We start from the raw sequence: 57028 nt of genomic DNA, 5'->3' as shown, positions 1-57028 counted from the left end.
CGACAGCGACTTGCCGGAATTTGCACGCATGTGCGCCGACCCGCAGGTGATGCGTTATTTCCCGGCCAAGCTCAACCACCTGGAAAGCGCCGCGCTGATCGGCCGGATTCGCGGGCATTTCGCCGAATACGGCTTTGGCCTGTGGGCCTTGCAGCGCAAGGACACCGGCGAATTTATTGGCCTGACCGGGCTGCTGAATGTGAGCTTTGAAGCAGACTTTACCCCGGCGGTAGAAATTGGCTGGCGCCTGGCCCGCGAGCATTGGGGCCTGGGTTACGCCAGTGAAGCGGCCTGGACTGCGCTGCGCTGTGGTTTCGACCGGTTGCAATTGGATGAGATCCTCGCCTTTACCACCGAAACCAATCTGCCATCACAAAAAGTCATGCAGGCCATCGGTATGCATTACGATCCGCAGGCAGATTTTGAACACCCCAAGGTCGCAGCCGATGACCCGCTGCGCCATCATGTTTTGTATCGCATCACCCGCGCCCAATGGTTGGACACGCTGCACGGATAAGCAGCCCGGAATGCCCTATCGATTGTTGTAGGAGTTGCTCTATGAGCCAAGTATTGGAAGATCTGGTGGACTTGCTGACCCTGGAGCCGATCGAGGAAAACCTCTTTCGCGGCCGCAGCCAGGACCTGGGCTTTCGCCAACTGTTCGGCGGCCAGGTGCTCGGCCAGTCGCTGTCGGCCGCCAGCCAGACCGTAGAAGCAGCGCGGCACGTTCATTCCCTGCATGGCTATTTTCTACGTCCGGGCGACGCTTCGTTGCCGGTGGTGTATTCGGTGGACCGCGTGCGCGATGGCGGCAGTTTCAGCACGCGCCGCGTCACGGCGATCCAGAAGGGCAACCCGATTTTTACCTGCACCACCTCGTTCCAGTACGACGAACAAGGCTTTGAGCACCAGACCACCATGCCCGTGGTGGTCGGCCCGGAAAACCTGCCGTCGGAGCTGGAGCTGACCAAGCAGCGTGCGCACCTGATCCCGGAGCACATGCGTGAAAAACTGCTGTGCCCCAAGCCGATCGAAGTGCGCCCGGTCACCGAGAAAGACCCGTACAACCCGCAGCCGTCCGACCCGGTGAAGTACGTGTGGTTTCGTGCCGACGGCGCCCTGGCCGACTCACCGGCGCTGCATAAATACCTGCTGGCCTACGCCTCGGACTTCGGCTTGTTGACCACCTCGCTGCTGCCCCATGGCAAGACCGTGTGGCAGAAAGACATGCAGGTCGCCAGCCTCGACCACGCGCTGTGGTTCCACGCCGACCTGCGCGCCGACGACTGGTTGCTGTACGCCATGGACAGCCCGTGGGCCGGTAACTCGCGCGGTTTCTCGCGCGGCAGCGTGTACAACCGCGCCGGGCAACTGGTGGCGTCGGTGACCCAGGAAGGGTTGATTCGCCATCGCAAGGATTGGGCATGAGCCTGTCGGACGTAACGCATTGGGTATTTGATATGGACGGCACCCTCACGGTGGCCGTGCATGACTTTGCAGCGATCCGCGTGGCCTTGGAGATCCCGCCCGAGGACGACATTCTCACCCATTTGGCAGCGTTGCCGGCTGAGGTGGCGGCGGCCAAGCATGCCTGGCTGCTTGAGCATGAGCGCGAGCTGGCGCTCGGTTCGGTTGCCGCTGTGGGTGCGGTGGAGTTGGTGCGCGAGCTGGCTGGGCGCGGTTATCGCCTGGGCATCCTGACCCGCAATGCGCGGGAGTTGGCGCATATCACCCTGGAAGCGATTGGCCTGGCGGACTGCTTTGCCATCGAAGACGTATTGGGCCGCGATGATGCGCCGCCCAAGCCGGATCCGGGTGGATTGTTGAAATTGGCGGCAGCTTGGGATGTTTCTCCCGATGCGATGGTGATGGTCGGGGACTACCGCTTTGACCTGGATTGCGGGCGGGCGGCGGGGACCAAGACGGTGCTGGTTAACTTGCCGGAGAACCCGTGGCCCGAGTTGGCGGATTGGCATGCGGCGGATTGCGCGGTGCTGCGCCAGATGATTTAAACCAAACACCACAAAACCAATGTGGGAGCGAGCAAGCCCTCTCCCACATTTTGCTCCGGTTTCGTCAGCTATTTTTACTTCGGGAACAACGCTTTCTCGCCCTCAGACGAAGTAAACATCCCATCCCCGTCATGCCCAACCCTCGGCACTTTCACCAGCTTCTGGGTCAGTTGCGGATGGCGCGCTTTGAGGTAGTCAAAATAGTTGTGCCCACGAATCAACCGATACGCGCCCTGGGTTTCGGCTTCGCAGCTTTTATCCAGGGCCGGGTGGTTGGGGTCGGTGTCTTGCTGGCCGAGCAGGTAGGTGATGTCGCGTGACACGTAAGCCCGCTCAAGCTGCTGGGCACTCTGGCCCTTGGCGTAGTCCGGCAGGTTTTGCATGCCGTACTTCCAGTCGTTGAAGCCTGGGCAACTGGCCGCGTCGAATTTCACCGGGCGCTGTGGGCTGAAATAGGCGTAGGACGATGGATTGGCCACCACGTAACGCAGGCTGATGCCTTCGGTTTGCAGCATCGGGTGGTCGTGGCCGGTGAGGGCGAAACGCTGCACCACTTGGCCGCCGCCGGAGTGGCCGACGACTACGATTTGTTTCAGCGCCGGGAACAGTTTGCGGTTGCCCAGGTGCTTGATGATCTGGTCGAGCGCGCCGTAGGAACTGACCTGGCCTGGGCCGGTGGACGGCTCGCCGGCCATCCAGCCATTGCCATTCCAGCGCAGCACCTGATTGCCCAGGTGGTTGCGCTTTATGTCTGACTCATTGAGAAACTGCGGCGCGATCACCAGGGTATTGGCAGCAACCCCGGCGTGTTCGGCTGCATCTTCGCCGCTTTGCAGGTAGGTCTGTGCGTTACGCAGGCGGCCGTGCACGATGATCAGCGCGCGGGTGACGTTGGGCAGTGGCTGGTTCCAGTCTTGGCTCAAACCCAGGCTGAGGTCGCCGGCATCCAGGTGAAAACGATCGGGGCTGACCATCTTGACGCCATGCTCTTTCTCGGCTGCCCAGGTGGAGGAGGAACAGGCAATCATCAAGCCGAACAGCAATCCCAATCGTTTATTCATCTAAAGACTCTTCGCTGTAAACGTGTCGCATTGAGTGATCTGGCCCTGGGCGAAGCCGGTCTTGAACCAGCGAACCCGCTGTGCCGAGGTACCGTGGGTAAACGAATCCGGCACTACGCGGCCCTGACCCTGTTGCTGCAAACGGTCATCACCGATGGCGTTGGCAGCATTCAGTGCTTCTTCAATATCGCCGGGCTCCAGCCAGTTCAGGCGTTTTTGCGCACGGTTGGCCCACACCCCGGCGAAGCAGTCGGCTTGCAGTTCCTGGCGCACCAGCAGGCCGCCGTCGCCTTGCATCTGCCGGCCCTGTTGGCGCGCGGCTTGAATCTTGGCCGAGATGCCCAGCAGCGTTTGCACGTGGTGCCCGACTTCGTGGGCGATCACGTAGGCCTGGGCGAAATCGCCGGCGGCCTGGAAGCGTTGCGACATTTCCCGGAAGAAATCCAGGTCCAAATACACTTGTTGGTCAGCCGGGCAGTAAAACGGGCCGCTGGCCGAGGTGGCGCCACCGCAGGCGGAATTCACCCGGCCACGGAACAAAATCAGTTTCGGGTTCTTGTAGGCCAACCCGTTTTCCTTGAACACCTGGCCCCAGGTGTCCTCGGTATCGCCCAGTACCGCGCGTACAAAATCGGCCTGCTCATCGTTGGCCGGTGGGGCCTGGCGCGATTGAGTGCTTACCGAGGGCGCTTGCTCCACCTGGCCGGTCAACTGGCCGAGGATCTGCAACGGGTCCTGGCCGGTCAGCCAGCCAATCCCGACGATCAGCACGATGGCCGTGAGGCTCAGGCCCTTGCCGCCGCCAAACCGCATGCCACCACCACCACCGCCGCCACTGTCATCGCGGGCATCTACCACGTTGTCGCTGCGTCGGCCTTTTTTCCATAGCATGGGGCAATCCTCTCGTTGATCCTGTGCTCACTTTTCTAAGAGCAGTGTTGTTGGTGCGTTTGAATGGCGCCAGCCCGGCTGTCCGACAAGAGACGAGAGTTACCTAGTATCGCTGCTGTCAGGCCGTGCAGGCAGGGGCGCCAGATGAACGTTGTGTCAGCAACGCCTAGTCAGTCGCGGCAGTAACCTTCGCCGGTGTCGACGATCAGGCAATCCTTTTTATCCGCCAGCCATTTCAGGCCGGTGGCTTCACCGTCGCCAGCGCTCAACTGCTGCGGGCCGTCCGGGCGGGTAAAGGCGATGCCGTCTTCGTTGGCTTCACCCTTGAAGGTGCCGGAGTCGTCGGCGTCGAGGCCGTATTGCATGGTTAAAAGGTAATGGCCACGGCCGATGCTGTCGTCTTTGGCGATGGTCAGGTTCAGGCCTTCGACACCGATCCACTTGCCGACCCATTTGTCGGTGGGCGGGGTGGCCGGTACCAGGGTGGCTTGCACCGAGGCCGGAGCGGGTTTGGGCGCTTCCTTGGGCTCTTGGTTACAAGCGGTGAGCAGGGCGAGGGCAGAAAGCACAAAGAGTGTTTTTTTCATAGCAGCAAGGCCTTGGTTAAAAAGTGTGCAACGCACGGGTGAACGTGCAGCGTTGGACTCAAATCCCGTGATTTAGTGCGCTGTTCGCACGGTGTTTGGTTATGCTCTTGGGGCGCACGTAGGCCCGGCTGCTAGATTACCGGGTTGAGCGCCGCCGCGTTCAGTGCTCTGGGTTCAACCCGCCATGCAAGAGAATTCAATGACTGTCAGCACACCTCTTTCCGGCGTCAACCATCCCTTCAAAGGCATTCTGCTGATTGTGGTGGCGACATTCCTTTTTTCCAGCCATGACGCCTTGTCCAAATACTTAGCCGGGTTCTACCCGATTGTGATGGTGGTGTGGGCGCGTTACCTGGTGCACACCCTGTTGATGGCCGGCATTTTCCTGCCGCAATCAGGCTTGCGCGTGCTGCGCAGCAAGCGGCCGGGCATGCAGGTGGTGCGGGCGTTGTGCCTGCTGGGCACCAGCCTGTTTTTTACCGCGGCGCTGCATTTCATCCCGTTGGCGGAAGCCACGGCTGTGAACTTCCTGGCGCCGATCCTGGTGACGGCGCTGTCGGTGCCCTTGCTCGGTGAACACGTGACGCGTGGCCAATGGCTGGCGGTGATCTGCGGGTTTGTCGGGGTGCTGATCATCATCCACCCCGGCGGTGAGCTGTTCACGCCTGCGGTGCTGCTGCCGCTGTGTTCGGCGCTGTTCTTCTGCTTCTACCAGTTACTCACGCGCATCCTCAGCCAATACGACACGCCCACCACCAGCAACTTTTTCGCCGGCCTGTGCAATACCTTGGTGATGAGTGCGATGGTGCCGTTCTTCTGGCAGTTGCCCACGGTGTGGCATGGCGTGCTGATGCTGGCGCTGGGCACGTGCGGGATGACCGCCCACTTGATGTTGACCCAGGCCTTCCGCTTCGCGGCGCCGGCTTTGCTGGCGCCGTTCGGCTACTGCCAGATCGTGTTTGCGGGGTTGTTGGGCTGGCTGGTGTTCAACCATACCCCCGACTTGACCACGGTGGTCGGCATCGGGGTGATCTGCATGAGCGGGTTGGCCGCTGCCTGGCAGCAGCGGCGGCGTTGAATCACACCTCGACGGTAGGAATCTTGCGCGGCGCCATGAAGTACATCCAGATCAGCGCAGTGAAGTACATCGCCGGGATCAGGGTGAACAGCACGGTGTAATTGTTGTTCGTGACCGTGAGGATATGGCCGACGATCTGGGTCATGAACATGCCGCCGATGGCCGCACACATGCCGCCGAAACCGAACACCGTGCTCATCATGTGTTTGGGCGTGTAGTCCATCACCAGGCTCCAGATATTGGCGGTCCAGGCCTGGTGTGCGCCGATGGCCAGGGAGATGGCAAACACCGCGACCCACAGTTGGCTGGAACCGGCCGCCATGATCACGCCGACGATGCAGCAGGCGAACAGCAGCATCGACAACAGCCGCGCCTTGATCGGATTCATCCCACGGCCGATCAGGAACGACGACAGAATCCCCCCACCCACGCTGCCGAAGTCGGCTGTCAGGTAAATGATGATCAGTGGGATGCCCATCTGGGTCACGTTAATGCCCAGGTTGTATTGCTGGTTCAGAAACGGTGGCAGCCAGTACAGGTAGAACCAGAACACCGGCGCGGTCAGAGAGTAGGCGATGGCGAAGGCCCAGGTGCCGCGCATGCGTAGGATTCGGCTGAAGGGGACGCTCGGTTGTTCCGGTTCGACTTCCTGTTGCAGATACTCCAGTTCGCTTTGTTTGACCGTGGGATGGTCTTCCGGGTTGTAGTATTTCAAGCCCCAGAAGATTAGCCAGATCCCGCCCAGCGATGCCATGCCCAGGAACGCCGCCTGCCAGCCCCACACGTGGAGGATCAGCGGCAGCAGCATCGGCGTCATCATCGCGCCCACATTGGTGCCGGCGTTGAAGATACCGGTGGCCACTGCACGCTCACCGGCCGGGAACCACAGCCGCGTGGTCTTGACGCAGGCCGGGTAGTTGGCGGCTTCCGTCAGCCCGAGGATAAAGCGACACACCATAAAGCCTACGGCCGACGTGGCCAGGCCGTGGGCGCCGGTGGCCAGGCTCCACAGCAGCACCGCGCAGAAGAACACGCGCTTTACGCCGACTCGATCAATCAGCCGGCCTTGCAGCACAAAGCCGATGGCGTAGCCGACCTGGAACCAGAAGTTGATGTTGGCGTAGTCCATCGCCGTCCAGCTCATTTCCTTGGCCAGGATCGGTTGCATCACGCCCAGGGCGGCGCGGTCGATGTAGTTCAGGGTGGTGGCGAAGAACACCAAGGCCAGCATGCCCCAGCGCGTCTTGCCCACGGCCATGGCGCCGCGGATTTTGTCGCCGATGCCGGCGTGCGGATTGCTGTGGCGCCCGGCCACGTTGGGAGTTTGCGAAGGCATGAGGTTGTACCCGTTTTTTGAAATTTTTATGGTGTGTTCTGGGTCTTTTTTTCTATGAGGCTGCGTAGTCGATGGTGCGCAGTGGTTAAAAACTCGTCAATTCACTGGGGGTCATTTTGTTCGATAATCGCCCATAAAACTAACCGGTTCGTACATTTCAATTGCTGTGAACAATTTAGCGGCGAATAATTTGCCGTAAATAAGACGAGCTTCATATGCCGGGAGTCGCCCCATGCAACGCTCCATTGCCACCGTTTCTTTGAGTGGAACCCTGCCGGAAAAACTCGAAGCCATCGCCGCCGCCGGGTTTGATGGCGTGGAAATCTTCGAAAACGATCTGCTGTATTACGACGGCAGCCCCCGGGAAGTTAGGCAAATGTGCGCCGACCTCGGCATCGCCATCACCTTGTTCCAACCGTTTCGCGACTTTGAAGGCTGCCGCCGCGACCGCCTGGCGCGCAATCTGGAGCGCGCCGAGCGCAAGTTTGACCTGATGCAGGAACTGGGCACCGACCTGGTGCTGGTGTGCAGCAACGCCTCGGCTGATTGCGTCGGCGATGAGCGCATTTTGCTCGATGATCTTAGCCTGTTGGCCGAACACGCCGGCCGCCGTGGCCTGCGAATTGGCTATGAAGCGCTGGCCTGGGGCAAGCATGTGAACACCTGGCAACAGGTGTGGAACCTGGTTCGTCAGATCGACCACCCGAGCCTGGGTGTGTTGCTCGACAGCTTCCACACGCTGTCGCTCAAGGGCGACCCAAGTGGGATCGCACAGATTCCCGGCGACAAAATCTTCTTTGTGCAAATGGCCGATGCGCCGATCCTGGCCATGGATGTGCTGGAGTGGAGCCGGCATTTCCGCTGCTTCCCGGGGCAGGGCGAATTCGACCTGGCGGGGTTCCTGGCGCCGATCATCCAGAGTGGTTACACCGGGCCGTTGTCCCTGGAAATTTTCAATGATGGCTTCCGCGCGGCACCGACGCGGGCGAATGCAGCCGATGGCTTGCGTTCGCTGTTGTACCTGGAAGAGAAAACCCGCCAGCGCTTGAAGCAGGAAGCGCCCGCTCACCCCGTCGACATCCTGTTTGATACGCCCGCCGCCAGCGAATACGACGGCATCGAATTCCTTGAGTTTGCCGTGGATGAAAACCTTGGCGCCAAGCTCACGCAATGGCTGGAGCGCCTGGGTTTCGTCAAGGCCGGGCAGCACCGCTCCAAGAGCGTGAGCCTGTTGCGCCAGGGCGATATCAACCTGATCCTTAACTGTGAACCCTATTCCTTTGCCCACAACTTCTTCGAAGCCCACGGGCCGTCGTTGTGCGCCACCGCGATTCGGGTCAAGGACAGCGCCAAGGCGTTGCAGCGGGCGGTGGCCTACAAAGGTCAGCCTTATCGCGGCCTGGTCGGGCCCAATGAGCTGGAACTGGCCGCCGTGCGTGCGCCGGACGGCAGCCTGATTTACCTGGTAGACCAAAGCGAAGGCGGGCTGTACGACACCGACTTCAACTTGCAACCGGCCAACGCCTCAAGCGGCGGGCTGCTACGCATCGACCACATGGCGATGGCGCTGCCGGCCGACAGCCTCGACAGCTGGGTGCTGTTCTACAAGAGCCTGTTGGATTTCGAAGCGGATGACGAAGTGGTGCTGCCCGACCCTTACGGCCTGGTCAAAAGCCGTGCGCTGCGCAGCCGTTGCAGCTCGATCCGCCTGCCGCTGAATATTTCCGAGAACCGCAACACCGCCATTTCCCACGCGCTGTCGAGCTATCGCGGCTCGGGCGTGCACCACATTGCCTTCGACTGCGCGGATATTTTTGCCGAAGTCAGCCGGGCCAAAGCGGTCGGCGTGCCGTTGCTGGATATCCCGCTCAATTACTACGACGACCTGGCGGCGCGGTTTGATTTCGACGACGCATTCCTCAGTGAGCTGGCGTACTACAACGTGCTGTACGACCGTGATGCCCAGGGCGGTGAGTTGTTTCACGTGTACACCGAGCCATTTGAGGGGCGGTTTTTCTTCGAGATCATCCAGCGTAAAAACGGCTATGCCGGGTACGGCGCGGCCAACGTGGCGGTGCGCCTGGCGGCGATGGCCAAATCACGCAGTGGCGCGGTGCGCCAGGCGCGGTTATGACGACGCGGCGAGGTGCTTCCTTCGGGGAGCGCCTCGGCCCATAATCGCGGCCTGCACAACAAAAATGGCCGTGAGCGCACCATGACCCTGACCCCCGACCTCTCCGCTGTGTCAGACGCACCGCGCAAGAGTCGTAAGAACAACCCGGAAAAGACCCGCGAAAACATCCTTCAGGAAGCCATCGTCGAGTTTGTCCAGCAGGGCTTGGCCGGCGCTCGCGTGGATGCGATCGCCGAGCGCATTCACACCTCTAAACGCATGATCTATTACTACTTCGGCAGCAAGGAGCAGTTGTACGTCGAGGTGCTGGAGAAGCTCTACGGCGACATTCGTAACACCGAAACCCGCATGAACCTTACCGCCCTGGAGCCGCGCGAAGCGATTCGTCGGCTGGTGGAATTCACCTTTGATCACCATGACCAGAATGTGGATTTCGTGCGCATCGTCAGCATCGAAAACATCAACAACGCCGAGTACGTAAAGCGCTCGGATTCGATCAAAGCGATGAACAGCAATATTCTCGAAGGGCTCGGCGCCACGTTGCGTCGGGGGGCTGAGATGGGGTTGTTTCGCCAAGGGTTGAACCCTTTGGACGTGCATCTGTTGATCAACTCCTTCAGCTTTTACCGGGTGTCCAATCGCCATACGTTCAGTGAGATCTTTCAGATCGAGCTGTCGGATGAGGTGGTTAAACAGCGGCATCGGGAGATGATTTGTGAGTCGGTGATGCGTTACCTGCAGGCCTAATCCTGTGGGAGCTGGCTTGCCTGTGATAACGCTGTGTCAGTCAGGTCAATATTGACTGCTCAACCGCTATCGCAGCCAAGCCAGCTCCCACATTTCTTGGATCGGTTTTCTAGAGTTAAGTATTCATGCTCTGGAAGTGCGCCAGCATTCTTTGCGCATCCGGCGCTTGCCCACTGAACAACTCAAACGCCTTCACCGCTTGAAATACCGCCATATTGCCGCCATCCAGCGTGCGGCAACCCAAGGCGCGGGCGTTACGCAGCAGCTCTGTTTCCAGCGGGAAATACACGATTTCCGCCACCCATAACTCAGCCCGCAACAGGGCCGGCGGCACCGGTGTGCCAGGCAGCTTGGCCATGCCCATCGGCGTGGTGTTGACCAGCCCATCCGCCTCGGCCATGGCGTTTTCCAGGTGGTTGCCGACTTGTGCGCGACCGGCGCCGAAACGTTGGGCGAGGTTGTCCACAAGGTCACGGGCGCGGGCCACGTCCACGTCAAAAATGCTCAAGTGTTCCACGCCCTCCGCCAGCAGCGCGTGGGCCACCGCCGCCCCCGCACCGCCTGCGCCCATTTGCACGACACGTTGGCGGGGGACGTCATTCAAATTGCGCCGGAACCCTTCGGCGAAGCCCAGGCAATCGGTGTTGTGGCCGATGCGTTTGCCGCCCTTGAACACCACGGTGTTGACCGCGCCAATGCCTTGGGCTTCGTCGGACAACTCATCGAGCAACGGTAGGATGGCCTGCTTGCACGGGTAGGTAATGTTCAACCCGGTGAACTGCATCATCTCGGCGGCGTCCAGCAGGTCGGGCAGGGCGTTGATGTTCAGTTGCAGCGGTTCCAGATCGATCAGGCGATACAAATAACGCAGGCCCTGAGCGTCACCTTCCTGTTCATGCAGGGCGGGAGTACGGGAGGCTTGGATGCCCGAGCCGATCAGGCCGGCGAGGATGCGCGGTTTCATCGGGCTCATCCCTTGAAAGTGTGGCTGAAGTGTTCCAGGGCCAGGTGGTAGCCGTGGCTACCGAACCCGGCGAGCACCGCCTTGGCGATGGGCGACACAAAGGAGTGATGCCTGAATGCCTCACGTGCGTGCACGTTGGATAAATGCACTTCGATCACCGGCACTTCACTGGCTACCAGCGCGTCGCGAATCGCGACCGAGGTGTGGGTCCAGGCCGCTGGGTTGATCACGATACCGGCGCAACGGGCGCGGGCGCCGTGGATCCAGTCGAGCAATTCGCCTTCGTGGTTGGTCTGGCGGAATTCGATTTTCAGCCCGAGCTTTTCAGCGCTGCGGCCACACAGGGCGGCAATGTCGGCCAGGGTTTCATGGCCGTAGGTGGCGGGCTCGCGGGTGCCGAGCAGGTTGAGGTTGGGGCCATTGAGCACCAGCACGATGGGCGGCATTTTGGGGTATCTCCACACTTATTATTGGTTGTGCGGATAAAATGTACTGGTTGGTTAATTTGGTCAATTGATGGCGGCGGATGTGTTCGATTATCGAACCGATATTCGCAACCGCTGAACAGCAGAATCAGATTAGATATCAATTGAAAGTCATTCTCGACAACGCTTAAGATGCCCGCCTGTTTCCTTAACATTCCAGGGAGTCGGTTTGTCGGACGTGGATCTCAAAGGCCTGTTTCTCAAGCATGCCGATACGCTGCGCGGGTATCTGGCGCGCAAGGTGCGGGACCCGCAGTTGGCCGCCGACCTGGTGCAGGAGAGTTTCCTGCGCCTGGCGGAAAAACCGGTCGGCGAGCGCATCGACAACTCCCAGGGCTATCTCTATCGAACGGCGAGCAATCTGCTGATCGACCATATTCGCCAGGAAGCGCGGCGCAAGACAGACACCGTGCCCCATGAGGCGCTGGCCGAGATTGAAGATGACGTGGCCGGGTTGGAGGCTCAGGCAATGGCGCAGCAGCAGCGACAGGCATTGAAGCAGGCACTGGCGCAATTGCCGGAACGCACGCAGCAGATTTTCCGTCTAAACCGTATCGAAGGTATGACCCACGCCCAGGTTGCCCGGCACTTGGACATCTCTGACAGCTCTGTGCAAAAGCATCTGGCCAAGGCCTTGGCCTATGTGATGCAACGTTTGCAGGACGGCGAGGTGCAGCCATCCGACGAATGAATTACCGAAAAACTTTGCGTCAGACGTCACAGCGTTTACATAACGAAAATTCGAGATTCACACGTGAATAGCCAGGGTCCGCAACAGCACAGCATTACCGAGGCGGCCGCCGAGTGGGCGGTGCGCCTGCACGCCGGTGCCCTGACCGAACAGGAGCAGGCCGAGCTGCGCCATTGGATCGCTTGCGACAGCCGCCATGAAGCCGCACTGCGTTTTGCCGAGCAGACGTGGGCCGCCTTGGGCGAGGTACATAAGGATGAGCCGGTGCATCGCCAGCGTCCGGCGTCGCCGCCAGCGCCAGCGCGTCGGCCTAAGCGGCGCCGGCCATGGCAACGCGCGGCGGCGGTCGCGCTGGTCGTAGTGGTGGCAGGTGTTGGCTGGTTGCGTGGGCCGGATGTTTTGCTGCACATGCAGGCCGACTACGTTACCCAGAAGGGCGAAATACGCACAGTGCTGTTGGCTGATGGCAGCAAGGTCGAGCTGGATTCCGCCAGTGCCATCCGCCTGGACTACGACGGCGTACAACGGCGCATCAGCCTGATCCAGGGCTCGGCGATTTTCGATGTGGCGCCGATGACGGGGCAGGAAACGCGACCGTTCGTGGTGCAAAGTGCGGCTGGGCAAACCCGCGCGTTGGGCACGCGGTTTGTGGTCGAACGCGAAGGTGATCGCCAGGCCTGGGTCGGCGTGTTGCAGCACAGCGTTGAAGTTGCGCTGCAAGCCACGCCAAAAAAAGGCCCGAGCGAGCGCGTGCTCAAGCAGGGCCAAGCCGCGCGTTACAGCCCTCAGGACGGCGTGAAGACGCTGGATCAATTTGATGTGGAGCGCGCCACCAGTTGGCGTCGTGGTGTGTTGATCTTTGATCGGCTGCCGTTGGCCAACGTCATCGAGCAACTTAACCGCTATCGCCCTGGGCGTGTGGTGTTAGCCAACTCGGCGTTGGCCGATCGTGAAGTCAGCGGCGTATTCCGTCTCGATATGCTCGACACCGCGCTCGGCACCTTGACCCAGGAACTTCAAGTGCAACGCTTGGACCTGGCGGGCCTGAGCCTGATCTATTGATCAACCGGTGGGAAACCTCTTTCCCACCGCCTGCGATACACCCTCTGCAAAAAACTTTCAAAAAGTCTTACTGACTTCCTGCGCCTCGCACGTCTTGCTAGGTGAGAAGCATTCGCATAAACAAAAAGCTCAGCGCAGGGAACTTAGAAATGTCAGCACTCACCAAGGGGCGTGTCACCGGTAGCCGGTTAGCCCTGGCGATTCATTTGGGCTTGTTTGCCGTAACCGCGCCTGTGTACGCCGCGCAGCCTGCAGCGGGCGCGACCCAACCTGCCGTGCTGACGTTTGATATCCCTGCACAATCCTTGGGCAGCGCGGTGCTGGCCTTTGCCGACCAAGCCGGCCTGCAAGTGCTGTTCGACAGCCAGCGCCTGCAAGGCTTGAACAGCACGGCGCTCAAGGGCAGCTTCAGCGTGCAGGAAGGCCTGGGCCGTTTGCTCGGCGGCGCGCCGGTGGAATATCGCTTCACCGGCGAACGCCAGGTCACCCTCAACCGCGTCGCCGCCGAGCACGACAGCGCCGTGACCGTCGGCACCACCACCATCTCTGGCAACACCAACGGTCAGGCCAGCGACTGGGTGTACCAGAGCCCAAAGTCCGTGGCCGTCATCAGCCGTGACATGATCGACAAGCGCCCACCCCGTCACGCCGCCGACATGCTTGAGGAAACCGCTGGCGTTTATACCGCCGTCGACCAGCGCGACCCAGGCCTGTCAGTGAACATCCGTGGCGTGCAGGACTACGGCCGCGTGAACATGAATATCGACGGCATGCGCCAGAATTTCAACGTCAACGGCCACCAGCAGCGCAACGGCACGATGTTGATCGACCCGGAGTTCATCTCCAGCATCCAGATCGACAAGGGCAGCCAGTCCGGCCAAGGCGGGGCGGCGGTGTTGGGTGGGATCGCCTCGTTCAAGACCTTGGAGGCCAGCGAGTTTCTCAACGACGGTAAGGAGATCGGCGGGCGTTTTCGCGCCGGCAGCGGCATCGGTGAACTGGGTAATGGCACTTACTTCAACGGCAGCGGCGTGTTTGCCTTTGGGGATGAGCGCGGTGATGTGCTGTTGGGGTACAGCGAGCGGCATTTCGGTAATTACCGAGGTGGCACTCACAACGATAAAAACCTTGGCACCAACCTGCGCGCCCGAAAATATGCACCGGCCGCCTTTGATCATTGGCTGAACAGTGAAGTGGGCGATTCGGGCAGCGTCACGCGTTCCCAGATTCTCAAGTTCGGCCTCAATTTGCCCAATGATCAACGGGTGCAATTGAGTTATCTGGAAAGCGATACTGACAGCAACGATACCTGGAGCTACATCACCCAAGATCTGCAGAGTAACTATTATCTGCGCAACAGCAAAAACAACCTCAACGCGAAAAACGTTGCGCTGGATTATCGCTATACACCGGATAACCCGCTGATTGATTTCAAGGCCAAGGCGTATTTCGTCACTACCCAGGAAGACCGCGCCAATGCGCCGAATAGGGCGTCAGCGAGTTCAGGAAACTACACCCCCGGCTACACCGACCATTTTCAAACCGATACCTGGGGCCTGCAGGCTGATAACACCTCGCGCGTTGACCTTGATGCATTTGGCCAATTCAGTTGGAACTACGGTGTGGAGGTCTATCAGGACCGGTTCAAGCCACATAGCAACAAGGTCGAGTCGACTAACGGCACCAGTGGTGCGCTGCCATATGTTGAAGGTGCGAACCCGCTCGGCAAACGAACCATCGGTAGCCTTTTTAACAACCTGCAGTATGAATACGACGGTTGGCTGACGCTCGACGCTGGCCTGCGTTACGACCGTTATCGACTGGAGGGCGAAACCGGGATGACGCTCTACAAGCGCCCTGCGATTGCCAGCAGTGTTGAGGGCGCCCGGCGAGTCGATGAGGTGCTTGATATTGATCGGGAGGAGGGCCGGTTCTCCCCCACGTTTGGCATCGGCATAAAACCCGGGCTCGATTGGTTGCAACTCTATGCGCGCTGGGGGAAAGGCTGGCGCCCGCCAGCGGTCACGGAAACCTTCATGACCGGCCGGCCTCACGGCGGTGCGTCGGGGGAGCGCGTATTTCCCAATCCGTTCCTCAAACCCGAGGAGTCTCGCGACTGGGAAATGGGCGTCAATGTGTTCAAGGAGTCGCTGTTCTTCAACGATGACCGGCTGGGAATAAAAGTTGCCTATTTTGATACCCGGATAGAGAACTTCTCGTTTCTCAACCATAGCGTCACGTTGCCCGAGACTAACGTCGGCGGCTTCACCGGGATCATGGCGTATACCAACAACCTTAACCCGACGCGTTTTCGCGGTATGGAATACCAACTCAACTACGACATGGGCCGCGCCTATACCAACTTGAGTTACACGCACATGATCGGCAGTAATGAGTTCTGCTCGAAGAACTATTACATGGGCGGCGCCAAGAAACGCGGGCGCACGCTCAGTTCCAAATATGAGCGTTATACCCGCCCCAATGGTACGACCGGCACACGACTGGTCAGCACTTATGAGTGGCTGGATGACGCCGCTGCGAACGACAAGGAAAGTTGCGGCCGCATCATGGGCAATGCCACCTACATGCCCGCTGACCGTGGCGCCTTGACCGTAGGCGCGCGGTTCCTGGACAAACGCCTGGATACGGGCATGCGGGTGCGTTACAGCTCTGGCAATGGTGAGAACCTGAACAATCAGGGCTACGACTTTATCGACCAGGCGATGTGGCCCAAATACACCGTGTATGACCTCTACGCCAGTTACTGGATGACCGACCATCTGAACATCGCACTGGCGTTGGAAAACGCCACTGACGAAGCCTATTTCGTTGCCATGGGCGACGCCAACAACCTGAGCCTGGCCCGTGGCCGCACCTTGAGTGGAATGCTCGAATACAAGTTCTGATTGGGTGCGCAAGGGCGCAGTCAATAAAAGGTTTTGCCCAAGGGTGGGCAAAAAGTGCGCCGGAGTGCGTGCTGATCAATAGCGTTGTTTATAACGAGGTTCAGTGATGACTATTTCTGTTAATTACGAGTCGGCTCTCGGTTCTATCTCGCTTTCGGACTACCTGACGGATTGGGCGATAGGCTTTGCGACCGCAGGCCACGGCACCGGTAATACCGGCGGCTTCAGCAACGGCACGTTTAGCGGCGACCAATACTCGACTCACGGTGCCCAGGGCTCCGAGTACGCTTTTATTGCCGACAGCAATACCAGCAATGGCCTGCACTATGTGTTCAACCCGACGCTGCCTGCCTCTGCCAACCAGAACCACTACCTGTGGGGCAACCTGGATAACGTCCAGTTGGGCACCGGCCTGAGCGGTGGCAGCGGCAGCGATTTCGACCTGAGCGGCTACAAAGCCGCCTTCAACGGCCTCGACCTGTCTGCCGCTGAAGGCGCGGGTCGTGTGGGTAACGAAGTGCAGAGCGTGATCTACGGCCTGATGCAAGGCAACACCACCGCGCTGGAAAGCGTGCTCAACAACCTGCTGGACGACTTCGGCCTGTCCACCGCATCGACCTTCGACCAACTGGCCGCTGCCGGGCTGGGTCACGCCACGCCATCGGCCGACGTTGCGCTGGTCGGCGTGCAAGACGTGGCGCAGGACTGGGCATTCGCTGCCTGAACGGCTGCTGCATGAAAAAAGCGAAGGGGAGATTGCTCTCCCGTTCGCCGCATGACACACCGCCGTCGCCAAGCCTTCTAATTCTTTATCGACGGCGGTGCCAAATTCTGCGCAGCGCCGTATCGCCCGTCAACGCGCCGGCGCTGCCCGCTTACCCCACGAGAATCCCAGATGCGCCACGCCGGCAACGAAACCCTGGCCGCCCTTACGGCCTATAAAAGTGGCTTCTTCAACATCGGCCTGTTCTCGGCGGTGATCAACCTGCTGATGCTCGCCCCGGCGCTGTACATGTTGCAGGTGTACGACCGGGTGCTGGCCTCGGGCAATCAGATGACCCTGCTGATGTTGACGCTGATGATCCTCGGCCTGTTCGGCCTGATGGGCGCATTGGAGTGGGTGCGCAGCCAAGTGGTGATCCGCCTCGGCACGCAAATGGACATGCGCCTGAACCAGCGGGTGTACGACGCCGCGTTCGAAGCGCAACTCAAGGGCGGCACCCAGGCGGCAGGCCAGGCCTTGAACGACCTGACCACGCTGCGCCAATTCGCCACCGGCCAGGCGCTGTTCGCGTTTTTTGATGCGCCGTGGTTTCCGGTGTACTTGCTGGTGATCTTCCTGTTCCACCCCTGGCTCGGCTTTTTGGCCCTGGGCGGCGCGGTGATTTTAATCGCGCTGGCGTGGGTCAACCATTATGTCAGCCAGGCCCCTATGGCTCAGGCCAGCCTGCTGTCTATCAGCGCCAGCCAGCAGGCCACGGCCAACCTGCGCAATGCTGAAACCATCGAAGCCATGGGCATGCTCGCCACCTTGCGCGGGCGCTGGTTCAGCCAGCATCAAGGGTTTCTCGCCCAGCAGAACCTGGCCAGCGAAAAGACCGCCGCTGTCACCGCCTGGTCCAAGGGCGTACGCCTGGCGTTGCAGTCGCTGGTGCTTGGTTTGGGCGCCTTGCTGGCCGTGCAGGGCGATATCACGCCGGGGATGATGATTGCCGGCTCGATCCTGATGGGCCGGGTGCTCAGCCCCATCGACCAGTTGATCGGCGTGTGGAAACACTGGAGTTCGGCGCGCATGGCCTATGGGCGGTTGTCGCAGATGCTGGCGGATAATCCGGCGCGACCGGCGCGTATGAGCTTGCCGGTGCCCAAGGGCCAATTGACCGTCGAGCACGTCAGCGCCTGCGCGCCGGGCAGCCGTCGGCCGGCGTTGGCCAACCTCGGTTTCAACCTGCCGGCCGGTGATGTACTCGGCGTGATCGGCCCATCGGGTTGCGGCAAATCCACCCTGGCCCGCGTGCTGGTCGGCGCTTGGGCGCCGCTGGCCGGCAAGGTTCGCCTGGACGGCGCCGACCTGACTCAATGGGACAAGCAGCAACTCGGCCCGCACATCGGCTACTTGCCCCAGGACATCCAATTGTTCGCCGGCAGCATCGCGCAAAACATCGCGCGGTTTGCCGAGGTGGAGGCCGACAAGGTCCTCGCCGCCGCACAACTGGCGGGCGTGCATGAGCTGATCCTGCAACTGCCCCAGGGCTACGACACGCAACTGGGGGAGGGCGGTGCCGGTTTGTCCGGTGGCCAGAAACAACGTGTGGCCCTGGCGCGTGCGCTGTACGGCCTGCCCGCGCTGATCGTGCTGGATGAACCCAACGCCAACCTCGATGAGGCGGGCGAGCAAGCCCTGCTCCAGGCTATCGCTCAACTCAAGCAGCAGCGTCGCAGCGTGATTTTGATTACCCACAAAGCCAACGTGCTGACCCTGACTGACCAACTGCTGATCCTCAAGGACGGCCAATTGCAGGCCTTCGGCCCGACCGCGCGGGTGTTGGAGGCGCGGCAGAAACCCACGACGACCAAACCGGTGTCGACCATGAGCATGAGCTACCGCCTCGGTGAAGGAAAACAGGCATGAGTCAGAGCAAGCCGGTGTGGGTCAGTGACCCGCCGAACAATGTGTTGGCGCTGGATGATAAAAAATACTCGCGCCTGGGCTGGCTGCTGGTACTCGGCGGCTTTGCCGGGTTTCTTGGCTGGGCGGCGCTGGCGCCGTTGGACAAGGGCGTGGCGGTGTCCGGCAAAGTGATGGTCTCGGGCCATCGCAAAACCGTGCAGCACCCCACGGGTGGCATCGTCGAACGCATCGAGGTGCGCGACGGTGAGGTGGTCAAGGCAGGCCAAGTGTTATTGCGCTTGAAGGAAACGCCGCTGCGCGGGCAGATGCAATCGCTGCGCAGCCAGTACCTGGCGTCACTGGCCAGCGAAGCGCGCTTGAGTGCCGAAAGCGAAGGGTTGCCGGCCATCGCTTTTGATCCCGAACTGCTCAATGAGCCGGATGCCGCCAGCGTCCTGAGTTTGCAGCGGCAGTTGTTCACCAGCCGCGCCCAGGCGCTGGCCACCGAGCAGCAAGGCCTGCGCGAAACCATCGCCGGGGCCGAGGCGCAGTTGCGCGGCACGCGGGATTCGCAAGCGAGCAAAGTCCAGCAACGCGCGGCGCTGAATGAACAGCTGCAAGGCCTGCGCGAGTTGGCGCGCGACGGTTATATCCCACGCAATCGCCTGCTCGACAGCGAGCGGCTGTACGCGCAGATCGACGGCACCATCGCCGAGGACTTCGGCCGCATCGGGCAGTTGCAGCGCCAGGTTCTCGAACTGCGTCTGCGCATCCGCCAGCTCGGCGAAGACTTCCAGAAAGACCTGCGCAGCCAGTTGGCTGATACCCGCACCCGCAGCGACGACTTGCGCAATCGCCTGGCTTCGGCGCAGTTCGAGCTGGCCAACAGCCTAGTACGCGCGCCCGCTTCCGGGGTAGTTGTCGGGCTGGATGTGTACACCGAAGGCGGCGTGATCAAACCCGGCCAGGCGCTGATGGACATCGTGCCCCAGGGCGAACCGCTGCTGGTGGAAGCGCGCGTGCCAGTGCAGATGATCGACAAAGTGCACCCGGGATTGCCGGTGGAGTTGTTGTTCTCGGCGTTCAACCAAGCCACCACGCCACGGGTAGCCGGTGAGGTGACGTTGGTGTCGGCAGACCGCCAGGTCGATGAGCGCACCGATGAGCCCTATTACACGCTGCGCGCCCAAGTCAGCGCTGCCGGCATGCAGCAACTGGACGGCGTGCAGGTTCGCCCGGGCATGCCGGTGGAAACCTTCGTCAAAACCGGTGAGCGTTCGATGCTCAACTACCTGTTCAAACCGCTGATGGACCGCACTCACATGGCCTTGGTGGAAGAATGAAGGCGCTGTTGTTTACCTTGTGTGTGAGCTGTGCGCCGGCGGCGAACGCCTTGGGTTTGTTGGACGCTTATGACTTTGCCCTACGCAACGATCCGATATTTCAGGCAGCCATTCAGGAGCGTGAAGCCGGTGAAGAGAACCGCGCAATCGGCCGGGCGGCGTTATTGCCGAATTTGTCGTGGAGCTACAACAACGCGCGCAACGAATCCGAAGTGACGGCGGGTGATGTCACCCGCGACCGCGACTACCGCAGCTACGCCTCCACCCTGACGCTGCAACAACCGCTGCTGGATTACGAAGCCTACGCGCGCTTTCGCCAGGGCACCGCCCAGGCGCTGATGGCCGATGAGCGCTTTCGCGGCAAGAGCCAGGAATTGGCCGTGCGTGTGCTCAGTGCGTACAGCCAGGCGTTGCTGGCCCAAGAGCGAATCGAGTTGAGCCGTGCGCAGAAACGCGCGTTTGCCGAACGCCTGCAACTCAATGACCGCCTGCTCAAAGGCGGTGAAGGTACGCGCACCGATGTGCTGGAAACCCAGGCGCGGTTGAGCCTGGCCCAGGCTGAAGAGATCGAATCCCTGGATGCCCAGGACAGCGCTTTGCGTGAGCTGGAAGCCATCGTCGGCCTACCGTTGCAGATCGAAGAGCTGGCGCCGCTCACCCGCCAATTCGAGATCCCGCCGCTGGAGCCGAACCGTTTCGACACGTGGCGCGAATTGGCCATGGCCAACAATCCGGAACTCAAATCCCAGCATCACGCGCTGGACGTGGCCGCTTATGAAGTGGAGCGCAAGCGCGCCGGGCATTTGCCCAAAGTCAGCCTGTACGCCAGCAGCCGCCAGACCCGCTCCGACTCGGAAAGCAGTTACAACCAGAAATACGACACCAATAGCGTCGGTATCCAGGTCAGCCTGCCGTTGTTTGCGGGTGGCTCGGTGTCGGCTTCCACGCGCCAGGCGGCTAATCAGCTGTCCCAGGCTCAGTACGCGCTGGATGCGCAAACCAGCACCACGCTGGTGGAGCTGCGAAAACAATTCAACCTCAACACCAGCGGCGCGGCGAAAGTGCGCGCCTATGAGATGGCCGTCAGTTCCGCCACCGCCTTGGTCACCGCGACGAAAAAAAGCGTCGGCGGCGGCGAGCGGGTCAACCTCGACGTGCTCGACGCTGAACAACAACTCTTCACCGCCCGCCGTGATTTGGCGAATGCGCGGCATGCGTATTTGCTGGCCAGGATTCAGTTGAAGTATTACGCGGGGTTGCTGAGCGAGCAGGACTTGCAGGCGTTGGCCGGTTATTTCCAGCCGTCGGCATGAGTGGTTACAACCCGGCATTCGCCGGGTTGTTCGTCGTTACTAATCTGTGAAACAGCTTCGGGATTTCGAAGCCGGTTGTCGGGCTGCACGGGGAAAAGTGTAACTTGACGGAAAACAACCTAACGGATGGGTTACGATGAAAGTAGGTGCTTACAAAGGATATGTAATCTCGGTGTTTCTCAGGGATGAGCATTGCCCGCCTCACGTGCATGTCAGGGGCAAGGAATGGGATGCACGGTTTCGTTTCAGTTTTCTGAATGGGGACGTGGAGTTGTGGGATATAGAGCCTGAACGGAGGCAGCCACCCACGGTGGTCCTGAGGGAAATACGTGAGGCAATAATGCAGCGGCACTACTTGGCGCGGGCACGCAGGATTTGGTGGGAGAAACTGCAAACGGTTTGTCTGGAGAATCATTCCTGGGATTGGGACGCTGGTGAGTTGGTTCAAGGGTTGGTCATTCGACGTGGTGTCTATGTCATCGCAAGCGCCCGGCACGACGTCGTAGAGCAACGGACAATTTTGAATCTGGTAAGAGCGCCAGATTGCGTGGGGATTAATGTATGAAAATCGTAAAAGCCAAAACTGTGCCCTATAAACCGCTCACTGAGGCGGATGTCGACAAGGCAATAGCCCGTGGGCGCAAATTGAAGCGTCTGTACGCCAACGCCAGCAATGTGCGTTACGAAGACAACTGCATTTCCATCGGTTTCAGCGACGGCAGCCGCATCGTGTTGCCGGTGGCTGGCCTGCCGGAGTTCAACGGGTTTTCCTTGGAGGATTTCCAGCAGTTGGAAGTCGGTTTTGGCGGCAAGGCACTTTGCTGTGAGGCCCGGGATCTGGATGTTTCGATCACGGGCCTGATCGCCACGAGCCAACCGTTGATGGATTTGGCGGCGAGCCTGGTAGCATCGCGCAACGGCCGCAAAAGCAGCGCCGCCAAGTCGGCGGCCGCCCGAGCCAACGGCAAGAAGGGCGGTCGACCACGCAAGAAGGAAGAAGAGGGCGTTGAATTACCGCCGGGTCAATAACACCCCGGATTCCATATGGTGCGTCCACGGGAACTGGTCAAACATCGCACACTGGGTAATCTGGTGCGTGTCATGCAGTTGCGCAATGTTCGCCGCCAACGTCTCCGGGTTGCAGGAGATGTACAGGATGTTATCGAAACGCCGGGTCAGCTCGCAGGTGTCCGGGTCCATGCCGGCACGCGGTGGGTCGACGAAGACGCTACCGAACGCGTAGCTTTTCAGGTCGACGCCGTGTAGGCGGCGGAACGGGCGCACTTCGTTGAGCGCCTCGGTGAGTTCTTCGGCAGACAGGCGCACCAGGGTGACGTTATCCACAGCGTTCTCATCAAGGTTGCTCAGGGCCGCATTCACTGAGGTCTTGCTGATCTCGGTGGCCAGCACGTTGCGCACACGGGTCGCCAGCGGCAGGGTGAAGTTGCCGTTGCCGCAGTACAGCTCCAGCAAATCATCCGGGCGATCGCCCAAGGCTTCATATGCCCAGTTGAGCATCTTCTGGTTTACCGTGCCGTTGGGCTGGGTAAATGCGCCTTCGGGTTGGCGATAGCTGAACGTACGACCGCCCACCTCGAGTTTTTCCACCACGTAGTCGCGGCCGATCACATCGCGCTTGCCCTTGGAGCGGCCGATGATGCTGACATTCAAGTCGGCAGCGAGCTTGTTGGCGGCCGTGTGCCAATGCTCGTCCAGCGGGCGGTGGTAGCACAGGGTGATCATCGCGTCGCCAGCCAAGGTGGTGAGGAACTCCACCTGGAACAGCTTGTGGCTCAGGGCGGCGCTGGCTTGCCAGGCGGCCTTGAGTGTCGGCATCAACTGGTTGATGCGTGCACTGGCGATGGGGAATTCTTCGATCAGGATCGGCGTGCGCTTGTCGTCCTGGGAAAACATCGCGTAGTGGCGCTCGCCGCCTTCGCGCCACAGGCGGAACTCCGCCCGCAGGCGGAAGTTCTGCAGCGGCGAATCGAAGACCTGTGGCTCGGGTGCGTCGAACGGTGCCAGCAGGTCACGCAAGCGCGTGACCTTGTCTTGCAGTTGAGCGGTGTAGCTTGCGGCGTCAAAAGTCATGCGTTGAACCAGCCCAGCTTGATCACAAACAGAATCGACAGGATCACCAGTGCCGGGTTCAGCTCACGGTAGCGGCCCGAAAGCAGCTTGATGGCGGTCCAGGCGATGAAACCGAAGGCGATGCCGTTGGCGATGGAATAAGTGAAGGGCATTGCCAGGGCGGTGATCACCACCGGCGCTGCAACAGTAATGTCGTCCCAGTCGATTTCGGCCAAGCCGGAGGTCATCAGCACGGCGACGAACAGCAAGGCTGGCGCGGTGGCGAAGGCCGGAACGCTGGCCGCCAGTGGCGAGAAGAACAGCGCCAGCAGGAACAGGATAGCGACCACGATGGCGGTTAAACCGGTACGGCCACCGGCGCTCACACCCGCAGCGGACTCGATGTAGCTGGTGGTGGTCGAGGTGCCCAGCAGGGAACCGGCCATGGCCGCAGTGCTGTCGGCGATCAGGGCACGGCCCATTTTTGGCATGTGGCCGTCTTTGCCCATCAGGCCGGCGCGCTTGGCGACGCCGATCAGGGTGCCGGAGTTGTCGAACAGGTCAACGAACAGGAACGCGAAGATCACGCTGATCAGGCCGATATCCAGGGCGCCTTTGATATCCAGCTGCAGGAAGGTCGGGGCCAGGGACGGTGGCATCGAGATCACGCCGCCGAACGGGGTGACATTCAACAGGATCGAGACAATGGTCACGGCCAGAATGCCGATCAGCACCGCACCGCGTACGGCCAGGGCTTCCAGCGCAACGATGAGGATAAAACCAAAGGTGGCCAGGATCGGCGCTGGTTTTTTCAAGTCGCCCAGGCCCACCAGCGTGTTCGGGTTGCCGACCACGATCCCGGCGTTGTGCAGGGCGATCAGCGCCAGGAACAGGCCGATACCGGCGGCAATCGCCGAGCGCAGGGGCAAGGGGATGCTGTTGATGATCCACTCACGGATGCGGAAGATCGACAGCAGGAAGAACAACACCGCCGAAATGAACACCGCGCCCAGCGCCACTTGCCAGGTGTGGCCCATGTGCAGCACCACGGTGTAGGTAAAGAAGGCGTTGAGGCCCATGCCCGGTGCCAGCGCGATCGGGTAGTTGGCGATCAGGCCCATCACGGTCGAACCGATGGCGGCCGCCAGGCACGTCGCGACAAACACCGCGCCCTTGTCCATCCCGGTCTCGCCGAGGATGCTCGGGTTCACGAACAGAATGTAGGCCATGGCCAGAAAGGTCGTGATCCCCGCGAGAATCTCGGTGCGCACATTGGTGTTGTGTGCCTTGAGTTGAAACAGCTTTTCCAGCATGCCGGCTCCCTGTGACGCTATTTTGCGTCGTTATTTGTTGACCTCTAAGTCAAAGCACAAACTGCGCCAAGCGCCTGTGGTTTCAGAGAGGATCGGAAAAAGCGGCGCATCATACCAGCAGCCGACGGCCAGTGGCGCATAGGCTTGGTTTTGATGGTGCATGGCCTTGAGGCATACTGCGCCGACGTTTAATTCAGGGTCGTTAACAGCATGAAAAAAGCCAACGCCAGCAGTCTAGCTCTGTTCGCCGTTATCGGCCTGGGGCTGGTGGCACCGGCTTGGGGCGCGACTGCACCGCCCTTGAGCGAGGTGCGCGTATTCAAGGTTGAATCGGCCGGTTGCACTGAGACCATCCCTGAGCGGGCGAGCAGTACCCAGATGTGCACGCACCGTGGGCCAACCCAGGTTTCAGTGATGGAGGTCGGCCTGGGCAAAAGTCCGATGGGCCGTTTCGATGGCGCGCAGTTGAACGGGCAGCGCACGCCGGTGTGCCAGGTCGGCACCATCAGCGAAGTGTGCAATGGCGCCGGCACCGTGATGGGCTACATCTATGTGTTCGACGTGAATGTCCAAGCGCCTGGCTGGTTCGAATACAGCAATGCCTCGATCAACGGCCCGCAAAACACCCTGAAGACGCTGCTCAATATCCGCTGATCAATTGCCTTGAACGCTCAATACCCCGGGAAGTCGTACCCCTTGAGACGGCGACTTTCCTGAACGCCGCGGATGGATACCAACCCGTGAGGTGTTTATGAGCGCAACCCCCAATGGCGCGGCGGCCAAGTCGTTCGCCAGTCACCCGATACGCTTGACCCTGAACGGGCAAGACCGCCACCTCGATGTGTTGCCCTGGACCACCCTGCTCGACCTTTTGCGCGAGCAGCTTGATCTGGTCGGCAGCAAAAAAGGCTGCGACCACGGCCAATGCGGCGCCTGCACCGTGTTGCGCGATGGTAAGCGCGTGAATGCCTGCCTGACGCTGGCGGTGATGTGCGATGGCGCCGAGCTGACCACCATCGAAGGCCTGGCCGACGGCGACGTGTTGCACCCGATGCAGCAGGCCTTCATCAAGCATGACGCCTTCCAGTGCGGCTACTGCACCCCCTGCCAGATCTGCTCCGCCGTCGGCCTGGCTAATGAGGGCCGTGCCCACGACACCGCACAGATCCAGGAATTGATGAGCGGCAACCTGTGCCGCTGCGGCGCCTACACCAACATCCGCGATGCCATCGAAGACGCCTTGCCCGCCTGCCGCGTGCGCGGAGGTGAGCAATGAATCCCTTCCAGTACAGCAAGCCGGCCGATGTGCACGAGGCCGTGCACCTGAGCAGCGCGGCGTCACGCTTTATCGCCGGTGGCACCAACCTGCTGGACCTGATGAAAGAAAACATCAGCCGCCCCGAACACTTGATCGATATCACTGGCCTGCCGCTGCAAGGCGTTGAACAAACCGCCAGTGGCGGCGTGATGATCGGCGCCTTAGTGAGCAATGCCGACCTGGCCTGGCACCCGCTGATCGAGGCGCGTTACCCATTGCTGTCCCAAGCGATCCTGGCCGGCGCCTCACCGCAACTGCGCAATATGGCCAGTACCGGCGGCAACTTGTTACAGCGCACCCGTTGCTACTACTTCTACGACGCCAGCGTGCCCTGCAACAAGCGCGAACCCGGCAGCGGCTGCCCGGCGCGCACCGGCTTGAACCGCATTCACGCGATCCTCGGCGCCAGCGAACACTGCGTGGCCACGCACCCTTCGGACATGTGCGTAGCCTTGGCGGCGCTGGAGGCGCGGGTGCATGTAGAGGGCCGTGGCGGCGCGCGGGTCATCGAGTTTGCCGACTTCCACCGACTGCCCGGCGACACACCGCAGCGCGACAACCTGCTGGCTGATGATGAATTGATCACCGCCATCGAACTGCCCGCCGACCAGTTGGCCAGTCATAGCCATTACCTGAAAATCCGCGACCGTGCGTCCTACGCCTTCGCCTTGGTCTCCGTCGCGGCCGCCCTCGAACTGGACGGCGACCAGATCATCGACGCCCGCCTGGCCCTTGGCGGCGTGGCGCACAAACCCTGGCGTGACCGTGCAGTGGAAGCCTCGCTGATTGGCCAGACGGTGAGCCGCGAAACCTTCAGCAACGCTGCCGACGCCTTGCTGCATGACGCCGAACCGCTGGAACACAACGGCTTCAAGATCAAACTCGCGCGGCGCGCGATTATCCGCGCCCTGAGCGATGCCGCGACTGCAGGAGAACGCCCATGACCGCTATCGGCAAACCCCTGGACCGCGTCGACGGTCTGCTCAAGGTGACCGGCCAAGCGCGCTATGCCGGTGAATTCCCAGATAAAGACTTGCTGCATGGCAGCGTGGTCTCCAGCACCATCGCCAAAGGCCGTGTCGTAAAAATCGATGCCTCCAAAGCCCTGGCCCTGCCGGGCGTGGTGAGGGTGCTCGACCACCTCAACCGGCCCCAACTTGCCAGCTACGACGATGCCTTTGCCGACGCCGATGCGGCCGACGGTTCCCCGTTCCGCCCGCTTTATAACGACCGCGTCCTTTATAGCGGCCAACCCTTGGCCTTGGTGATCGCCGACAACCTGGAACTGGCGCGGTATGCCGGTTCTCTGGTCGAGATCGAGTACGCAAGCGAAGCCTTTGAAACCGACCTGGTGGCCATGCAGGAACAGGCGTACCCATCGCCGCAAACGCCCCCCAAGCCACGCGGTAACTTCCAGGCCGAGTGGGCCACTGCGGCCGTCAGCCTCGACGTGCACTACAGCACGCCCATTGAGCACCACAACCCGATGGAACCCCACGCCAGTACCGTGCTGTATCAGCCGGACGGCACCCTGCACATCCACGACAAGACCCAAGGCCCGCAGAACTGCCAGGCCTATGTGCAAAAAGTCTTCGGGCTGGATAAAAGCCAGGTGCGGATTTTTGCCGCGTTCGTTGGTGGCGCCTTCGGCTCGGGCCTGCGCCCGCAGTACCAATTGCCCCTGGCAGTGATGGCCGCGCTGGCGCTCAAGCGTTCGGTGCGCGTAACCCTGACGCGCCAACAGATGTTCACCTTCGGCTACCGCCCGCGCACTTTGCAGCGCTTGCAGATGGGCGCCGCTGCCAATGGCCGCCTGCTGGCATTGGGGCACACCGCGATTGGCCAGACCTCACGCTTCGAAGAATTCAGCGAACACGTGGTGGAATGGAGCGGCATGCTTTACCACTGCGACAACGTGCAGTTGACCTACAACCTGGTGCCGCTGGACGTGTTCACCCCGCTGGATATGCGCGCGCCAGGCGCCGCGTTGGGCGTGATCGGCCTGGAATGCGCCATGGACGAACTGGCCTGTGCGCTGGGCATGGACCCGGTGCAACTGCGCCTGATCAACTACGCCGAGCGTAACCAGAACGAAGACAAGCCCTGGTCGAGCAAAGCCCTGCGCGAGTGTTACAGCGAAGGCGCCGAACGCTTCGGCTGGAGCCAGCGCAACCCGGAGCCGCGCAGCATGCGTGACGGCAACCAGTTGATCGGCTGGGGCATGGCCGGTGGCGTGTGGGAAGCCTTGCAGATGAAGGCCAGCGCCAAGGCGCGGATCGACGCCGAGGGCAAATTGACGGTGAGCAGCGCCACCACCGATATCGGCACCGGCACTTACACGGTGATGACCCAGATTGCCGCCCAAGCCAGTGGCGTGCCGATGGCTGATATCAGCTTTTTGCTGGGGGACTCGTCATTGCCCACGGCGCCGTTGCAGGGTGGCTCGTTTACCGTGTCGTCGGTCGGCACCGCCGTGCAGCAGGCCTGTGAAGCGCTGAATGCCAAACTGCTGAAAGTCGCCCGCCAGACTTACCCGGTATTCAAGGATGCTGAAGCGGTGCGCTTTGAAGACGGCCAACTGCATACCGGTGACGTGCGTGTATCGCTGGCGCAACTGGTTAAAGACAGCGGCGACGATGCCTTGCAAGTGCAGGTCGACAGCGAGCCGGGCAAGCAACGCGAGGGTTACGCCTCGGCGACGCACTCGGCGGTGTTTGTGGAAGTTCGGGTCGACGAAGACCTGGGCATCATCAAGGTCAGCCGAGTCGTCAGCGCGATTGCGGCTGGGCGCGTGGTCAACCCGAAGATGGCCCGCAGCCAGATTCTCGGCGGCGTGGTCTGGGGGATTGGCATGGCGCTGCATGAAGAAACCCAGATCGACCATCAACTGGGGCGCTACATGAACCACAGCCTGGCTGAGTACCACATCCCGGTAAATGCCGACATCGGCGACATTGAGGTGATTTTTGTCGAAGAACATGACGCGATCGTCAACGCCTTGGGTTCCAAGGGCGTAGGCGAGATCGGCATAGTCGGCGTGGCGGCGGCGGTGGCGAACGCGATTTATCACGCCACCGGGAAGCGGGTACGGGACTTTCCCATCACCCTGGATAAGGTGCTGTAGCGCACACCTTCAAACCACTGAAGAACCCATGTGGGAGCCGGGCTTGCCCGCGATAGCGGTGGGGCAGCCATCAATCCGGTGCTGACCCACCGCTATCGCAGGCAAGCCAGCGCCCACATTTACTGTATTCCAACATCAGACCAGGTGGCGGGGCTTATTGCTTTGCCTCTTCCACCGGCACATGCATACGGTCGCGATTGGCCAGGGTCGGGAACAGTTTTATCCACACCCCAGTCACCAGCAGCGTGCCGATCCCACCCATGACCACGGCGGGCACGGTGCCGAACCAGTGGGCAGTGATGCCCGATTCGAACTCGCCCAGTTGATTGGATGCGCCGATAAATAGGCCGTTTACCGCGCTGACACGGCCACGCATTTCATCCGGGGTTTCCAGCTGCACGAACGACGCGCGGATGACCATGCTGATCATGTCCGCTGCACCCAGCACTACCAGCACCGCCAGCGAGAACCAGAACGATGTCGACAGGCCGAAGGCGATGGTCGCTACGCCGAACACCCCCACGGCGGTGAACATCACGCGGCCGACCTTGCGGTCCACCGAGAACCGCGCCAGCCACAACGACATCAGCAAAGCGCCCACCGCCGGCGCCGAGCGCAGCAGGCCCAGGCCCCAGGCGCCGGTCAGCAGGATGTCCTTGGCGAACACCGGCAGCAACGCGGTGGCGCCGCCCAGCAGCACGGCGAACAGGTCCAGGGAGATCGCGCCGAGAATGTCCGGGCGGCTGCGGATAAAGCGAATCCCGGCCAACAGCGAATCCATAGTTGCCTTGGCTTTGTTCAGCGGGGTCTGGCGGGCGGGCAGATTAAGGGTCAGCACGCAGGCGATCAGGTACAGCGCCACTGTTGGGCCATACACCCACACGCTGCCAAATGCATACAGCAAGCCGCCGAGTGCCGGCGCGACGATGGTCGCCAGTTGCTGCGCCGACTGTGACGAGGCCACGGCCCGTGGGAACAGCGCGCTGGGCACGATGCTCGGCAGCATCGCCTGGGTGGTGGGCATTTCAAACGAGCGCGCGGCGCCAAGCAAGAAGGCGAGGATAAAGATCATCTCGCGGGTCACGTTGCCGGTCAGGCCGCCGATGGCCAGGGACAGGGCAATCAACGCCTGTACGGTCTGGCAGAGGGCGGCGACCTTGCGCCGCTCATAGCGGTCGGCCACATGCCCGGTGTGCAGCATGAACAGCACGCGCGGTATGAATTCCACCAGGCCGACCAAGCCCAGGTCCAGCACATTGCCGGTCAGTTGGTAGAGGTTCCAGCCGATCGCCACGGTGAGCATCTGGAAGCCGCTGGCCGTAAAGATCCGCGCCAGCCAGAACGCGATGAAAGGGCGGTGGTGACGCAACAGCAACGCAGGTTCACTAGGCATCGGCAATGGAGATCAGGAGCGGAGGGAATGGCGAGATTAGCATTAAGTTGTAACAAACAGTTGCCAGCTTTTAAATAAGGGCGCGCAGCTGAGACAAGCTGTCACGCGGCAAAACACCACACAGTTCGATCCTGAAAATAGGACTACTCTTTCAGCAATGCTTGATCCAGATCAAAACCAGCCCCGGGATTGTTCTGGCGGCCGAAAGGCCAGATTCCCTGCGTGGTTGGTTAAAAAAAGAAACGAATTGAAATTCGCCACACTCCATATCCGTGGGGGCAGTGGGTGCAGGCTCCCAGCCAGCAGCCGGTATTACCTGACAGAGGAAGACTTATGTTCGGTTTGGAGGCGCTAGATCTCGCCCGAATTCAATTCGCGTTCACCATTTCGTTCCACATCCTGTTCCCGGCGATCACCATCGGCCTGGCCAGTTACCTTGCGGTGCTGGAAGGCTTGTGGCTCAAGACCCATAACGACACGTACCGTGACCTCTACCATTTCTGGTCGAAGATCTTTGCCGTCAACTTCGGCATGGGTGTGGTCTCAGGCTTGGTCATGGCCTACCAGTTCGGCACCAACTGGAGCCGCTTCTCGGACTTCGCTGGCGCCGTTACCGGGCCGTTGCTGACGTACGAAGTGCTCACGGCCTTCTTCCTCGAGGCCGGTTTCCTCGGGGTGATGCTGTTCGGCTGGAACAAGGTGGGGCGCAAGCTGCACTTCTTTTCCACGGTGATGGTGGCCGTCGGCACGTTGATCTCGACCTTTTGGATTCTTGCCTCCAACAGCTGGATGCAGACGCCGCAAGGCTTTGAAATCATCGACGGTCGCGTGATTCCTACCGACTGGCTGGCGGTGATCTTCAACCCGTCGTTCCCCTACCGCCTGATGCACATGGCCACGGCGGCCTTTGTCGCCACCGCGTTCTTCGTCGGTTCTTCGGCGGCCTGGCACTTGCTGCGTGGCAAGGACACCCCGGCGATCCGCACCATGCTGTCGATGGCGATGTGGATGGCCCTGATCGTGGCGCCTATCCAGGCGGTGATCGGCGACTTCCATGGCCTCAACACCCTCAAGCACCAACCGGCGAAAATCGCCGCGATTGAAGGCCACTGGGAAAATATCGGCAACGAGCCGACGCCGCTGATCCTGTTCGGCTGGCCCGACATGAAAGCCGAGAAAACCAAATACGCGGTTGAGATCCCGTACCTGGGCAGCCTGATCCTGACGCACTCCCTGGACAAACAGGTGCCGGCGCTCAAGGATTTCCCGCCTGAAGACCGCCCCAACTCGACCATTGTGTTCTGGTCGTTCCGGGTCATGGTGGGCCTGGGCTTCCTGATGATCTTCACCGGTTTGTTCAGCCTGTGGCTGCGCCGTGGCGGCAAGATGTACACGTCCAGGCCGTTCCTGTACCTGGCGTTGTGGATGGGCCCGTCCGGCCTGATCGCGATTCTCGCCGGTTGGTTTACCACCGAAATCGGCCGCCAACCGTGGGTGGTCTACGGGCTGATGCGCACGGCGGACGCTTCGTCCGGGCATAGCCTGGCGCAGATGACGATCACCCTGGTGCTGTTCGTGGTGGTGTACTTCGCGCTGTTTGGTGCAGGGTTGGGCTACATGATGCGCCTGGTGCGCAAAGGGCCGCAGACCCACGAAGGCAGCGAGCCGACCCACGGTGGGCCTGGCCAGAAACGCACACCGGCGCGTCCGTTGTCCGCCGCCGATGATGGCAGCGATGACGAGCACGCCCACATCCAGCACAAGGGGAATTGAGATGGGTATTGATCTTCCGCTGATCTGGGCTGTGATCATCATCTTCGGCATCATGATGTACGTGGTCATGGACGGCTTCGACCTGGGTATCGGCATTCTCTTTCCGTTTATTCCGGGCAAAGTCGACCGTGACGTGATGATGAACACCGTCGCCCCGGTCTGGGACGGTAACGAAACCTGGCTGGTACTGGGTGGCGCGGCGTTGTTCGGCGCGTTCCCACTGGCCTATTCGGTGGTGTTGTCGGCGCTGTACCTGCCGTTGATCCTGATGCTGATCGGGCTGATCTTCCGGGGCGTGGCCTTCGAGTTTCGCTTCAAGGCCAAGGACGATAAACGTCACCTGTGGGACAAGGCGTTTATCGGCGGCTCTATCGCGGCGACGTTCTTTCAGGGCGTGGCGCTGGGGGCGTTTATCGACGGCATTCCGGTGGTGAACCGTCAGTTTGCCGGTGGTTCGCTCGACTGGGCCACGCCGTTCACGATGTTCTGCGGCGTTGCGCTGGTCGTCGCCTATGCCTTGCTCGGTTGCACCTGGCTGATCATGAAGACCGAAGGCAAGTTGCAGGAGCAGATGCATAACCTGGCGCGGCCGTTGGCCTTCGTGGTGTTGGCGGTGATCGGTATCGTCAGCCTGTGGACGCCGCTGGCGCACCCGGAAATCGCTTCGCGCTGGTTCACCCTGCCAAACCTGTTCTGGTTCCTGCCGGTGCCGATCCTGGTGCTGGTGACCATGTACGGTTTGATCCGTGCGGTGGCGCGTAATGCGCACTACACGCCGTTCCTGCTGACGTTGGTACTGATCTTCCTCGGCTACAGCGGCCTGGGCATCAGCCTGTGGCCGAACATCATCCCGCCGTCGGTTTCCATCTGGGACGCCGCTGCGCCGCCGCAAAGCCAGGGCTTCATGCTGGTGGGTACCTTGTTCATCATCCCGTTCATCCTGGGCTACACCTTCTGGAGCTACTACGTGTTCCGCGGCAAGGTCACCCACGAAGACGGTTATCACTAGGAGGGTTGTTTCATGTCCGGCAAACCGTCGTTGCACGAGATCGAACAGGCCGAGAAACAGCCGTTGTGGCGGCGCCTTGGGTGGCTGGCGATGATCTGGACCGGCAGCGTGCTGGCCCTGTTTGTCGTGGCCAGCCTGATGCGCATGTTCATGAATGCGGCCGGCTTGACCACTCACTGACATCCCAATCCGGGCCTTGCGGCCCGGCTTTTCAGCCCTGCCTTTTGCAAGAATGGCAGGGTTTTTTTATTTGCGCGCTTTGAGAATCACGAACTTCGGCGTGGCCGCGACCTGTTCGACGCCACGGAATAAACGCGCCAATTTGCTGTGATAGCCCAAATGGCGGTTGCCGACGATATACAGCGCACCGCCCACCACCAAGGCTTCGCGAGCTTGTTGGAACATGCGCCAGGCGAGGAAGTCGCCGACCACTTGCTGCTGGTGAAACGGCGGGTTGCACAGCACCACGTCCAAGGAGTCGGGGGCCTGGCCGGCCAAGCCATCGTCGGCGCGCACGAGCACATCGCGTGCACCGAGGGCCGCCTGCCAGTTCTCGGCCGCTGACTGCACGGCCATGTAAGACTCATCCACCAGCGTGTACTGCGCATCGGGGTTTTGCAGCGCACTGGCGATCGCCAATACGCCATTGCCGCAGCCCAGGTCCGCCACGCGTGCGTTGCCGAGGTTTTTGGGCAGGTGTGGGAGGAAGGCGCGGGTGCCGATGTCCAGGCCTTCGCGGCAGAACACGTTGGCGTGATTGAGCAATTCGATGGCCGCAGTGTCCAGGGTGTAACGGGTCGGGTAGGGCGACACGGCGGTTGGGCGGTCTGCAACCGTCGCAATCAGCAGCCGGGCTTTTTTCACCGCCAACGAGGCGTGCATCGGGCCGATATAGCGCTCCAGCAATTCGCCTGCCGCCCGTGGCAGGTGCTTGACCATCGCCCCAGCGATCACTTCGGCGCCCGGCGCCAAGTGCCCCTGCAGGCGGATCAGCTGTTCTTCCAGCAAGGCGAGGGTTTTCGGCACGCGGATCAGCACGCGATCGAATGGACCTGTCGGCACCTGGCTGGCAGGGATAAACGCCACCGCATCAAACGCCTTGCCGTTGCGCACCAGGTTTTTCTCAAGGCCCTGGGCTGCGAGAAACGAGTCGCCACTGGACGTTACCTGCACTTGGCCTGCGAGGCTGGCCGCCAGGGCGCCAAAGCTGTCATTGAGCACCAGCACACGGGTTGCCGCGTTGGGCTGCTGCTCGGCCAAGTAGCTGAGCAAGTACTCGTCGGCGGCGTCGAAGGCCTGCAGCGGGTCATTGTGTTGCTCAGGCTGGCGGATCAAATCGAGTTGGGCGAAGGGGCTGTCAAGCAGGGGCATGGCGGGGCAGGCTCTGGGTCATCGATGGGCGTTGGGCGGGTGCGGGCATCCGGCGCAACCATCTGAGTGAACAGCGAGGCACTCCCGATGGGGCTGCATCAACACTCAGAATTGGGCGTAAATGTTACTTTTTTTTAGGCGGGATTACATGCGGTGATTCAACGCGGGCTAAAACAAGCCTGCTTTAGAGGCACAGAGCACAGCGGCGATCTTATTATTGACCCCCAGTTTCTTGAGGCAACTGCTGATATGAAAGCCCACGGTACGCTCTGACAGGCAGAGGATCGTGGCGATGTCCGAAGCCGTCTTACCCATGGCCGACCATCTGAGAATTTCTGTTTCCCGTGGGGTCAGCTTGCAAGGCGGCGTGAGGCTCGGTGTGTCGGCATATTTCTGTGCCACCACGGCGTGCATGGCGTGACACAGCCACAGCACCTGGCCGGCTTTTTCGTAAAGCTCATCAGGGCTGACTTCGCCGCTACTTCGGCCCAACGTCAGCATGCTGAACACGCCCTGGAAGTCGTGTACGGATTGGGTCCAGCCCAGATGCACCCCAAATGACTGGGCCAGCTCCCATAAGCTGGGCGTGGTGCTGAAGGCTTTTTCATCCCACACAATCGGCATTACGCTGCGTTTGCAGTGGGCGACTACTGGGTCTACATCGAAGAACTGCGCTTGGCTATAAAGTGTGTTCCATTCATTTGGATAGTTATTCAAATGAATAGGTTTAGTTGGATTGTTGGCTTGTTGTGAGCTCATCGTGAAAGAGCAGTATTCAAATCCAAGTTGGTAGGTGTGATTGATGAGCATCTCATAAACAGTGGTGATTTTGTTCTCACCCTCCAGTTTGGGGAGTCTTGTATTGCGCCAGTTAACCATCGGGAACTCTCCATGAGTGTGATGCGGATTGGGGACGTCCTGACTCCCAATGTGATTCGGAAAGGATTGTAGGATAAATCCTACGCACAAGGTGTGAAATAAATTTGCCAGTCGTTCGTATTTCATTTGCCTAAAGTTGTGCAGGTAATCGTATGTTGTATAAGTGATGTCAGCGGTTGGAAAATCTTATTGATTTGAATGTTTTGATGGTGATGTTAATTTGAAGGCACCTGTCTTCACTGCACCCTCTAATAGCTGCCTGAAAGGTGCGAAATAGCTAAATGATTAGTTGGAAAGTGTTATGCCAAGCTTCGATGTAAAGGCCTCGAAACACTGACCCTTTCGCGTTCGATACGGTCTGTCAGCACCCGGGCAGCGGCATACCAGTACAAACCAGCGGTGTTTCCCTGAACGACTTTGAGGGACACTAGGGCACCTGTTCAACGGAGCCCCCCATGACGGCCAGTGCTGAGAAATTTACCCGCCAGACCTTGCTCGACGTGCAATCGCTGACCCCCAGCCTGTTTACCCTGCGTACCACGCGAGACCCAGGCTTTCGGTTTACTGCAGGCCAGTTCGTGCGCCTGGGCGTGGCAAAGGCGGACGGCAGTACCGTATGGCGGGCCTACTCCATTGTGTCCTCACCGTTTGACGAACACTTGGACTTCTTCTCTATCGTCGTTCCGGGGGGCGAATTCACCAGTGAGTTGAGCCGCCTGCAGGTGGGCGATACGTTGCTGGTTGAGCGCCAAGCCACTGGCTTCCTGACCCTGAACCGCTTTGTGGACGGGCGTGATTTGTGGTTGTTGGGCACCGGAACCGGGGTGGCACCGTTCCTGTCGATCCTGCAGGACTTCGAAGTGTGGGAGAAATTTGAGCGCATCGTGCTGGTGTACAGCGCCCGTGAGGCCAAAGAGCTTGCGTATCAGGCGCTCATCCGCGAGTTGGGCGAGCGTGAGTACCTGGCGGAGTACGCCCATAAGCTCACGTACATCCCCACCGTTACCCGTGAGCAGCACCCCGGCGCGCTGAATGGGCGAATCACTGCGTTGATCGAGAATGGCGAACTGGAGCGCGCTGCCGGCGTACCACTGACTGCAGAACACTCCCGTGTGCTGATTTGCGGCAACCCACAGATGGTCGATGACACACGCCAACTGCTCAAGCAACGCGACATGCAACTGAGCCTGAGCCGTCGCCCTGGCCAAGTGGCCGTGGAAAATTACTGGTAGCGGCTAATAAAAAAGGCGCCTGTCATAGGCGCCTTTTTTGCCAAGCCCTTGCTGGTTAAAGCGGCTTGTCGTTCTGCGCCTTGAGCAGATCGCGGATCTCGCCCAGCAGCAGTTCTTCCTTGGTCGGTGTCGGCGGCAAGCTTGGGGCCACAGCCTCTTCGCGCTTCAGGCGGTTGATAGCTTTTACGCCCATGAAGATGGCGAAGGCGACAATCACGAAATCAATCACGCTCTGGATGAACTTGCCATACGCCAAGACAACGGCCGGCACATCACCCTGCGCTGCCTTGAGTGTTATCGCCAGGTCCGCAAAGTCCACGCCGCCGATCAGCAGACCGATGGGTGGCATCACGACGTCGCCTACAAACGAGGAAACAATCTTGCCGAAGGCGGCGCCGATGATGATACCGACGGCCATATCGACCACATTGCCTTTGACCGCGAAGGCCTTGAACTCACTGATCACGCCCATAGGTTATTCCTTGTTACAGATTAGAAGGGTGGAGGTCAGTGTAAGTCAGTCGTAGAAGGCTTGCGCGACACAACCGTTAACACTGTCGATTTTTATCGACACATTAAATCGCAAATAGTTTGCACATTGCCACCAGTCGCGCGCGGATTACTCGCCATTTCAGTGGGTTACCACACTATTTTCTTAATCGACCTGGTGGTGTTTTTCTATTTATCTTCTGACTCGCGGGTCACTAGCCTCTGGCAAGCACGACTGAATGTGCACTAAAAAAACCAGAGGAACCCTCGATGAAGAATCCAATGAAGCGCGGCCCGATTATCGCGCGACATGCGCTGATACTGGCGAGCGCCAGCCTGCTTTCGCTGTCCGTACACGCTGCCAACCTGACCCGCGATAACGGCGCCGCCGTTGGCGACAACCAGAATTCGCAAACCGCCGGCGCCAATGGCCCGGTGCTGCTGCAAGACGTGCAGTTGATTCAGAAGTTGCAGCGCTTCGACCGTGAACGCATCCCCGAGCGTGTGGTACACGCCCGCGGCACCGGCGCCCACGGTACCTTCACCGTCACTGACAACCTCAGTGACCTGACCAAGGCCAAGGTCTTCGCCGCTGGCGAGGCCACCCCAGTGTTCGTGCGCTTCTCGGCCGTTGTCCACGGTAACCATTCCCCGGAAACCCTGCGTGACCCACGCGGCTTTGCCACCAAGTTCTATACCGCCGAAGGCAATTGGGACTTAGTGGGCAATAACTTCCCGACGTTCTTTATCCGCGATGCCATCAAGTTTCCGGACATGGTTCACGCGTTCAAGCCTGACCCGCGCACCAACCTGGACGACGACTCTCGTCGTTTCGACTTCTTCTCCCATGTCCCTGAGTCCACTCGTACGCTGACCGAGTTGTACTCCGACTCCGGCACGCCGGCCAGTTACCGGGAAATGGACGGCAACGGCGTGCACGCTTACAAGTTGATCAACGCCAAGGGCGAAGTGCACTACGTCAAGTTCCACTGGAAGAGCCTGCAAGGCATCAAGAACCTCGACCCCAAGCAAGTCACCGAAGTGCAAGGGCGTGACTACAGCCACATGACCAATGACTTGGTTACCCACATCAACAAGGGCGACTTCCCCAAGTGGGACCTGTACGTGCAAGTGCTCAAGCCTGAAGACTTGGCCAAGTTCGATTTCGACCCGTTGGACGCCACCAAAATCTGGCCGAACGTGCCGGAGCGTAAAGTCGGGCAGATGGTGCTGAACCGCAACCCGGCGAATGTCTTCCAGGAAACCGAACAAGTGGCCATGGCCCCGGCCAACCTAGTGCCGGGCATCGAGCCGTCGGAAGACCGCCTGCTGCAAGGCCGGGTGTTCTCCTACGCCGACACGCAGATGTATCGCCTGGGGGCGAATGCCCTGCAATTGCCGATCAACGCACCCCGTGTGACCGTCAACAACGGTAACCAGGATGGCGCGATGAACTTCGGCAAAACCAGCACCGGCGTGAACTACCAGCCAAGCCGCCTGTTGCCACGCGAAGAGCCACAAACCGCGCGTTACAGCCAGTCGGTACTGTCGGGCAGCACCCAGCAGGCGAAGATCCAGCGTGAGCAGAACTTCAAGCAGGCCGGTGACTTGTACCGCTCTTACAGCAAGAAAGAGCGCCAGGACCTGATCGACAACTTCGGCGGCTCGCTGGCCACCACCGATGACGAGAGCAAGCACATCATCCTGTCGTTCCTCTACAAGGCGGACCCGGAGTACGGCACCGGCGTGACCAAGGTCGCCAAGGGTGATTTGGCGCGCGTGAAAGCGCTGGCAGACAAACTGACTGACTGACGTTGGTTCCGGTCGGCGCCCTTGCACGGGCGTCGACCCCTGGCAGGAGACACCCCATGCGTATTTCGATTGGTTTACTGATGGCGATGCTGGCCTTTGTCGCCCGTGCCGAGTCGCCCGACCCCGTCGCGCTCAAGGCGCAGTTGCAGGACTACTATTTCGACGCCGCCCGCCGTGGCGATATCGACATGCTCAACACCTTCATCGAGTCCGGCTACAGCCTCAACACCCAGGACGAGAAGGGCTACACCGCGCTGATCCTCGCCGCCTACCACGGCCAGGGCTCCTTTGTAGAACGCTTGCTCAACGCGGGCGCCGACGCCTGTGTGCAGGACAAACGCGGCAACACCGCGCTGATGGGCGCGATCTTCAAGGGCGAACTGAAAATTGCCCAGCGCCTGCTCGCCACCGACTGCAACCCCGACCAGCGCAACGGCGCCGGGCAGACGGCGGCCATGTACGCCGGGCTGTTCAAACGTGTCGAACTGCTCGATGAACTCAAAGCCAAAGGCGCCGACCTCAATGCCGAAGACCCGATCGGCAACAGCGCTTCACGATTAGCCAGTGGTGAAATTCGGACCCCGGCACCGCGCTGAGCTATCATCGCGGTTTTTCGGTTGGAGGTTCTCAAATGGCAAAGGCCAAGCGCATGTACGGCTGCACCGAGTGCGGCGCGACCTTTCCCAAGTGGGCCGGCCAATGCACCGAGTGCGGCGCATGGAACACCCTGACTGAAACCATGATCGAAAGCGGCGGCGCTTCGGCCCCCACCGGCCGCGCCGGCTGGACCGGGCAACAGGCGCAGATCAAGACCCTGGCCGAAGTCAGCGTCGAAGAAATCCCGCGTTTCTCCACCGCGTCCGGTGAGCTGGACCGCGTGCTCGGCGGCGGCCTGGTGGACGGCTCGGTGGTGCTGATCGGCGGTGACCCGGGCATCGGTAAATCGACCATCCTGCTGCAAACCCTGTGCAGCATTGCCAGCCGCATGCCGGCGCTGTACGTCACTGGCGAAGAATCCCAGCAGCAAGTGGCAATGCGCGCCCGCCGCCTGGGCTTGCCCCAGGACCAACTGCGGGTGATGACCGAAACCTGCATCGAAAGCATCATCGCCACGGCGCGCATCGAAAAGCCCAAGGTCATGGTGATCGACTCGATCCAGACGATTTTCACCGAGCAATTGCAATCGGCACCGGGCGGCGTGTCCCAGGTGCGCGAAAGTGCGGCGTTGCTGGTGCGGTATGCCAAGCAGAGCGGCACGGCGATCTTTCTGGTCGGCCACGTGACCAAAGAGGGCGCGCTGGCCGGGCCACGGGTGCTCGAGCACATGGTCGACACCGTGCTGTATTTCGAAGGCGAATCCGATGGCCGACTGCGCTTGCTGCGGGCGGTGAAGAACCGCTTCGGCGCGGTCAACGAACTGGGTGTGTTCGCCATGACCGACCGCGGGCTGAAAGAAGTCTCCAACCCGTCCGCGATCTTTCTGACGCGCGCCCAGGAAGAAGTCCCAGGCAGTGTGGTGATGGCAACGTGGGAAGGCACCCGGCCAATGCTGGTGGAAGTGCAGGCGTTGGTGGATGACAGTCACTTGGCCAACCCGCGCCGGGTCACCCTCGGCCTGGACCAGAACCGCCTGGCGATGCTGCTTGCCGTGCTGCACCGTCACGGTGGCATTCCTACCCACGACCAGGACGTGTTCCTCAACGTGGTCGGCGGGGTCAAGGTGCTGGAAACCGCGTCTGACCTGGCGCTGATGGCGGCGGTGATGTCCAGCTTGCGCAATAAACCGCTGCCCCACGACCTGTTGGTGTTCGGCGAAGTTGGCCTGTCAGGCGAAGTGCGCCCGGTGCCCAGTGGCCAGGAGCGCTTGAAGGAAGCCGCCAAGCACGGCTTCAAACGCGCGATTGTGCCCAAGGGCAATGCGCCGAAGGAAATGCCGGCGGGGTTGAAGGTGATTGGCGTGACGCGCCTGGAACAGGCGTTGGATGCACTTTTCGAATAATTTATGGATCAGTCAGGGATGAGTGCAATGCATAACGCCAATCGCTGGGCAGCCATTGCCCTGTTCATGGCCTTGGTGGGATTGCCGGGGATCGCCTTGGCCGAGTCGGCCAAGCTGCCGATCGGTTACCGATCGGCGCAGAAATTGGCGACGCAGTACGGCAGCGTGTTGCAGGTGCTGGAAGACCAACGCATCAGCGCCCAGTTGCACAAAGACAGCTGGGGCAGTGGCCTGGATGAGGACTCGTTTGACGAGCCCGGTGATCTGGTTGAAAACCCGCTGCTCAAAGCCCAGCTGCGCTTGCTGTCGGCGTCCGGCGAGGTACTGGCGAGCAAAGATCTCGGCTACCCCTTGGCCAAGGTCGAAAAGGCCCCAATCAAAGGGCTGCCGGAACCTGTGTATTTTTTGACCATCGATCAGACGGCGCCAATGGGCAGCTATAGCGGCCCCGCGACGCAACTGCTGCTGCCGACCAAGCAGCAACTCAACCCGGTGAATTACAAGGGCGCCGGCGGTAAGGTCGAGCCATTGACCCTGGCCCAAACCGGCAAAGCCGCGTGGCAGATTGCAACACCCGCCGAGGGTGGCGCAGATGAATTGTTGCAAGTCTCTTCATTTATGGACGGTGACGGCGATGATGATTTCGCCACGCGCTTTGAAACCTACCGTTTTGTCGACGGGCAATGGCAGGCCACATCGAGCCAGAAGGCGGGCTACTGGGACGCGGAAAACGAATTCCCTGCGCGTACGGCGTTTCCCTGAATCGTCACACCTGCAGCAGCGCGCCGAGTTCCCGTTCAAGTTCTTCCTGATCGCCGAGGTTCAACTCGATCAACCGCCGCAAATGGCTGATCGACTCCAGGTCGATGTACTCGCACACAAAACCCAACTGCCCATGGTCGTCATGGGCCAGCGTCCCCTTCATCTTTATATGCGCCTGTGGGTCCAGGCGGATATCCACGTCGAACGACTCTGCGCGATTGCCCTGCCAGTCATCCGGCCGTTGCACCAACAAGCCTTTGAGCGATAAATCCACCAATTGCACCGGCCAATTCCAGCCGTTTTGCGCAATGGTCGTTCGTGCATCGAAGGCGATACGCCGAAAACGGCGTCGATCAGACGGCTGTTCGCTCATGCTCAAATCCTCTGTGGGTAGAAGGATTGTAGCCGCGTGCCATCAACGGGCCTTTATTTCTGCTTTTTTTACGCTTGCAAGGCTCTAGACCAACGTAGGGGGGTGGCCTTTAAGGCCAGTAGCGCTAAACTCGGGCTGGCTGTCCTTTCTGTCCACCCTGGCTGGAATATAAAAATGAAAAATAATAATAGCCTGCTACGCCACTTACCCTGGCTGGTGCTGGCAATCGTAGGCGCGTGCGCCCTGGGCGTAGTGGCCTTGCGCCGCGGCGAGGCGATCAACGCCTTGTGGATTGTGGTCGCTGCTGTGGCCATCTACCTGGTTGCGTACCGTTACTACAGTCTGTTCATCGCTAACAACGTGATGCAGCTCGATCCACGACGGGCCACCCCCGCAGTGCTCAACAATGACGGTCTGGACTATGTGCCGACCAACAAACACATCCTTTTTGGTCACCACTTTGCGGCGATTGCCGGTGCAGGCCCGCTGGTCGGCCCGGTACTGGCGGCGCAAATGGGCTACCTGCCCGGCACCCTGTGGCTGATTGCCGGGGTGGTGTTGGCGGGCGCGGTGCAGGATTTCATGATCCTGTTCCTGTCCACCCGTCGCAACGGCCGCTCCCTCGGGGACATGGTCCGCGAAGAAATGGGCCGCATTCCCGGGACCATCGCGCTGTTTGGCTGCTTCCTGATCATGATCATCATCCTCGCGGTGCTGTCGCTGATCGTGGTCAAGGCCCTGGCCGAAAGCCCGTGGGGCATCTTCACGGTGATGGCGACCATCCCGATCGCGATGTTCATGGGCGTCTACATGCGCTACATCCGCCCGGGCCGCATCGGTGAAATCTCGATTATTGGTGTGTTGTTGCTGCTGGGTTCGATCTGGCTGGGCGGGCAGATTGCCGCTGATCCAGTGTGGGCAAAAGCGTTCACCTTCACTGGGATCCAGATCACTTGGATGCTGGTCGGTTACGGCTTCGTGGCTGCGGTATTGCCGGTGTGGCTCATCCTCGCCCCGCGTGACTACCTGTCTACGTTCCTGAAGATCGGCACCATCATTGCCCTGGCAATCGGCATCCTGGTCACCATGCCCGACCTGAAAATGCCAGCATTGACTCAGTTTATCGATGGCACTGGCCCAGTGTGGAAGGGCGGTCTGTTCCCGTTCCTGTTCATCACCATCGCCTGTGGCGCGGTATCGGGTTTCCACGCACTGATTTCCTCGGGCACCACGCCCAAGCTGTTGGCCAATGAAGCCCACTCGCGCTACATCGGGTATGGCGGCATGTTGATGGAGTCGTTCGTGGCCATCATGGCCATGGTTGCCGCTTCGGTGATCGAGCCAGGCGTGTACTTCGCCATGAACAGCCCGGCTGCCGTGGTAGGTTCGGACGTGGTGACCGTTGCGCAAACCGTCAGCAGCTGGGGTTTCGCAATCACCCCTGAAGCGCTGCAAGCGGTGGCTAACGATATTGGTGAAACCACGATCCTGGCCCGTGCCGGCGGTGCGCCGACCCTGGCGGTTGGTATCGCGCAGATCCTGCACAGTGTGCTGCCGGGTGAAAACACCATGGCGTTCTGGTACCACTTTGCGATCCTATTCGAAGCGCTGTTCATCCTGACTGCAGTGGACGCCGGCACCCGCGCCGGTCGCTTCATGCTCCAGGATCTGCTCGGCTCCTTCGTCCCGGCGCTCAAGCGAACCGAGTCCTGGACCGCCAACCTGATCGCCACCGCAGGCTGCGTGGCGATGTGGGGCTACTTGCTGTACCAAGGCGTGATCGACCCATTGGGCGGCATCAACACCTTGTGGCCGCTGTTCGGTATCTCCAACCAGATGCTGGCCGGTATCGCGCTGATGCTCGCCACGGTTGTGCTGATAAAAATGAAACGCCAGCGCTACATCTGGGTGACCATGCTGCCGGCGGTCTGGTTGCTGATCTGCACCGTGACCGCAGGCTTCATCAAGCTGTTCGATGCGAACCCGGCGATTGGCTTCCTGTCGCTGGCCAAGAAGTACAGCGATGCGTTGGCCAACGGGCAGATACTTGCCCCGGCGAAGAGCATCGACCAGATGCAGCATGTGATCTGGAACGCCTACACGAACGCGACATTGACGGTACTGTTCCTGTTCGTGGTCTTCAGCATCCTGTTCTATGCGATCAAAGTCGGTGTGGCCGCCTGGGGTAACAAAGAACGTACGGATAAAGAATCCCCGTTCCAGGCCGTACCGGACGCTTAATCGAGGGTTGCAACCATGTTCAATGACATCAGTCGCCTCGGTAAATACCTCGGTCAGGCCGCACGCCTGATGGTCGGCATGCCCGACTACGATACGTACGTCGAGCATATGCAGACCAAACACCCGGACAAACCGATGATGGACTACAAGGCGTTCTTCCGGGAACGCCAGGAAGCCCGTTACGGTGGCAAGGGTGGGCCTAAGTGCTGCTAGCCCGATAAGTTGGGCGTGTGGTGATCCCCTGTGGGAGCGGGCTTGTGTGGGAGCTGGCTTGCCTGCGATAGCATCAGCTCGGTCTAACTGGAAGACCGAGGTGTCTGCATCGCAGGCAAGCCAGCCCCCACATAGGTCTGCTCCCACATTTGTTTCTGTGTTTCTTCAAGGAGAATATTTTGTCCTCTCCCATCCCCGTCACCATCCTCAGCGGCTTCCTCGGCGCCGGCAAAACCACCTTGCTGCGCCACCTGCTCAAAGCCGAACACGGCCTGAAAATCGCCGTGATCGAAAACGAATTCAGTGACGCCGGTATCGACACCCAGCTGTTAGGCGCCGAGCCGGTGCAGGTCATGACCCTGTCCAACGGCTGCGTGTGTTGCACCATCCACACCGACCTGACCAAAGCTCTGTACCTGCTGCTTGAGCGCCTGGACAGCGGCGAGATCGCCTTCGACCGCCTGGTGATCGAGTGCACCGGCTTGGCCGATCCTGCGCCCGTGGCCCAGACCTTTTTCATCGACGAAGAACTGCGCGAGCGCTATATCCTCGACGGCATCATTACCTTGGTGGACGCGGCCCATGCCGAACATCACCTGACCCAAACCATCGCCCAGGCCCAGATTGGTTTCGCCGACCGCCTGCTGGTGAGCAAGCGCGACCTGGTGGACGAAGCGACCTTCGATGCCCTCAGCCAGCGCCTGACCCGCATCAACCGCCGCGCGCCGATTCGGGTGGTCGACCACGGCGCCATCGACCTGGCCGAATTGCTTGATGTACGCGGCTTTAACCTCAACGCCGGCATGAGCCTGCGCCCGGTCAGCGCTGCGCCGTCTATCGACCGCATTTCCAGCTTGGTATTACGCACTGACCAGCCGCTGGATATCGACCGCCTCAGCGCGTTCATGAACGAGCTGTTGGAAGACCACGGCAAGCAACTGCTGCGCTACAAAGGTGTGCTGAACATTGCCGGTGAAGACCGGCGCATGGTGTTCCAGGGCGTGCTCAAGCTTTACGGGTTCGATTGGGACACCGAATGGGCCGAGGGCGAGGCGCGCGAAAGTGTGATTGTGTTTATTGCTGACGAACTGCCAGAAGACAAAATTCGCGAGGGCTTTGCGAAGGTCTACCAATCCTGATTTGAAATGCGATCAAACTGTGGGAGCTGGCTTGCCTGCGATAGCGGTTTTTCAGCTGATACAGCTGTGACTGATACACCGCCATCGCAGGCAAGCCAGCTCCCACATGGAAGTGCATTTCAAGTTGGGAACGCAGTGATTTCAGGCATAAAAAAGCCCGGCTCTAAAGCCGGGCTTTTTGTTCAAGCAACTGCAATCAAGCGCCGTATACCGGCAGCTTTTTGCAGATGGCCTTGACCTTCTCACGTACCGCGTCGATCACGGCTTCGTTGTTCAGGTCCGCCAGGATGTCGCAGATCCAGCCGGCCAGTTCCTTGCACTCTGCTTCCTTGAAGCCACGCGTGGTCACAGCCGGAGTACCGAAGCGCAGGCCGGAGGTGACGAACGGCGAACGAGGGTCGTTCGGCACGGAGTTTTTGTTCACGGTGATGAAGGCTTTGCCCAGGGCAGCGTCAGCATCTTTACCGGAAATGTCCTGCTTGATCAGCGACAGCAGGAACAGGTGGTTTTCAGTACCGCCGGACACCACGTCGTAGCCGCGTTCGATGAACACACCGGCCATGGCCTTGGCGTTCTTCACCACTTGTTGCTGGTAAGTCTTGAACTCAGGCTGCAGGGCTTCTTTGAAGCAGATTGCTTTAGCCGCGATCACGTGCTCCAGCGGGCCGCCTTGGGCGCCTGGGAATACAGCGGAGTTCAGCTTCTTCTCGATCTCGGCGTTGGCGCGCGCCAGGATCAGGCCGCCACGTGGGCCGCGCAGGGTTTTGTGAGTCGTGGTGGTGACCACGTCAGCGTAAGGCACCGGGTTCGGGTAGACGCCAGCGGCGACCAGACCGGCTACGTGAGCCATGTCCACGAACAGGTACGCGCCGACTTTGTCAGCGATCTCGCGAAAGCGTGGGAAATCCAGGATCTGCGAGTAGGCAGAGAAACCGGCCACGATCATTTTTGGCTTGTGCTCAACTGCCAGGCGCTCGACTTCGTCGTAGTCGATCAGGCCGTTGGCGTCGATACCGTATTGAACGGCGTTGTACAGCTTGCCGGAGGAGGAAACGCTGGCGCCGTGGGTCAGGTGACCGCCGTGGGCCAGGCTCATGCCCAGGATGGTGTCGCCGCCTTGCAGCAGGGCCAGGTACACGGCGCTGTTGGCTTGGGAGCCGGCGTGTGGCTGGACGTTGGCGTAATCGGCGCCGAACAGTTCCTTGGCACGGTCGATGGCCAACTGCTCAACCACGTCGACGTACTCGCAACCGCCGTAGTAGCGCTTGCCTGGGTAGCCTTCGGCGTACTTGTTGGTCAGAACCGAACCTTGAGCCTCCATCACCGCAGGGCTGGTGTAGTTTTCCGAAGCGATCAGCTCAATGTGCTCTTCCTGGCGCACGGCTTCTTGCTCCATGGCGGCGAAGAGATCGGCGTCGTACTTGGCAATAGTCAAATCACGGCTGAACATGGCGGTCCTCAAGGATCGGGGGCAGAAAAGGAGGGCATTCTAACCCAATGGGTTTTAGATGGCATATGAAAGGACATCATGTCGCGGACAAGTGGGGCTCATCTGGGGATAGGCGGTGCCTGTACTGGCCTCATCGCAGGCAAGCCAGCTCCCACATTTGAAATGCATTCCCCTGTGGGCGCCGGGCTTGCCCGCGATGGGGCCATCAGCACCCCTGCAAGGTTTCAGTCGAACAGAAAAAGCGCCTCGTTACTGAACTGCGCCTCAAACCGGTTCGCCGGCATCGGCCGCCCAAACAGATAACCCTGCACCTCATCGCAACCATGCTCCCGCAGGAAATCCAGCTGCTCATGGGTTTCCACACCCTCGGCGATCACCGCCAGGTTGAGGCTGTGGGCCATGGCGATAATCGCCCGGGCGATCTGCGCGTCCTGCTCACCGGACGGCAGGCCATCGACAAAGGTGCGGTCGATCTTCAACACGTCGATGGGGAATTGCTTGAGGTAGTTCAGCGACGAATAACCCGTGCCGAAGTCGTCCACCGCGATGCTCAGGCCGAGGTTTTTCAGGCTGGCGAGGATCTGCATGGCTTCGTTGACTTCGCGCATGAGGATACTTTCGGTCAGCTCCAACTCCAGGCACGCCGGCGGCAGGCCCGTGTCCCTGAGAATGGTGGCGATGCGCTCGCCTAGCTGGCCATCCGAGAATTGCCGCGCCGAGATGTTCACCGAGACTTTCGGCACGCGCACCTTGTTCTGGTGCCAGGTCTTGAGCTGGCGGCAGGCTTCGGCCAGCACCCAATCGCCCACGTCCACCACCAGCCCCAACTCTTCCAGCACCGGAATAAAGTCACCCGGCGGCACCAGCCCACGGCGTGGGTGGCGCCAGCGCAGCAGGGCTTCGGCGCCGGTCAAACGTTTGCCATCGCCGCTGAACTGCGGTTGGTAATACAGCACGAATTCGTTCTGATCCAGCGCGTGGCGCAGGTCGCTTTCCAGTTCCAGACGCTCAAGCGCACTGGCGTTCATGTCGGCCTGGTAGAACTGGAAGTTGTTCTTGCCGCGCTCCTTGGCGTGGTACATCGCGGTGTCGGCGTTTTTCATCAGCTGGCTCAGCTCGTTGCCGTCCTGCGGGCTTAAAGCGATGCCGATACTGGCGGTCACGAAGAACTCGCGGCCCTCCAGCACAAACGGCTTCACCAGGCTCGCCAGAATCTGCTCGGCCACGGTGATTGCGCGGTTCAGCGCCATCTCGCGGCTGGCCCGCGGTTGCAGGAGCAAGGTGAACTCGTCGCCGCCCATGCGCGCCACGGTGTCGTCTTCGGCCACGCAACCGAGCAGGCGCGTGGCCATTTCCTTGAGCATGCGGTCGCCGGCGGCGTGGCCCAGGGAATCGTTGATCGGCTTGAAGCGGTCGAGGTCGAGGAACATCAGCACCACCCACGACTTCTGCCGCTCGGCCGACTGCAGTGCGGTGTGCAAGCGGTCCTGGAACAGCGTGCGGTTGGGCAGGTGGGTCAGGGCGTCGTAATACGCCAGGCGGTGGATGCGCTGTTCGCTGGCCTTGCGCTCGCTGATGTCGCTGAAGAAACACACGTAGCTGGCCAGGTCGCCTTCGTCATCGAACACGGCTGTAATGCCGACCCACGCCGGGTAATGTTCGCCATTGCGCCGCTTGAGCCACACTTCACCTTCCCAGGTGCTGTGCTGGTGCAGTTGCTTGAGCACATAACGCAGGTGGGCTTCCTGCTGTTCGTCGACGGTGAGCATGTTCGGCAACTGGTCGAGCACATCCGCCACGGCATAGCCGCTGACGCGGCTGAACGCCTCGTTGGCCTGCACGATGTAACCGGCCGGGTCGGTGATCAGGATCGCTGAGGTTGAGTGTTCGAACACCGTGGCCGCCATGCGCAGGTCTTTCTCGGCGCGGCGTTGCTGGCTGATATCGCGGCCTACACCGAGGATGCCTTCAAACGCGCCGTGTTCGTCCCACACCAGCACCAGGCGCAGCTCGATCGGCACCTTGCGCCCATCGGCGCGCAGGCAGTCGAACAAGAACAGCTGGGTTTGCACGTCATCGCGCAGTTTATTCAACGCCGCAACGTCGCCCAGCGAACGGCTGACCTGTTCCACCAGGCTGTAAATGCCGGTCAGTTGTTGCGGGTTGGCAATGATCGACTGCCAGCCATTCTTGAACACCCAATCCACGTCATAACCCAGCACGGCGTTGACCGACGGGCTGATGTAGTTGAGGGCCAGCTGGCTGTCGGTGGAGCAGATCACGTCGCTGATGCTTTCGGCCAGCATGCGGTAGCGCTGCTCGCTGTCACGCAGGGATTCGCTGGCTTCGATCTGGTCGGTAATGTCTTTGGCCACGCCGATGATCCGCGTGACCGCCGCGCTCTTGTCGCGGGCCAGGGCTTGCTCGCGGATATCGAAGCGCCGCCATTGGTTATCGCGGTGACGAAAGCGCAGTTGGCATTGCAGTTGGGTGGTGTAGCCGACTTCGCGTTGCTGCTGGCGCAAGTCGTGGTAATGCTCGGCGTCGTCCGGGTGCAGCAGGATTTCCCAGAAGTACTCGCCCATTTGCTGCAATTCGGCCTTGTTGTAGCCCAGGGTGTGGCCCAAATGGTGGTTGCTGAAAATCATTCGCTGGCTGATCACGTCCTGCACATACAGGTGATCCGGCACGGTGCGCACCACGTCCGACCAGAAGCTTTCGCGCTCCACCAGCGACAGCTCGATCAGCTTGCGGCTGGTGATGTCGCTGATGCTGAGGATCACCGCCTTGAAGTCGTCTTGCTGCTCAGGCAGGCGCATCACCAGCCACAGGTATTGATCATTGCCGGCGACGTCATTGAACTGGATCTCCAGCTCCAGCTGTTTTTGCTGGGTCAGTACAGCTTCAAGCACCTGATGACCGATGGCCGTGGCGTTGCGCGGGCAGTCATCGATCAGGCGCTCCCAGGCTTGCTCGCAAGAACTGACGTTCAACAGGCGCACAGCCACCTGGTTGACTTCGGTAACGCGCAATTCCTTGAGCAGTTGCTGGCGTTCTTCGGCGTTGTTGTGCAGCCATGCCTGCAATTGCTCGCGGGTTTGCCCATGGGCTTTGTCGAAGAACGCCTTCAAACCCGACAGGTCGAGCACGCACAGCGCCACACCGGTGCCTTCGAAAATATCCTGATAACGGCGGCGGCCCTCATGCACTTGGCGCTGGCGGCGGCGCATGTTCAGCAGCACGATCACCGGGATCAGCGAGAGGGCCAAGCCCAGCAGGCATTTGCCGATAAACGCCGGCAGCAGTTGCTCCAGCACGGCGCCGCGGTCTAACAGCCCGCGCAACTGCCAGTCGCTTTTGCTTAGCGGCGTGACCAGCACGCTTTTATTCAGTTCGTCCGGCGTGAGTGCAGAGGCCCATTGCGCCGGCATGCCGGTGTCACGGCCGACCACGCGGTGGTTCAGACGGTTTTCGATGGTCCACATCGGCCGCTGGCCCTGGCCGTCCTGGCGGGAAAGGTTGCTCAGGTAGCTGGGCGCCAGGCGCAAGGCCCAGTACATTTTTGAGCTGCCACTGGGCTGTTGCAGCAACAGGTAGATAAGCGTGCCGTCAGGGTTGTTGCTCAGGTAATAAGGCTGCGATTGGCTGCGCTGCACCAGTTCTTCCAGATAGGCGCTGTCCTGGCTGTCTTTGGCGGTGTCGCTGATCATCGCGCCGCTGGGGGCGAGCAGGGCGACACTGCGCAGCTCTGGCAACGAGCGTTGCAAGGTGCGCATCAAGGCCTGTTGCTGTTCGTCGTTGCGCGGTGGCTCGACCATCGGTAGCAAATTCAGGGCGATTTTTGCGCTCAGGGCCATGTTCAGGCTGATCTGTTCTGCCAGGTCGGCGCTGTAGTCGATGGTGTATTGCTGCTGGTTTTTTTGGTTCTGCTGCAATTGGTCCAGCAGTTGCCAGAACAACAACGCGAGCAGCATCAGGACAAGCGTCGCCAATGCGCCTTTGAGGGTGCCGTGCAGGGGCGCTCCCGGCGCTATATGAGCGGCGCGCAGGGGAGTGGGCGGCGTGACTTTGGACAAGCTATGATCCTGCGGTTTGGCTGGGTTGGCGCGCGACGTGCACTATAGCCGGACGCCCGGAGGGCGGCTAGCATGCCTTGACTTGTGGCAAAGTGCCAGTCCCGGCTGGCTGGACTGACCAAGCGCATTGAGGTAGCTTTGCCGGTTACGCGGGGGCGTTCCAGCCCCAGACATTCAGGCTTTTTGCGCACGAAGGCATTGATTACCGTCAACGGCCCGTGCGGCGCATGGCCTGCACGGGCTTCGCCCGCTCAATTCATCAGTCACTGACGCTAGGTTCACCATGGCTCAATACGTCTTCACCATGCATCGGCTGGGAAAAGTTGTTCCGCCGAAGCGGGAAATCCTGAAAAACATTTCGCTGTCCTTCTTCCCTGGCGCCAAGATCGGCGTGCTCGGCCTCAACGGTTCAGGTAAATCCACGCTGCTGAAAATCATGGCTGGCGTCGACACCGAGTTCGAAGGCGAAGCCCGTCCGATGCCCGAGCTGAACATCGGCTACCTGCCGCAAGAGCCGATCCTGGACCCGACCAAGACCGTGCGTGAAGTGGTCGAAGAGGCCGTGGCCGTGATCAAGAACGCCCAGGCGCGCCTGGACGAGGTCTACGCCGCCTACGCCGAAGAAGATGCCGACTTCGACAAGCTCGCCGCCGAACAGGCCAAGCTCGAAGCCATCTTGCAGGCCAGCGACGGTCACAACCTGGAGCGCCAGCTGGAAGTCGCCGCCGATGCGCTGCGCCTGCCGGCGTGGGACGCCAAGGTCGAATTCCTGTCGGGTGGTGAAAAACGTCGTGTGGCCCTGTGCCGCCTGCTGCTGTCGGCCCCCGACATGCTGCTGCTCGACGAACCGACCAACCACTTGGACGCCGATTCCGTCGCCTGGCTGGAACACTTCCTTCACGATTTCCCGGGCACCGTGGTTGCGATCACGCACGACCGGTACTTCCTGGACAACGTTGCCGGCTGGATCCTCGAGCTCGACCGTGGCGCCGGTATCCCTTACGAGGGCAACTACTCCGGTTGGCTGGAAGCCAAGTCCGACCGTCTGGCCGCCGAATCCAAGCAGCAATCGGCCCACGAAAAAGCCATGAAGGAAGAACTGGAGTGGGTGCGCAAAGGCGCCAAGGCCCGCCAGTCCAAATCCAAGGCACGTCTGCAACGCTTTGAAGAAATGCAGTCGCAGGAATTCCAGAAGCGCAGCGAAACCAACGAGATCTACATCCCGGCCGGCCCACGCCTGGGTGACAAGGTCATCGAGTTCAAGAACGTCAGCAAAGGCTATGGCGACCGCGTGCTGATCGATAACCTTTCGTTCTCGATGCCAAAAGGCGCGATCGTCGGCGTTATCGGTGGTAACGGTGCGGGTAAATCCACGCTGTTCCGCATGCTGATGGGCAAGGAAACCCCGGATTCTGGCACCATCGAAGTCGGCGAAACCGTGCAGTTGGCTTGCGTCGACCAGAGCCGCGAAGACCTGGATGGCAGCAAGACTGTGTTCCAGCAGATTTCCGACGGTTCCGACCAGATCCGCATCGGCAACTATGAAATCCCGTCGCGCACCTACGTCGGCCGTTTCAACTTCAAGGGCGGCGACCAGCAGAAGTTCGTCAAGGACCTGTCCGGTGGTGAGCGTGGTCGCTTGCACCTGGCCCTGACCTTGAAAGAGGGCGGCAACGTGTTGCTGCTCGACGAACCGTCCAACGACCTCGACGTTGAAACCCTGCGTTCCCTGGAAGAGGCCCTGCTGGACTTCCCGGGCGCCGCCATTGTGATCTCTCACGATCGGTGGTTCCTTGACCGCGTCGCGACCCACATCCTGGCGTACGAAGACGACTCCCAAGCGGTGTTCTTCGAAGGTAACTACACCGAGTACGAAGCGGACCGTAAAAAGCGTTTGGGCGAAGCGGCTGCCCAGCCGCACCGAGTACGCCACAAAAAACTGGCCTGATTTGGCGGGTTGTTTAAGAGAGCGGAGCCTTCGGGCTCCGTTTTTTTTGCGTGTTATTCAGGTGGCCCGCGGCGTCTGCATCGCAGGCAAGCCAGCGCCCACATTTTGATTTGTGAACACATGTCAAAAGTGGGAGCTGGCTTGCCTGCGATAGCAGTTTAACTGCTGGTGCATTCTCTAGAGTTGAATCCCTTTCTTGGTGCAAATAAACCGATTTATTTATATCCAATGCACCATTTAAATTCACAAAGGCGACATTTTGCGCTTTTCAGGTGCAGCATGAATTGCTAAGGTCCGGCTCAATCTCCTTTAAAAACAATCAATTTGCCGAGACGTTTCCATGATCGAATCTGTCGAATCCTTCCTCGCCCGCCTCAAGAAACGCGACCCCGACCAGCCGGAATTCCACCAAGCTGTAGAGGAGGTCTTACGCAGCTTGTGGCCGTTTCTAGAAGCCAACCCCCACTACCTGACCTCGGGCATCCTGGAGCGCATCTGCGAGCCGGAACGCGCGATTACTTTCCGGGTGTCGTGGGTGGATGATCACGGCAAGGTCCAGGTCAATCGCGGCTTCCGTATCCAGATGAACAGCGCCATAGGCCCCTACAAAGGCGGCCTGCGCTTCCACCCGTCGGTGAACTTGGGCGTGTTGAAATTCCTCGCCTTCGAGCAGACCTTCAAGAACTCCTTGACCTCGCTGCCCATGGGCGGCGGCAAAGGCGGCTCGGACTTCGACCCCAAGGGCAAGAGCGACGCCGAAGTGATGCGCTTCTGCCAGTCATTCATGAGCGAGCTGTACCGCCACATCGGCGCAGACGTGGACGTGCCCGCCGGCGATATCGGCGTGGGCGCGCGCGAAATCGGCTTTCTGTTTGGCCAGTACAAACGCCTCAGCAACCAGTTCACCTCGGTGCTGACCGGCAAAGGCATGGCCTACGGCGGTAGCTTGATCCGCCCCGAGGCCACCGGTTTCGGCTGCGTGTATTTCGCCGAAGCCATGCTCAAGCGCGACGGCCAGCGGGTTGAAGGCAAGCGCGTGGCCGTCTCCGGCTCCGGCAACGTCGCGCAATACGCGGCGCGCAAGGTCATGGACCTGGGCGGCAAGGTGATTTCCCTGTCCGACTCCGAAGGCACCCTGTACGCCGAAAGCGGGTTGACCGAGGAGCAATGGTCGGCCCTGCTGGAGTTGAAAAACGTGCAGCGCGGGCGCATCAGCGGACTCGCTGAGCGCTTTGGCCTGGAGTTCCGCAAAGGCAAAACCCCTTGGGAGCTAGCTTGCGACATCGCCCTGCCATGCGCCACCCAAAACGAACTCGACGCCGAGGCCGCCCGCACGCTGCTGCGCAATGGCTGCATGTGCGTGGCCGAAGGCGCCAACATGCCGACCACCTTGGAGGCTGTGGATATCTTTATCGAGGCGGGGATCTTGTTCGCGCCGGGCAAGGCCTCCAACGCCGGCGGTGTGGCCGTGAGTGGCCTGGAAATGTCGCAAAACGCCATGCGCCTGCTGTGGACCGCAGGCGAAGTCGACAGCAAATTGCACAACATCATGCAGTCGATCCACCACGCTTGCGTGCATTACGGCGAAGAAAACGGCCGGGTCAACTACGTGAAAGGCGCGAACATCGCCGGCTTCGTGAAAGTCGCCGACGCGATGCTGGCCCAAGGCATCGTCTAAGCCTCGGGCTCGATGCGCAGCACTTCGATCACCTGATCACCGACGGGGCGCTTCCACAGCACCTCCTCGCCCACCTCGGCGCCCAGCAACGCACGGCCCAGCGGCGAGCCCCAGTTGATCAGGTTGGCCTGGGCGTCGGCCTGGTCTTCACCGACCAACTGAATGCGCTGCTGCTCGTCGTGTTCGTTGGCGAAGGTGACCCAGCTGCCGATCTGCACCTTTGCAGTGGAGGTGGCCGGCGCCACGACTTGGGCGCTTTGCACCCGCTGGTTGAAGTAGCGCAAATCGCGCTCCAGATCCGCCTGGCGCTGTTTATTGTCCTTGGCGGACTCGAGGCTGTAGGCCTGCTGCAACTGCGCGACCTTGGCCTGCAACTGCGCCAACCCTTGCGCGGTCAGGCGGTTGGGTTGCTCACTGATCAGGCGCTCCACCGGCGGGTCAGCCTGGGCGGCGGCGTTGTCTTCGTTAACAAAAGCTCGGCTCATGACATTCTCCCTCTATGGCGTTTGGGCCATGGTCGCCGCGCGATCGTTCCCACGCTCTGCGTGGGCATGCAGCCCTGGACGCTCTGCGTGCGCTTTTCAGGAAAGCGACCTATTGCGAGCGATAAGCCCTGGCGGCGTCGCGGTCTTTCTCCTGCTGCCAGGCACGCTCACGGTCGTCCCAGTGATTGTCCTTGTAGTCGCGCAACTCCTCGCTTTCACGCATGGCCTTGCACTGGCGAAAGCCATCTTCCCAGCCTTCGGCGTACTCGCTGTCTTTCAGATAACGCGGCACGTTCTTGCGAAACTCCCCGCTGATCACGCCGGCGGCCTGGCGACCGCTGCTGCAACCGTCATCAAAGCCATCGGCGAAGGCCGGTGGATAACCTTTGGCGAGTAAATCTTGATGGGTTGACTGGCAACCCGACAGCCCCACTACCGCGCACAGCATTAACGCGTACCGCCACATTACGTACTCCCTGGCCGTTTCACGGCTGATAGGGGAAGTCTAGTCAGGGATTTGTCGGGGCGGCGTGAAAGGGAGGTGAGAAAGGTGTTGGGTTAAAGGGCCATCAACGACGATTCTCTTTAAATTGCAGGACGTTTCCTAGAGAATCCCTGGCCTATTGCGCCATAGGATTTGAGTGTCTAGCCTTCTCGGGTCGCTGCAAAACAGCGATTGGGTTTAGCGACCCGAGAAACGTAGGTACAACTTCCTCAACTCCTTTGGCTCGCGCTTTTTGCCTGCCTTATCGTGTTATGGCGGCTGTGCGCGGGAGACCTTCGGGTCTACCGGGTTCCTAGGTTACCGGTTCGCTAACCCGCGTACAGCTGCCACCTCTCCATGTTTAGCGACGTGCTGTGGCGGTTTCTACTTATTAACCTAAGGAAAAACCATGTCTAAAGTCGTCCCCAACCCACCCCTTTCCTCAATCACCACCCTCGGCGTCGTCACCTTCGGCGACTACGGTGAAAACGAAAAACCGCTGTTCCGCGTCAATTCTGGCATGCCGATCGACGAAGCCTTGGAACACGCCTCCACTTTGCTTTTTTACTCCAAGAAACTCGCCATGGAAGCCGCCATGGATGTGCGCGGCGAACAATACGCCTGGGCGGCGCATTATCTGTGTGAGATGGGCAAGGCCGTCGTGGACGACCTGACCCAAGCGATGACACCCGCCACCTAAAAGGCTGACACCGCTCTTGTGGCGAGGGAGCTTGCTCCCGCTGGACTGCGCAGCGGTCCTAATCTTTTGGGGCCGCTTCGCGCCCCAGCGGGAGCAAGCTCCCTCGCCACAGGGGTTATGTCGCCTGGTGGTTCTTCAGCGAAGCATGCTCGGCCAATTCCTGCTCAATAAACGCCGCAATCATTGCGCGATACACCTGCTCAGTGACCTCAGGGTTGGCGCCCACCGCCTCTGATAAACCCCGCACCTTGGCGATCACCTGTTCAACCCGCTGCGGTGCCTTCACACCATCGGCGTCTTTTTTAAAGCGCGCCGCTTGGGAGACGTAGTGGCCGCGTTCGGCCAGCAGGGTGACGATTTGTTGGTCGAGGCGGTCGATGTTTGCGCGGACTTCTTCAAGGGTGGTGCAGTTAACGGCCATGTTGATGAAACTCCTGATGGGGTGGGCAATGCGATGTGTCTGAATATACGCGAGC

At 60.5% G+C, this 57028-nt stretch carries 51 protein-coding genes (1 of these 51 cut by a window edge); 33 read left to right on the top strand and 18 right to left on the bottom strand.

Annotated features, from left to right (window positions below; translation table 11 throughout):
- The 3 genes in view from ACI77I_RS10375 to ACI77I_RS10365 are tightly spaced (at most 41 nt apart) and all read left to right on the top strand, a layout consistent with a single transcriptional unit that may run on beyond the window.
- Nucleotides 1–517: the 3' portion of a GNAT family N-acetyltransferase gene (locus tag ACI77I_RS10375; protein ID WP_094951660.1), read on the top strand. Its footprint begins 53 nt before the window's first position; the window shows 517 of its 570 coding nt (coding positions 54–570); its start codon lies off the left edge, out of view; its stop codon occupies nt 515–517.
- A 41-nt stretch (nt 518–558) separates the two neighbouring features.
- Nucleotides 559–1428 (top strand): acyl-CoA thioesterase II, encoded by an 870-nt coding sequence (gene tesB, locus ACI77I_RS10370; protein WP_094951661.1) that lies wholly within the window; start codon nt 559–561, stop codon nt 1426–1428.
- Nucleotides 1425–2012: an HAD family hydrolase gene (locus ACI77I_RS10365; RefSeq protein ID WP_406979312.1), complete on the top strand. Its 588-nt coding sequence runs from the start codon at nt 1425–1427 to the stop codon at nt 2010–2012. The genes tesB and ACI77I_RS10365 overlap by 4 nt, the downstream gene beginning before the upstream one ends.
- A gap of 74 nt (nt 2013–2086) precedes the next feature.
- Here ACI77I_RS10365 and ACI77I_RS10360 read toward each other — a convergent pair whose 3' ends face one another.
- The 3 genes from ACI77I_RS10360 to ACI77I_RS10350 form a co-directional block, all read right to left on the bottom strand.
- Complete coding sequence (locus tag ACI77I_RS10360; protein ID WP_406997444.1) at nt 2087–3073, bottom strand: alpha/beta hydrolase; 987 nt, start codon at nt 3071–3073, stop codon at nt 2087–2089.
- Nucleotides 3074–3964: a neutral zinc metallopeptidase gene (locus ACI77I_RS10355; protein ID WP_094951664.1), complete on the bottom strand. Its 891-nt coding sequence runs from the start codon at nt 3962–3964 to the stop codon at nt 3074–3076.
- 170 nt (nt 3965–4134) lie between these two features.
- Nucleotides 4135–4551, bottom strand: coding sequence for a membrane lipoprotein lipid attachment site-containing protein (locus tag ACI77I_RS10350; protein ID WP_083356655.1), 417 nt, complete (start codon nt 4549–4551; stop codon nt 4135–4137).
- A 199-nt stretch (nt 4552–4750) separates the two neighbouring features.
- Between ACI77I_RS10350 and ACI77I_RS10345 the strand changes: the two genes are divergently transcribed.
- Entirely contained in the window at nt 4751–5629 is an 879-nt protein-coding gene (locus tag ACI77I_RS10345; protein WP_094951665.1) for a DMT family transporter, read from the top strand.
- Nucleotide 5630: 1 nt separating this feature from the next.
- Here the strand turns inward: ACI77I_RS10345 and ACI77I_RS10340 are convergent, their stop codons facing one another.
- Nucleotides 5631–6965 (bottom strand): MFS transporter, encoded by a 1335-nt coding sequence (locus ACI77I_RS10340; protein ID WP_406997443.1) that lies wholly within the window; start codon nt 6963–6965, stop codon nt 5631–5633.
- Between the two features lie 232 nt (nt 6966–7197).
- On the opposite strand from ACI77I_RS10340, the gene quiC reads away from it, so the two are divergent.
- Entirely contained in the window at nt 7198–9099 is a 1902-nt protein-coding gene (gene quiC / locus ACI77I_RS10335; RefSeq protein ID WP_406997442.1) for a 3-dehydroshikimate dehydratase QuiC, read from the top strand.
- Nucleotides 9100–9180: 81 nt separating this feature from the next.
- Complete coding sequence (locus tag ACI77I_RS10330; protein ID WP_094951690.1) at nt 9181–9846, top strand: TetR/AcrR family transcriptional regulator; 666 nt, start codon at nt 9181–9183, stop codon at nt 9844–9846.
- Between the two features lie 115 nt (nt 9847–9961).
- On the opposite strand, the gene ACI77I_RS10325 is transcribed toward ACI77I_RS10330, so the two are convergent.
- Complete coding sequence (locus ACI77I_RS10325) at nt 9962–10810, bottom strand: shikimate dehydrogenase (protein WP_094951691.1); 849 nt, start codon at nt 10808–10810, stop codon at nt 9962–9964.
- A gap of 5 nt (nt 10811–10815) precedes the next feature.
- Nucleotides 10816–11256 (bottom strand): type II 3-dehydroquinate dehydratase, encoded by a 441-nt coding sequence (gene aroQ / locus ACI77I_RS10320; protein ID WP_242152818.1) that lies wholly within the window; start codon nt 11254–11256, stop codon nt 10816–10818.
- A gap of 208 nt (nt 11257–11464) precedes the next feature.
- Between aroQ and ACI77I_RS10315 the strand changes: the two genes are divergently transcribed.
- From ACI77I_RS10315 to ACI77I_RS10275, 9 genes are all read left to right on the top strand, one after another.
- Nucleotides 11465–11986: an RNA polymerase sigma factor gene (locus ACI77I_RS10315; RefSeq protein ID WP_406997441.1), complete on the top strand. Its 522-nt coding sequence runs from the start codon at nt 11465–11467 to the stop codon at nt 11984–11986.
- A 63-nt stretch (nt 11987–12049) separates the two neighbouring features.
- Entirely contained in the window at nt 12050–13048 is a 999-nt protein-coding gene (locus ACI77I_RS10310) for a FecR family protein (protein WP_094951670.1), read from the top strand.
- Nucleotides 13049–13197: 149 nt separating this feature from the next.
- On the top strand, nt 13198–15954 hold the full coding sequence (locus tag ACI77I_RS10305) for a TonB-dependent receptor (protein WP_242152815.1): 2757 nt from the start codon (nt 13198–13200) through the stop codon (nt 15952–15954).
- Nucleotides 15955–16060: 106 nt separating this feature from the next.
- Nucleotides 16061–16678: a heme acquisition protein HasA gene (locus ACI77I_RS10300; RefSeq protein WP_242152812.1), complete on the top strand. Its 618-nt coding sequence runs from the start codon at nt 16061–16063 to the stop codon at nt 16676–16678.
- A 171-nt stretch (nt 16679–16849) separates the two neighbouring features.
- Nucleotides 16850–18586, top strand: a complete 1737-nt coding sequence (locus ACI77I_RS10295) for a type I secretion system permease/ATPase (RefSeq protein WP_406997440.1) — start codon at nt 16850–16852, stop codon at nt 18584–18586.
- The gene (locus ACI77I_RS10290) at nt 18583–19908 is read left to right on the top strand and encodes an HlyD family type I secretion periplasmic adaptor subunit (protein ID WP_242152806.1); all 1326 of its coding nucleotides are present in this window, start codon (nt 18583–18585) and stop codon (nt 19906–19908) included. Before ACI77I_RS10295 ends, ACI77I_RS10290 begins: the two co-directional genes overlap by 4 nt.
- The gene (locus ACI77I_RS10285) at nt 19905–21221 is read left to right on the top strand and encodes a TolC family outer membrane protein (RefSeq protein ID WP_406997439.1); all 1317 of its coding nucleotides are present in this window, start codon (nt 19905–19907) and stop codon (nt 21219–21221) included. Before ACI77I_RS10290 ends, ACI77I_RS10285 begins: the two co-directional genes overlap by 4 nt.
- 136 nt (nt 21222–21357) lie before the next feature.
- A complete protein-coding gene (locus ACI77I_RS10280; RefSeq protein ID WP_406997438.1) occupies nt 21358–21786 on the top strand; it encodes a DUF4160 domain-containing protein in 429 nt (142 codons plus the stop codon).
- Nucleotides 21783–22250, top strand: a complete 468-nt coding sequence (locus tag ACI77I_RS10275; protein ID WP_406997437.1) for a DUF2442 domain-containing protein — start codon at nt 21783–21785, stop codon at nt 22248–22250. Before ACI77I_RS10280 ends, ACI77I_RS10275 begins: the two co-directional genes overlap by 4 nt.
- On the opposite strand, the gene trmA is transcribed toward ACI77I_RS10275, so the two are convergent.
- Together trmA and ACI77I_RS10265 are read right to left on the bottom strand one after the other, a co-directional pair.
- Entirely contained in the window at nt 22233–23312 is a 1080-nt protein-coding gene (trmA, locus tag ACI77I_RS10270) for a tRNA (uridine(54)-C5)-methyltransferase TrmA (RefSeq protein ID WP_406997436.1), read from the bottom strand. The two genes, ACI77I_RS10275 and trmA, sit on opposite strands and share 18 nt — an antisense overlap.
- Entirely contained in the window at nt 23309–24604 is a 1296-nt protein-coding gene (locus tag ACI77I_RS10265) for an NCS2 family permease (protein WP_406997435.1), read from the bottom strand. Before ACI77I_RS10265 ends, trmA begins: the two co-directional genes overlap by 4 nt.
- A 210-nt stretch (nt 24605–24814) precedes the next feature.
- On the opposite strand from ACI77I_RS10265, the gene ACI77I_RS10260 reads away from it, so the two are divergent.
- The 4 genes from ACI77I_RS10260 (at nt 24815) to ACI77I_RS10245 (ending at nt 29046) form a co-directional block, all read left to right on the top strand.
- The gene (locus tag ACI77I_RS10260) at nt 24815–25258 is read left to right on the top strand and encodes a DUF4879 domain-containing protein (protein WP_094951680.1); all 444 of its coding nucleotides are present in this window, start codon (nt 24815–24817) and stop codon (nt 25256–25258) included.
- A gap of 97 nt (nt 25259–25355) precedes the next feature.
- Nucleotides 25356–25880, top strand: a complete 525-nt coding sequence (locus ACI77I_RS10255) for a (2Fe-2S)-binding protein (RefSeq protein WP_406997434.1) — start codon at nt 25356–25358, stop codon at nt 25878–25880.
- A complete protein-coding gene (locus tag ACI77I_RS10250) occupies nt 25877–26866 on the top strand; it encodes a xanthine dehydrogenase family protein subunit M (protein WP_242152790.1) in 990 nt (329 codons plus the stop codon). Before ACI77I_RS10255 ends, ACI77I_RS10250 begins: the two co-directional genes overlap by 4 nt.
- A complete protein-coding gene (locus tag ACI77I_RS10245; RefSeq protein WP_094951683.1) occupies nt 26863–29046 on the top strand; it encodes a xanthine dehydrogenase family protein molybdopterin-binding subunit in 2184 nt (727 codons plus the stop codon). The genes ACI77I_RS10250 and ACI77I_RS10245 overlap by 4 nt, the downstream gene beginning before the upstream one ends.
- A gap of 154 nt (nt 29047–29200) precedes the next feature.
- On the opposite strand, the gene ACI77I_RS10240 is transcribed toward ACI77I_RS10245, so the two are convergent.
- Nucleotides 29201–30439: an MFS transporter gene (locus tag ACI77I_RS10240; protein WP_094951684.1), complete on the bottom strand. Its 1239-nt coding sequence runs from the start codon at nt 30437–30439 to the stop codon at nt 29201–29203.
- A gap of 333 nt (nt 30440–30772) precedes the next feature.
- Between ACI77I_RS10240 and ACI77I_RS10235 the strand changes: the two genes are divergently transcribed.
- Genes ACI77I_RS10235 through ACI77I_RS10225 form a run of 3 tightly spaced genes read left to right on the top strand, consistent with a single transcriptional unit; the run spans nt 30773 to nt 33401 of the window.
- Nucleotides 30773–32212 carry a cytochrome ubiquinol oxidase subunit I gene (locus ACI77I_RS10235; protein WP_406997433.1) on the top strand — a complete coding sequence of 480 codons (1440 nt, stop codon included), beginning with the start codon at nt 30773–30775 and terminating at the stop codon, nt 32210–32212.
- A gap of 1 nt (nt 32213) precedes the next feature.
- Nucleotides 32214–33221, top strand: a complete 1008-nt coding sequence (gene cydB / locus ACI77I_RS10230) for a cytochrome d ubiquinol oxidase subunit II (protein WP_053258117.1) — start codon at nt 32214–32216, stop codon at nt 33219–33221.
- A 12-nt stretch (nt 33222–33233) separates the two neighbouring features.
- Complete coding sequence (locus ACI77I_RS10225) at nt 33234–33401, top strand: DUF2474 domain-containing protein (protein ID WP_010206690.1); 168 nt, start codon at nt 33234–33236, stop codon at nt 33399–33401.
- A 66-nt stretch (nt 33402–33467) separates the two neighbouring features.
- On the opposite strand, the gene ACI77I_RS10220 is transcribed toward ACI77I_RS10225, so the two are convergent.
- A complete protein-coding gene (locus ACI77I_RS10220) occupies nt 33468–34592 on the bottom strand; it encodes a methyltransferase (RefSeq protein WP_094951686.1) in 1125 nt (374 codons plus the stop codon).
- Nucleotides 34593–34760: 168 nt separating this feature from the next.
- Nucleotides 34761–35471 (bottom strand): autoinducer binding domain-containing protein, encoded by a 711-nt coding sequence (locus tag ACI77I_RS10215; protein WP_406997432.1) that lies wholly within the window; start codon nt 35469–35471, stop codon nt 34761–34763.
- 455 nt (nt 35472–35926) lie between these two features.
- Here ACI77I_RS10215 and ACI77I_RS10210 point away from each other — a divergent pair, with 455 nt between their 5' ends.
- Nucleotides 35927–36703, top strand: coding sequence for a ferredoxin--NADP reductase (locus ACI77I_RS10210; protein WP_094951688.1), 777 nt, complete (start codon nt 35927–35929; stop codon nt 36701–36703).
- A 55-nt stretch (nt 36704–36758) separates the two neighbouring features.
- Here ACI77I_RS10210 and mscL read toward each other — a convergent pair whose 3' ends face one another.
- Nucleotides 36759–37175 carry a large-conductance mechanosensitive channel protein MscL gene (mscL, locus tag ACI77I_RS10205; protein WP_094951689.1) on the bottom strand — a complete coding sequence of 139 codons (417 nt, stop codon included), beginning with the start codon at nt 37173–37175 and terminating at the stop codon, nt 36759–36761.
- A 287-nt stretch (nt 37176–37462) separates the two neighbouring features.
- Here mscL and ACI77I_RS10200 point away from each other — a divergent pair, with 287 nt between their 5' ends.
- From ACI77I_RS10200 to ACI77I_RS10185, 4 genes are read left to right on the top strand one after another with little or no spacing between them, the layout of a single operon-like run.
- The gene (locus ACI77I_RS10200; protein ID WP_406997431.1) at nt 37463–39004 is read left to right on the top strand and encodes a catalase; all 1542 of its coding nucleotides are present in this window, start codon (nt 37463–37465) and stop codon (nt 39002–39004) included.
- A 56-nt stretch (nt 39005–39060) separates the two neighbouring features.
- Nucleotides 39061–39600, top strand: coding sequence for an ankyrin repeat domain-containing protein (locus ACI77I_RS10195; protein ID WP_094952949.1), 540 nt, complete (start codon nt 39061–39063; stop codon nt 39598–39600).
- A 35-nt stretch (nt 39601–39635) separates the two neighbouring features.
- Nucleotides 39636–41003 carry a DNA repair protein RadA gene (gene radA, locus ACI77I_RS10190; RefSeq protein WP_094952948.1) on the top strand — a complete coding sequence of 456 codons (1368 nt, stop codon included), beginning with the start codon at nt 39636–39638 and terminating at the stop codon, nt 41001–41003.
- A 27-nt stretch (nt 41004–41030) separates the two neighbouring features.
- The gene (locus tag ACI77I_RS10185) at nt 41031–41765 is read left to right on the top strand and encodes a hypothetical protein (protein ID WP_406997430.1); all 735 of its coding nucleotides are present in this window, start codon (nt 41031–41033) and stop codon (nt 41763–41765) included.
- A 4-nt stretch (nt 41766–41769) separates the two neighbouring features.
- Here ACI77I_RS10185 and ACI77I_RS10180 read toward each other — a convergent pair whose 3' ends face one another.
- The gene (locus tag ACI77I_RS10180; RefSeq protein ID WP_094952947.1) at nt 41770–42138 is read right to left on the bottom strand and encodes a PilZ domain-containing protein; all 369 of its coding nucleotides are present in this window, start codon (nt 42136–42138) and stop codon (nt 41770–41772) included.
- Nucleotides 42139–42312: 174 nt separating this feature from the next.
- Here ACI77I_RS10180 and ACI77I_RS10175 point away from each other — a divergent pair, with 174 nt between their 5' ends.
- From ACI77I_RS10175 to yjiA, 3 genes are all read left to right on the top strand, one after another.
- Nucleotides 42313–44379: a carbon starvation CstA family protein gene (locus ACI77I_RS10175; protein WP_094952946.1), complete on the top strand. Its 2067-nt coding sequence runs from the start codon at nt 42313–42315 to the stop codon at nt 44377–44379.
- Between the two features lie 15 nt (nt 44380–44394).
- Nucleotides 44395–44592 carry a YbdD/YjiX family protein gene (locus tag ACI77I_RS10170; RefSeq protein WP_003176208.1) on the top strand — a complete coding sequence of 66 codons (198 nt, stop codon included), beginning with the start codon at nt 44395–44397 and terminating at the stop codon, nt 44590–44592.
- A gap of 179 nt (nt 44593–44771) precedes the next feature.
- Entirely contained in the window at nt 44772–45731 is a 960-nt protein-coding gene (gene yjiA / locus ACI77I_RS10165) for a GTPase (protein WP_094952945.1), read from the top strand.
- A gap of 196 nt (nt 45732–45927) precedes the next feature.
- Here the strand turns inward: yjiA and glyA are convergent, their stop codons facing one another.
- A complete protein-coding gene (gene glyA, locus ACI77I_RS10160) occupies nt 45928–47181 on the bottom strand; it encodes a serine hydroxymethyltransferase (protein WP_119740983.1) in 1254 nt (417 codons plus the stop codon).
- Between the two features lie 224 nt (nt 47182–47405).
- A complete protein-coding gene (locus ACI77I_RS10155; RefSeq protein ID WP_406997429.1) occupies nt 47406–51257 on the bottom strand; it encodes an EAL domain-containing protein in 3852 nt (1283 codons plus the stop codon).
- Nucleotides 51258–51540: 283 nt separating this feature from the next.
- On the opposite strand from ACI77I_RS10155, the gene ettA reads away from it, so the two are divergent.
- Nucleotides 51541–53205 (top strand): energy-dependent translational throttle protein EttA, encoded by a 1665-nt coding sequence (gene ettA / locus ACI77I_RS10150; RefSeq protein ID WP_094952942.1) that lies wholly within the window; start codon nt 51541–51543, stop codon nt 53203–53205.
- Nucleotides 53206–53545: 340 nt separating this feature from the next.
- Nucleotides 53546–54883, top strand: a complete 1338-nt coding sequence (gdhA, locus tag ACI77I_RS10145; protein ID WP_406997428.1) for an NADP-specific glutamate dehydrogenase — start codon at nt 53546–53548, stop codon at nt 54881–54883.
- On the opposite strand, the gene ACI77I_RS10140 is transcribed toward gdhA, so the two are convergent.
- Both ACI77I_RS10140 and ACI77I_RS10135 read right to left on the bottom strand, forming a co-directional pair.
- Nucleotides 54880–55368 carry a GreA/GreB family elongation factor gene (locus ACI77I_RS10140; RefSeq protein ID WP_406997427.1) on the bottom strand — a complete coding sequence of 163 codons (489 nt, stop codon included), beginning with the start codon at nt 55366–55368 and terminating at the stop codon, nt 54880–54882. The two genes, gdhA and ACI77I_RS10140, sit on opposite strands and share 4 nt — an antisense overlap.
- 109 nt (nt 55369–55477) lie before the next feature.
- Nucleotides 55478–55834 carry a hypothetical protein gene (locus tag ACI77I_RS10135; protein ID WP_094952939.1) on the bottom strand — a complete coding sequence of 119 codons (357 nt, stop codon included), beginning with the start codon at nt 55832–55834 and terminating at the stop codon, nt 55478–55480.
- Between the two features lie 427 nt (nt 55835–56261).
- On the opposite strand from ACI77I_RS10135, the gene ACI77I_RS10130 reads away from it, so the two are divergent.
- Nucleotides 56262–56552 (top strand): DUF3077 domain-containing protein, encoded by a 291-nt coding sequence (locus ACI77I_RS10130; protein ID WP_406997426.1) that lies wholly within the window; start codon nt 56262–56264, stop codon nt 56550–56552.
- A 115-nt stretch (nt 56553–56667) separates the two neighbouring features.
- Here ACI77I_RS10130 and ACI77I_RS10125 read toward each other — a convergent pair whose 3' ends face one another.
- Nucleotides 56668–56973, bottom strand: a complete 306-nt coding sequence (locus ACI77I_RS10125) for a chorismate mutase (RefSeq protein ID WP_094952937.1) — start codon at nt 56971–56973, stop codon at nt 56668–56670.
- Between the last annotated feature and the right edge of the window lie 55 nt (nt 56974–57028).

The sequence above is a fragment of the Pseudomonas sp. D47 genome (genome assembly GCF_045447305.1).
Taxonomy (GTDB): domain Bacteria; phylum Pseudomonadota; class Gammaproteobacteria; order Pseudomonadales; family Pseudomonadaceae; genus Aquipseudomonas.
This window is presented reverse-complemented; position numbering and strand designations above follow the sequence as displayed.

Excerpts from the sequence above, each read along its gene's own strand:
- tesB (WP_094951661.1), top strand. The coding sequence starts at position 559 with ATGAGCCAAGTATTGGAAGATCTGGTGGACTTGCTGACCCTGGAGCCG.
- ACI77I_RS10365 (WP_406979312.1), top strand. The coding sequence starts at position 1,425 with ATGAGCCTGTCGGACGTAACGCATTGGGTATTTGATATGGACGGCACC.
- ACI77I_RS10360 (WP_406997444.1), bottom strand. The coding sequence starts at position 3,073 with ATGAATAAACGATTGGGATTGCTGTTCGGCTTGATGATTGCCTGTTCC.
- ACI77I_RS10355 (WP_094951664.1), bottom strand. The coding sequence starts at position 3,964 with ATGCTATGGAAAAAAGGCCGACGCAGCGACAACGTGGTAGATGCCCGC.
- ACI77I_RS10350 (WP_083356655.1), bottom strand. The coding sequence starts at position 4,551 with ATGAAAAAAACACTCTTTGTGCTTTCTGCCCTCGCCCTGCTCACCGCT.
- ACI77I_RS10345 (WP_094951665.1), top strand. The coding sequence starts at position 4,751 with ATGACTGTCAGCACACCTCTTTCCGGCGTCAACCATCCCTTCAAAGGC.
- ACI77I_RS10340 (WP_406997443.1), bottom strand. The coding sequence starts at position 6,965 with ATGCCTTCGCAAACTCCCAACGTGGCCGGGCGCCACAGCAATCCGCAC.
- quiC (WP_406997442.1), top strand. The coding sequence starts at position 7,198 with ATGCAACGCTCCATTGCCACCGTTTCTTTGAGTGGAACCCTGCCGGAA.
- ACI77I_RS10330 (WP_094951690.1), top strand. The coding sequence starts at position 9,181 with ATGACCCTGACCCCCGACCTCTCCGCTGTGTCAGACGCACCGCGCAAG.
- ACI77I_RS10325 (WP_094951691.1), bottom strand. The coding sequence starts at position 10,810 with ATGAAACCGCGCATCCTCGCCGGCCTGATCGGCTCGGGCATCCAAGCC.
- aroQ (WP_242152818.1), bottom strand. The coding sequence starts at position 11,256 with ATGCCGCCCATCGTGCTGGTGCTCAATGGCCCCAACCTCAACCTGCTC.
- ACI77I_RS10305 (WP_242152815.1), top strand. The coding sequence starts at position 13,198 with ATGTCAGCACTCACCAAGGGGCGTGTCACCGGTAGCCGGTTAGCCCTG.
- ACI77I_RS10300 (WP_242152812.1), top strand. The coding sequence starts at position 16,061 with ATGACTATTTCTGTTAATTACGAGTCGGCTCTCGGTTCTATCTCGCTT.
- ACI77I_RS10295 (WP_406997440.1), top strand. The coding sequence starts at position 16,850 with ATGCGCCACGCCGGCAACGAAACCCTGGCCGCCCTTACGGCCTATAAA.
- ACI77I_RS10290 (WP_242152806.1), top strand. The coding sequence starts at position 18,583 with ATGAGTCAGAGCAAGCCGGTGTGGGTCAGTGACCCGCCGAACAATGTG.
- ACI77I_RS10285 (WP_406997439.1), top strand. The coding sequence starts at position 19,905 with ATGAAGGCGCTGTTGTTTACCTTGTGTGTGAGCTGTGCGCCGGCGGCG.
- ACI77I_RS10280 (WP_406997438.1), top strand. The coding sequence starts at position 21,358 with ATGAAAGTAGGTGCTTACAAAGGATATGTAATCTCGGTGTTTCTCAGG.
- ACI77I_RS10275 (WP_406997437.1), top strand. The coding sequence starts at position 21,783 with ATGAAAATCGTAAAAGCCAAAACTGTGCCCTATAAACCGCTCACTGAG.
- trmA (WP_406997436.1), bottom strand. The coding sequence starts at position 23,312 with ATGACTTTTGACGCCGCAAGCTACACCGCTCAACTGCAAGACAAGGTC.
- ACI77I_RS10265 (WP_406997435.1), bottom strand. The coding sequence starts at position 24,604 with ATGCTGGAAAAGCTGTTTCAACTCAAGGCACACAACACCAATGTGCGC.
- ACI77I_RS10260 (WP_094951680.1), top strand. The coding sequence starts at position 24,815 with ATGAAAAAAGCCAACGCCAGCAGTCTAGCTCTGTTCGCCGTTATCGGC.
- ACI77I_RS10255 (WP_406997434.1), top strand. The coding sequence starts at position 25,356 with ATGAGCGCAACCCCCAATGGCGCGGCGGCCAAGTCGTTCGCCAGTCAC.
- ACI77I_RS10250 (WP_242152790.1), top strand. The coding sequence starts at position 25,877 with ATGAATCCCTTCCAGTACAGCAAGCCGGCCGATGTGCACGAGGCCGTG.
- ACI77I_RS10245 (WP_094951683.1), top strand. The coding sequence starts at position 26,863 with ATGACCGCTATCGGCAAACCCCTGGACCGCGTCGACGGTCTGCTCAAG.
- ACI77I_RS10240 (WP_094951684.1), bottom strand. The coding sequence starts at position 30,439 with ATGCCTAGTGAACCTGCGTTGCTGTTGCGTCACCACCGCCCTTTCATC.
- ACI77I_RS10235 (WP_406997433.1), top strand. The coding sequence starts at position 30,773 with ATGTTCGGTTTGGAGGCGCTAGATCTCGCCCGAATTCAATTCGCGTTC.
- cydB (WP_053258117.1), top strand. The coding sequence starts at position 32,214 with ATGGGTATTGATCTTCCGCTGATCTGGGCTGTGATCATCATCTTCGGC.
- ACI77I_RS10225 (WP_010206690.1), top strand. The coding sequence starts at position 33,234 with ATGTCCGGCAAACCGTCGTTGCACGAGATCGAACAGGCCGAGAAACAG.
- ACI77I_RS10220 (WP_094951686.1), bottom strand. The coding sequence starts at position 34,592 with ATGCCCCTGCTTGACAGCCCCTTCGCCCAACTCGATTTGATCCGCCAG.
- ACI77I_RS10215 (WP_406997432.1), bottom strand. The coding sequence starts at position 35,471 with ATGGTTAACTGGCGCAATACAAGACTCCCCAAACTGGAGGGTGAGAAC.
- ACI77I_RS10210 (WP_094951688.1), top strand. The coding sequence starts at position 35,927 with ATGACGGCCAGTGCTGAGAAATTTACCCGCCAGACCTTGCTCGACGTG.
- mscL (WP_094951689.1), bottom strand. The coding sequence starts at position 37,175 with ATGGGCGTGATCAGTGAGTTCAAGGCCTTCGCGGTCAAAGGCAATGTG.
- ACI77I_RS10200 (WP_406997431.1), top strand. The coding sequence starts at position 37,463 with ATGAAGAATCCAATGAAGCGCGGCCCGATTATCGCGCGACATGCGCTG.
- ACI77I_RS10195 (WP_094952949.1), top strand. The coding sequence starts at position 39,061 with ATGCGTATTTCGATTGGTTTACTGATGGCGATGCTGGCCTTTGTCGCC.
- radA (WP_094952948.1), top strand. The coding sequence starts at position 39,636 with ATGGCAAAGGCCAAGCGCATGTACGGCTGCACCGAGTGCGGCGCGACC.
- ACI77I_RS10185 (WP_406997430.1), top strand. The coding sequence starts at position 41,031 with ATGCATAACGCCAATCGCTGGGCAGCCATTGCCCTGTTCATGGCCTTG.
- ACI77I_RS10180 (WP_094952947.1), bottom strand. The coding sequence starts at position 42,138 with ATGAGCGAACAGCCGTCTGATCGACGCCGTTTTCGGCGTATCGCCTTC.
- ACI77I_RS10175 (WP_094952946.1), top strand. The coding sequence starts at position 42,313 with ATGAAAAATAATAATAGCCTGCTACGCCACTTACCCTGGCTGGTGCTG.
- ACI77I_RS10170 (WP_003176208.1), top strand. The coding sequence starts at position 44,395 with ATGTTCAATGACATCAGTCGCCTCGGTAAATACCTCGGTCAGGCCGCA.
- glyA (WP_119740983.1), bottom strand. The coding sequence starts at position 47,181 with ATGTTCAGCCGTGATTTGACTATTGCCAAGTACGACGCCGATCTCTTC.
- ettA (WP_094952942.1), top strand. The coding sequence starts at position 51,541 with ATGGCTCAATACGTCTTCACCATGCATCGGCTGGGAAAAGTTGTTCCG.
- gdhA (WP_406997428.1), top strand. The coding sequence starts at position 53,546 with ATGATCGAATCTGTCGAATCCTTCCTCGCCCGCCTCAAGAAACGCGAC.
- ACI77I_RS10140 (WP_406997427.1), bottom strand. The coding sequence starts at position 55,368 with ATGAGCCGAGCTTTTGTTAACGAAGACAACGCCGCCGCCCAGGCTGAC.
- ACI77I_RS10135 (WP_094952939.1), bottom strand. The coding sequence starts at position 55,834 with ATGTGGCGGTACGCGTTAATGCTGTGCGCGGTAGTGGGGCTGTCGGGT.
- ACI77I_RS10130 (WP_406997426.1), top strand. The coding sequence starts at position 56,262 with ATGTCTAAAGTCGTCCCCAACCCACCCCTTTCCTCAATCACCACCCTC.
- ACI77I_RS10125 (WP_094952937.1), bottom strand. The coding sequence starts at position 56,973 with ATGGCCGTTAACTGCACCACCCTTGAAGAAGTCCGCGCAAACATCGAC.